Here is a 56,936-nt window from a genome sequence, read left to right on the forward strand (position 1 = left end):
GACGGCGATGCGGATACCTTCGCCGGTACGTTGGCGCGCTTCTTGAAAAAGCTTGGCGGCGTGGAGATCGCGGCCACGGACTTCGACGAGACCGCGCTCGAGCCGCATCTGCGGGCGAACCTGCGCCTGGTTGACGTCGGCCGCGACCGCAAGGCACGCACCGTGCTGGCCGAATCTCGCGACCTTGAGGCGCTGCGCGCCCGCTTCGGTGCGCAGGCCGCGCGTGCATTCGCCGCCAATGTCGCCGATGGGCTGCAGCAGCGCGGCTTGACGGCATTCCCGGACAAGCCAGTGCCGGTGTCAATCGCCGGGGCCGGCGGACTGCCGGCGTATCCGGCACTGCAGGACGATGGCGACAGCGTGTCGCTGGCCGTCCATGCCGACCCGGCGCAGGCGCGGCGTCTGCACCCGCAGGGCGTGCGCCGCCTGCTGCGCATCGCACTTGCCGAGCGTGTGCGCCAGGCGCGCAAGCAACTGCCGGTGGCCCCGAAGACCGCGCTGTTGTATGCGGCCATCGAAGCATTGGCGCCGCGTGCGGCCGACCGGCCGGGTGATCGGCTGCGTGAGGATCTGGTCGAGGGCGCGCTCGCCGCGTTGCTCGATGACGACCTGGAGACGATTCGCGACGCCGACGCGTTCGCCGCGCATCGCGACACGATCGGCAAGGCCCTGTTCGGCGAGGCGATGGCACGACTGCAGCGTGCCGAGACGATTCTCGACCTGGTTGCCGAGATCCGCGGACGACTGGATTCGAAGCTGATGGGGTGGGCGCGCGCGAACCTCGACGACATGCAGGCGCAACTCGCGGCGCTGGTGCCACCCGGTTTCCTGCGCGATGTGCCAGCGGCGGCATTGGCCGAGTATCCGCGCTGGCTGCGCGCACTGTCGCTGCGCGCAGAGCGCGCATTACGCGACCCCCAACGCGATCAGCAGCGCATGCTCGATGTCAAACCGTTCGTCGACGCACTGCACGATGCCGGCGCTCGCGGTCTGGCCGATGACGCGCAATGGCAAGGGCTGCGCTGGGAGATCGAAGAACTGCGCGTTTCGCTGTTCGCGCAGGAACTCGGCGCCAAGGGCGGCGTGTCGGCGAAAAAGCTCGCGACCCGGGTCGCGGCGTTGCGCGCGGCCTGAATCTGCGCGGCGCAAGCGTCCGATTTCCCCACGGCTTTCCGGCGTGATGGGTTGGGCGCCGCGGCGCGCGGTAGCAGCCGCGTTAGCGCGTGCGACGATGGCCCTGGCCATTCGCAGACGGCTCACCTCTCGGGCACAGCCTCGGGATGCCGGGCCCACCAGCGCGTGTGATCACTCAACTGCTCCGCCGGGCCTGTCCGCAGTGGATGGGCGACGAGCCGGCGAACGTGGTCTGCCAAGTCCTCGTCGCGGCGCAGCCGCCGATCCGTGAACCCGGCCTGCCAGATCGAACCGGCGCCGCGGGCGTGGCCGCGGATCGCGCGGGCGGTCTGCGACTTGAACGTCTGCACGACCTGGCCGAGCATCGGGACGCGCAGTTCGAACAGCCAGTGCACCCGGTCAGGCATCAGCACCCAGGCTTCGGAGCGCAGCCAACCCTGCCGCTCGCAGGTCTCGATCTCATGGCGCGCGATCCGGGCGTAGAGCGGGTCGCGCAGCCAGGGCACGCGGCCGTAGGTGACCGCGGTGACCACGTAGTACGCGCCTTGTGTGGAGCGCGGGAGCGGTTGGGGCCGTGGACTGGGCATGCCGACAGCGTGCCTCGCACGCCGCGACACGCGAATCGGGCATCCCCCGCCCAGCGCTTAGGAAGATGCCGCGTGGCGAGGGCGGGAACTTCCCGGTCACTGCACGCAGGCGGACGCGGGGCACTGGCTGTACCGCGCTCGAGCTCCCGGTGGCGTCGCAGACGGCGGTGTGCGCTCGCGGGTCCGGTCAAGCGCCGCGCGCTGCGCACAGCGTCGCCGGGCGCGGCGTGCTCAGCGCACGCGCTCGACCTTGGCCTGTGTGTTGTAGCCGTCGACCTTCAGCCACCAGGCGCCGAGCATGCCGGGGCGGATGCGCACGCCGACATCGGTGCCGCGGGCGCCCGAGAGCGTCGCGCCGTCGATCTGGCGCCAGACCTGGCCATTGGCGAGGGTGTATTGCCGGCCGCTGGCGAAGCCCTGGAAGGCGCCGACGATCGTGCTCTCGATCGGCTCGCGTGCCGGCGCCTGTGCAGGCAGCCCGGTGGCGGCGGAGGCGGCCTCGCGGCGGCCTTCCTCGCGGGCCTGCGCGATCCGCGCCTCGACATCGGTGCCGCCACCCACCGCAGCAGCGGCGGCCGGCGCACCGGCCTGGCGGGCCAGCCACGCATTGAGCCGATCGAGCTCGGCGTCGTCGAGCTTGCCCAGACCGGCGGCGCGAAACTCCGCGGCGCTCATCCGATCCTCGATCCGGGGCTGCTGTGCGAACGCGGGCAGGGCGGCCGCCAGCGCGGTGGCGATCAGGACGCAGTGGAATGCACGCATGCTCTGTTCCTCGGACGGGGTCGCGGGCTAGTGTAGACGCTCCTGCGACCGTCCTGATCACATCATGTCCGAGCCTGCCGGCCCACTGCCGGATCGCCTGCTGGCGCTGCCTTCCACGGCGGTGCTCGGGCCGGCCCTGCGCGCGGCCTTGCGGGAGGCGGCCGTCGCGGCCGAGGTTGTGGCCGAGTGCGACGAGGCCGTGCTGCAGGACACGCTGGCGTCGCTGGCGCTGCTGGGCGCCGATGGCGACGTGGTCGCCGCGGCGATTGCCGATGCGGTACCGGCCTGGCGTGAGCCGCTGCGCACCCGCGTGCCGGCGCTGGTGCCGCTGCTCGACGGTCTGCGCGCCGCGCATCAGGTCTGGTCGCTGCATGCCGAACACGTCGGCAGCGGTAACCCCGAGGGCCTGCGCCGGCTGTTACTGGCGCTGGTGCGCGATCTGCGCGTGGTGCTCGTGTTACTGGCCCGGCAACTTGCGCAGATGCGCGCGGCGGTGCGCGCCGACGAACCGACCCGGCGGGCGCTGGCGCTGCTCACGCGCGACATCCATGCGCCGCTCGCCAACCGACTGGGCATCTGGCAACTGAAGTGGGAGCTCGAGGACCTGGCGTTCCGCTATCTGCAGCCCGAGACCTACCGCCGCATCGCCGGCCTGCTCGACGACAAGCGCGCCGGCCGCGAGCGCTACATCGAGCAGGTGCGCTCGCAACTGGGCGAAGCGCTTGCCGCGCAGGACGTACACGCCGACGTCGCCGGCCGACCCAAGCACATCTACAGCATCTGGCGGAAGATGCAGAAAAAGCAGGTGCCGATCGGTGAGCTCTACGACCTGCGCGCGGTGCGCGTGCTGGTCGACGATGTGCCGGCCTGCTATGCGGCGCTGGGCGTGGTGCACGCCCTGTGGACGCCGATCCCCAGCGAGTTCGACGACTACATCGCCCGGCCCAAGAACAACGATTACCGCTCGCTGCACACCGCAGTCGTCGGGCCGGAAGGCAAGACGCTGGAGGTGCAGATCCGCACGCGCGAGATGCACGAGGCCTCCGAACTGGGCGTGGCCGCGCACTGGCGCTACAAGGAGACCGGCGGCTCGCAGCGCGCGCCGGCCGGCAGCGCCGCGCTCGAGCGCCGGATCGAGTGGATGCGGCGGCTGCTCGAATCGCATACCGACGCCGGACGGGCCGAGGGCCTGGCCGATGCGTTCGACACTGAACTGGTCGAGGACCGGGTCTTCGTGCTGACGCCCAAGGGCGAGATCATCGATCTGCCGCAGGGCGCGACGCCGCTCGATTTCGCCTACCACGTGCACACGATGGTTGGGCACCGCTGCCGCGGCGCGAAGGTCGACGGCCGCATCGTGCCGCTCGATACCGTGCTGCGGACTGGCGAGCGCGTCGAGATCCTCACCGCCAAGCTGCCGTCGCCACGGCGCGACTGGTTGGTCGCGGCCAATGGCTTTCTGGCAAGCCCGCGCTCGCGCGAGAAGGTGCGCAACTGGTTCCACAAGCTCGATCGTGAGCGCAACGTGCAGGCCGGCCGCGAACTGCTGGAGCGCGATCTGCGCCGTTTGAGTCTGCTGCAGGCCGACCTGGCGCCGGTGCTGTCGCGCTTCAACGCGAGCAGCGTGGACGATCTCTACGTGTTGGTCGCGCTCGGCGATGTGGGGCCGAACCAGATCGGCCGCGCGTTGCTGGAGATCGAGCGCGAACGTCACGCGCCTGCACAAGACGATGCGCCCACATTGCCGCTGCGCCGGCCACGTCGCGCGCCCAAGGCGGCCGATTCGAGTTTCCGGGTGGTCGGCGTGGACAACCTGCTGGTCCAGGTCGCCCGCTGCTGCCGCCCGGTCCCGGGTGAACCGATTGCCGGCTACCTCACCCGCGCGCGGGGCGTGAGCGTACATCGTCGCGACTGCCCGTCGTTCCTGCGGTTGTCGGCGGGCCAGCCGCAACGGGTGCTGCCGGTCGAGTGGGGCGAGCAGCGCGGCGGCCACGAGTCGGATGTCGTCGTCGAGGCGGTCGATCGCCGACATCTACTCAAGGACCTGAGCAACCTGATCGCCCAGGAGGACGTGCACGTACTGGCGATCCAGAGCGAGCACCACCGGCTCTCGCGCGTGCAATTGCGGCTGCGCCTGCGGGTCTCGGACTACGGCCAGCTGGCACGGCTGCTGGGCAAGCTCGACAGCGTGCCCGGCGTGGAGCTGGCGCGGCGGGCGTGAACGATCGCGACACCGGTGTTCAGCTTGATCTCGCATACTGCGCGGCGTGAACGGCGACGATCTCTCCAACGGACCTGCGCCCGCCCGGCGCCTGGCCGCCCGCCCGTGGCGCGCGCTTTCGGCCGACGCGCCCTGGTGGCGCGGCTGGCCAGGGCTCACGCTGGCGGCGTGCATCGGCCTGGCGCTGTTGGTGTTCGGCGTCCGTGTGCTGGTTGTCGACCGGTTGTGGCCCGAGACGCGAGTGCAGGCGCTGCTCGACGATGCCGCCCAGGCGGTCGCGGAGGGGCGCCTGGACGCCGGTGACGGCAGTGGCGCGCGGCAGCTGTTCGAGGCCGCGCAGGCGCTCGATCCCGACGATGTGCGTCCCCGCGCTGGGTTGTCGCAGGTCGCGGACGCCGCGCTGGTCCAGGCCCGCGCCGCCGTCGAGGCGCGGCGCTTCGACACCGCACGGGGCGCGCTCAAGCTGGCTCAGGACCTGTCCGCGCCGCGCGACGCGATCGAGGCCTTGGACGCGCGGCTGCGCGCGCTCGAGGCCGGGGGGGCGGCGCCGGAGGTACTGTTGCGCCAGGCCCAGGCGGCGCAGGCGCTGGGGCGGCTCGATGCCGGGCCCGATGCGGCGCTGCCGCTGTACGCGCGGGTGCTTGCGATCGAGCCTGGCAACGGCGATGCACTGCGTGGGCGCGATGAGTCGCTGGCTGCGCTGCTCGAGCGGGCACGCGCGCGGCTGCGCGACGGCGATCTGCGCGGTGCGGCGGCGCTGGTCGCCACCGCGCGCGATTACGATCCCGGCCACGTCGACCTCCCCGACACCCAGGCGCGCCTGACCGAGGAGCTCGACGCGCTGCGCCGGCGTGCGGCGACGCATCTGGCCGATGGGCGCGTCGAACGTGCCGTCGCCGAGTGGCGGATCGTGCTGGCCTTCGATGCCGAGGACGCCGCCGCGCAGCGCGGGCTGCTCGATGCGGGCGCGGCGTATGCGCAGCGCGCCGAACGCTATGCCCGCGATTTCAACTTCGCCGACGCCGATGCGCAGCTGCGCGAGGCGCAGACGCTGGCGCCCGACAGCGAGGCGGTGCGCGCGGCCGAATCGCGGATCGAGCGGTCGCGCGCAGTGTATGCCGACCGCGGCACGCAACTGCCGCCCCAGGAGCGCCGGCGTCGGGTGGCGGCCCTGCTGCAGCAGGCGGCCGCTGCGCAGGGGCGCGGCGATCTGATGTCCCCGCCGGGCGACAGCGCCTACGACCGCGTGCGCGCCGCCCGGCTGTTGGCACCCGACGATCCGGCGGTCACGCGCGCCTCGGCGCGATTGCTGCCCGGCGCCCGCCAGTGTTTCGACGCCGGCCTGCGCGCCAACAACCTCGCGCGCGCGCATGCCTGTCTCGACGCCCGGATCGCGCTGGGGGAAGGCGAGCCCGCGGCCCGTGATGCGCGGCGGCGGCTGGCCCAGCGCTGGCTGGCGATTGGCGACGAGCGCCTGGGCGCGGGCAATCTCGCCGGCGCACAAGCCGCGTTGGCGGCGGCGCGCAAGATCGACCCGGGGGTGCCGGGGCACGCCGAGTTCGCGCAGCGGCTGCGCACCGCGTCGCTCAACAGCGGCTGATCAGGGCTGCGCGCGGTCGTTAGCGCCGTCGACGAACACCGCGTGGACGGTCCGGCGCGCCGCATCGAGAGAGAAATGCTGTCGGACATTGTCCAGGCCGTGTTCTGCGAGCCGGCCCCACAGCGCTGGATCGTCGTACAGGCGCACGACCGCATCGGCGAACGCATCGGCCTGGTCGGCCAGCAACACGTCATGACCGTCGTGCAGTTGCATGCCTTCGGCCGCGCAGGTCGTGGCGACCACCGGCTGGCCATGGGCCATGCTCAGGTTGACCTTGCCCTTGACGCCGGCCCCGAACCGCAACGGCGCGACCGCGATGCGGCAGCCGTCCATGTAGGGCGTGATGTCCGGCACGTGGCCGTGGATGACCACGCCGTCGACCCGGGCCAGGGCGGCGATGGCGTCGTCGACGTGGTCACCGATGCAGTGGAAGCGGACCTGCGGCAGGCGTGCGCGGATCGCCGGGAAGATCGCGCCGACAAACCACTTCACCGCATCGACGTTCGGCGGATGGCGGAAGCCGCCGACGAAGACCAGATCGTGCCGCTGCGCGAATGGCCGCCCGGGCCCGGCGACCTCGTGCAGGTTCGACAGCAGCGCCACCCGGGCCTGGGGCGCATCGTGGGCCAGCAGGGCGACCTCGCTCGGGCTCACGACCAGGGTCGTGTCGCAGCGGCGGACGACGTCCAGCTCCTGCGCCCGCGTGCGCTCGGCGGCGCGGCGCAGCGCGGGATCGCCCGAGACTTCTGCACCGCGCAGTTCGCGCAGGTAGTGCAGGTCGATGGTGTCGAAGATCACCTGCGCCTGCGGCGCATGCCGGCGCACCAGCGGCAGAAACTCGTGCGCGATGTAGTGGCGGCACAGCATCACCCGCGAGAACCGGTTGCCGTGCGTGCGCATCCAATGTGCCGCGCTCTTGGCATAGGGCGCATACCAGACCTCAACGCCGATCGCCTGCAGCGCCTGCGTGGCCGCGCCCAGGTGACGGTGGTCGGCCGGCAGGAACACCACGTGCATCCCCGCCTCGCGCAACAGCCGCATCAGGTTGACCAGCCGCAGCGAGGCCGAGTCGCGGTCGGGCATCGGGGTCACGCTGTCGATGATCAGCACCTGGGGCACCCCGGCGCGCGGCAACTGGCCGGCCGCCACCGGATCGGCGGGCCGCTGCGCCAGGACGTGCGCCCAGCGTGCGGCGAACACCGGTTGGTTGCGCGCCTGCGACGCCTTCATGCCCTGCGACAGGTCGGTGCCTGCACTTGCACCCTCCAGGTGAACCACGCAGGCCTCGGGCTGCACGAGGACCCGCAGCCCGGCGTCGTGCACCCGCAGCGCGAGATCCGCATCCTCGTAGTAGGCCGGTGCATAGCGGCTGTCGAAGCCGCCCAGACGTTCGAACAGCGCGCGCGGCAGCATCAGCGCCGCCCCCGACACGTAATCGACGTCGGCGCAGTAGCGCAGCTGCGGATGCAGTGGGTCGGCGAACCGGCCGCGGTTCTCGCCGCGGCCGTCGCGCACGAGCATCGTGCCCGCTTCCTGCAGGCGGCCGTCGGGATAGAGCAACTGCGCGCCGACGATGCCGGCATCGGGTTCGCGGTCGAAGGTCGCGAGCATCGCGTCGAGCCAGCCGGGCTGGGGCACAGTGTCGTTGTTGAGGAACAGCAGATGGCCGCCGCGCGCCAGCGCCGCGCCCGCATTGCAGGCACCGATGAACCCCGCGTTCGCCGGCATCGCGTGCAGGCGCAGGCCGCCGATGCGGGCCAGGGTCGCCGCGCTGTCGTCGGGGCTGGCATCGTCGACGACGATGACCTCGATCGCAGCGCGCGGCGGGTGCGCGGCGATCGCGCGCAGGCAGGCCAGGGTCTGTGGCAGATGGCCGTAGACCGGTACCACGATCGACACCGCGGGTGCGGCGTGGAACGGGATGTCGAACGGCGCGAACGCGCCCATGTCGGCTGCGAGCAGCGCCCGCCGCGCGCGCGGTGCGAACACGCCGAACTGCGCGCCCACCCGCTGCCACGTCGCGCGCAGCCCGCGCATGCGCAGGCTCGCGAGTCCGCGGCGGAACAGGCCGAGCGCCCGGACGACCCGGAAGCGCGCATCGGCCAGGGAAAACGACATGCGTCGGAACTCCAGCTGACTGGTCGGGGAGGCCGCCCGATCCCGCCCGGAGGCGCTGGGATAGACTGCCCGGCGCTATTGTGTCACCCACATCGACCCGCTGCCGCGGGTGCAGGACATCCATGGCCCGGATCGATTACGAAGACGACGACGATCTCGACGATGACGGCGCAGCGCCGTCGACCTGGCACCGCCGCCTCCTGAGCTGGATGCTGGCGCTGATCGGCCTGGGACTCGGTTTCCTGATTCCCTACACCCTGTACCTCAATCATCAGGTCGGCGAGCGTTTCAGCGCCTTGCGCTGGCAGATGCCCACGCGTGTCTACGCCCGACCGCTGCATCTGGCGCAGGGCGTGGCGATGAATGCCGCCACGCTCAAGACCGAACTGGCCGCGGCCGGCTACCGCGAAGGTGACGGCGTCAAGCCCGGGACCTACGCCACCGAGGGCGCACGCTGGACGATCGCAAGCCGCGGCTATCGCGATGTCGACGGCGTCGTTGCGCCCGCGCGCGTGCAGGTGTCGCTGTCGGGCGGCCGCATCTCGCGGCTGCGTGATGGCGAAGGCGGTGCGATCGAGGCCGCGCGGCTGGACCCGGCGCGCATCGCCACCCTGTACGGGCAACAGCAGGAGGAGCGGCGCCTGGTCCGTGTGGAGGAGGTACCGCAGTTGCTGACCGACACGCTGCAGGCGGTCGAAGACAAGGACTTCGCACACCACCACGGCATCGACCTGAGCGGCATGGCGCGCGCGGCGCTGGTGAACCTGCGCGCCGGCGAGGCACGCCAGGGCGCGAGTACGCTGACCCAGCAGCTCGCGCGCAGCGGTCTACTGGGCATCGGCCGCGAGCAGACCTACACACGCAAATTCAACGAGGTCCTCTACGCACTGCTGATCGAGGCGCGCTACGACAAGGGCGCGATCCTGGAGGCCTATCTCAACCAGGTGTACCTCGGCCAGCGTGGCGCGCAGGCGATCCACGGCGTCGCCGCCGGCGCCGAGTTTTGGTTCGGGCGCCGGATCGACGATCTCGAGCCCGAGCAGGTCGCGCTGTTGGTGGGCATCATCCGCGGCCCGTCCTACTACGACCCGCGGCGCCAGCCCGAGCGCGCGCAGGCCCGGCGCGACTTCGTACTGGGCAAGATGCGCGAGAGCGGGCTCATCGACCAGGCCACCTACGACCGGGCGCTGACCCGCCCGCTGGGCGTGACCGACACGCCCGGTAACATCGCCGCCAACCGCTTTCCCGCCTACGTCGACCTGATCCGCCGCCAGCTGGCCAACGACTATCCGGCCGGCGCATTGCAGGGGGCAGGGCTGTCGGTCATGAGCGCGATGGTGCCCTCCGCTCAGGCCTACGCCGAGGGCGCGACCGTGCGCACACTCAAGGAGCTGGGCACGCGCGGACGCCCGGAACTGCAGGCCGGCCTGGTGGTCACCGACGTGCACACCGGCGAGGTCATCGCCGCGGTCGGCAGCCGCGTGCCGAGCGAGCATGGCTTCAATCGTGCGTTCGAAGCCCACCGGCCGGTGGGATCGCTGCTCAAACCCTTCGTCTACCTGATCGCGCTCAGCAACCCCACCCGCTATTCGCTGGCCAGTTGGGTCGATGACTCGCCGGTGACGGTCACGCTCGAAAACGGCAAACGCTGGTCGCCCGGCAACGCCGACGGTCGCAGTCACGGCACGGTGCGGCTGATCGACGCGCTGGCCAGTTCGTACAACCAATCCACCGTGCGCGTGGGCATGGATGTCGGCCCGCGCGCGCTGGCCGATGTGGTGCACATGCTCACCGGCATCCGCGCCGAGGCCAATCCGGCGCTGATCCTCGGCGCGATGGACCAGAGCCCCTATGCAATGGCCCAGCTCTACCAGTTCCTGGCATCGGGCGGCGAAGTGCAGACGCTGCGCACTGTGCGCGGCGTCATCGACGAGCAGGGGCGCGTGGTCAACCGTTACGACACCCAGCCCAGCCCGGCGCAGCAAAGCGATGCGTTGTCGGCGCGCGTGGTCACGATCGCGCTGCAGCACGCGGTGACCTCGGGCACTGCGCGACGGCTGGTCAACGATGGCCTGGGTCGGCTCAACGCCGCCGGCAAGACCGGCACCAGCAACGACGGGCGCGACAGCTGGTTCGCCGGCTGGACGGGCGACCATCTGGGCGTGGTGTGGGTTGGCAATGACCAGAATGAGCAGACCGGGCTGGTCGGCGCGACCGGCGCGATGCGGGTGTGGTCGGGGCTGTTCTCGCGGCTGCCCAGTGCGCCGCTCGACGTCGGCAGCGAGGGCCTGGAATGGCAGTGGGTGGCGCAATCCATGGCGACCGATGCCGACTGCCCGGGCGCACGCCGGTTCGCGTTCGTCGCTGGCTACGCGCCGCCGTACCAGTCGTGCCGCGGCTACGGCCAGGACGGCCAGCCGACCTACATCGATCAGGACGGCAATCCCGTCGACGCCAATGGTGTGCCGATCGAAACCGAGCGGCGCGGCTGGCGCGAGTGGTTCGGCTTCGGCCGCCGCGATCGCGACGATGCACCGCCCGCGCCGCCGCAACCGCAATCGCCGCCCCAACCCGCGGCCCAACCGCCTGCCGAGGAAACGCCCCGATGATCGCCTTCCTGTTGCGCGCCGCCTGCTGCGCCGCCGTGCTTGCACTGGCCGCATGCACCACACCGCCCGCATCCGTCCCCGCCGCGGCGCCAGCGACCACTCTCGCGCCGCAGGCGATGGTCGCGGCGATCCGCGCCGCCAGCGGCGACGGCGACGGTGAGCTGGCGGTGCAGCCTTTGCGCGATCCGATGGTCGAGGATCTGCGCGAACGCGCAGTCGCACTCGAAAGCCAGGGCGACGTGGCTGGCGCTGCGGCCGCGCTCGATCAGGCGATGGAAATCGTGCACGACGACCCTGCGCTGCTGCAGGAGCGCGCCGAGCTGGCGATCCTGCAACGCGAGTTCCCGCGCGCGGCGGAGCTGGCCGAGCGTGCGCATGCGATCGGCAGCCAGGTGGGCCCGCTGTGTCGTCGGCACTGGATCACGCTAGAACAGGTCCGGCTCGCCTCGGGTGATACTGCTGGCGCGACCGCGGCACGCACGCAGGCCGACGGCTGCCGCGTCGCTGGCCCGCAGCGCTACTGATTCCGGACTGCGACGTCGGGGTGTCGGCAGCGGACGCCAACGGCCTGGCTGCACGCAGCCGCGAGGCGCTGGTCGAAGGCGGGCCGCTGGCTGCGCACATTCCGGCCTTCCGCCCGCGTGCGGCGCAGCAGGCGTTGGCGATGGCGGTCGGTGACGCCATCGAGCAGCGCGCCACGTTGCTGGCCGAAGCCGGCACCGGTACCGGCAAGACCTTTGCTTACCTGGTGCCGGCGCTGCTGTCGGGCCTGAAGACGATTGTCTCGACCGGAACGCGCGCGCTGCAGGACCAGCTTTACCATCGCGACCTGCCGCGCGTGCGCGACGCGCTCGGCAGCGGTCTGCGCAGTGCGCTGCTCAAGGGGCGCGCGAATTACCTGTGTCTGTATCGGCTGGAGCAAGCGCGTGGGGCGCCGAGGCTGGCGACGCGCGAGCAGAGCCATCAGTTCCAGCGCATCGTCGCCTGGGCCGGGCGGACCCGGCTGGGCGATGTCGCCGAACTCGACGGTCTGCCCGAGGACACGCCGCTGCTGCCGATGGTCACCTCCACTGTCGACAACTGCCTGGGCAACGACTGCCCCTTCTGGAGCGAGTGCTTCGTGGTCCAGGCGCGCCAGCGCGCGCAGGCCGCGGATGTGGTCGTGGTCAACCACCACCTGCTGCTCGCAGATCTGGCGCTCAAACAGGAAGGCTTCGGCGAGATCCTGCCCGGCGCGCAGGCGTTCATCGTCGACGAGGCGCATCAGTTGCCCGAGCTGGCCGCGCAGTTCTTCGGCGAAAGCCTGAGTGCGCGGCCGCTGGTCGAACTGGCGCGCGACGCCGTGGCCGAGTGCCGAGACGTGCCAGGTGCGCTCCCGGTGCTGCAGCTTCCGGCACAGACCCTCGACGGCGCGGCGCGGAGGCTGCGGATGGCGATGGACGGCTTGCCGGCGCGCGGCACCCGCTACCGGGCGCTGTACCAGCCAGCGGTCGAGGATGCGCTGCATGCGCTCGATGAAGCCTTGGTCCACCTGCGCGACGTGCTGGCGCCCTTGCGCGAGGCCTCGCCCGGGCTCGACGCCTGCCACGCCCGCGCTGCGCTGTGCCTGACCCGGCTGCGGCGCTGGAACGACGGCGCCGCGTCGGCTGCGATGTTCGACGATGCCGAGGGTACGGACGACGCCGACGCAACCGCTGCCGGAGACATCGGTGACGACAGCGTGCTGTGGTACGAACTGACGCCGCGCGGCTTTCGTCTGCAGCGCACGCCGCTGGACGTGTCGGCGCCGCTGCGTACGCATCGCGAGGTCTCGCAGGCGGCTTGGGTGTTCACGTCGGCGACGCTGGCGGTCGACGGCAGCTTCGCGCACATCGCCAAACGGCTGGGGCTCGATGCACCGCAGACACTGCTTGCGCCGAGCCCGTTCGACTGGGCGCGCCAGGCGTTGTGCTATCTGCCGCCGCGGCTGCCCACGCCGGCCGCGCCCGTCTACACGGCCGCGGTGGTCGACGCGCTGCTGCCGGTGCTGCATGCATCGGGCGGGCGCGCGTTCGTGCTGTTCGCCTCGCACCGCGCGCTGCGCGAGACCGCGGCGCTGTTGCGCGCCTCCACACGCTGCCCCTGGCCGCTGTTCGTGCAGGGCGAGGCGCCACGGCACGTACTGCTGCAGCGCTTTCGCGAGTCCGGCAACGGCGTGCTGCTGGGCGCGGCGAGTTTCCGCGAAGGCGTCGATGTCGCCGGCGATGCATTGAGCGTGGTGGTCATCGACAAGCTGCCCTTCGCTGCGCCCGACGACCCGGTGTTCGAGGCGCGGCTCGATGCGATCCGCCGCGCCGGTGGCAATCCGTTCCGCGACGAGCAACTGCCGCAGGCGGTCATCGCCCTCAAGCAGGGTGTGGGCCGACTGATCCGCACCGAGGCCGATCGCGGCGTGCTGGTGCTGTGCGATCCGCGCCTGCTAGGACGCGGTTACGGCACGCTGTTCCTGGACTCGTTGCCGCCGCTGCCGCGCACGCGCGAGATCGCGGATGTCGAGACGTTCTTCGCCGCGTCACCTGCGACAATCCTTGCCGGCCAGACCGACGCCGACTTCCCGCATCCCGAATCCCAACCTTCATGAAACTGCTCGCGTTCGAAACCGCCACCGAAGCCTGCTCCGTCGCCATCTGGGACGACGGCCGCGTGCTCCACCGCAGCGAGATCGCGCCGCGGCGCCATGCCGAGCTCGCGCTGCCGTGGGCCGAGGCCTTGCTGGCGGAGGCGGGGATCGCGCGCAGGCAGCTCGACGCGGTCGCGGTCAGTCGGGGGCCGGGCGCGTTCACCGGCGTGCGCCTGGGCATCGCGTTGGTGCAGGGCGTGGCGCTGGCGCTCGATCGCCCGGTCGTCGCCGTCTCGACGCTGGCCGTGCTCGCAGTGCGCGCCGGCGCAGGCGAGGGCGCGCACGTGCTCGCGGCGATCGATGCGCGCATGGGCGAGGTCTACCGGGCCGCGTTCACGATGCGTGCCGACGGGCCGGAGGCGGTGTCCGACGAGCGCGTCGGTGCGCCCGACACGATCGCGTTGCCGGGTACGGGCGAAGCCTGGCATGGCGTCGGCACCGGCTTCGGCGTCGCCGACAGCGTGCTCGCGGCCCGCCTGGGCGCGTCCCCGGCGCGGATCGACGCGACCGCGTTGCCGCAGGCGGCCGATCTGGCCGCCCTGGCGGCGGCTGCGTTCGCCCGCGGCGAGGCAGTCGCACCGGAGCGGGTCGAACCGGCCTATCTGCGCAACGATGTCGCGCTGACGCTGGCCCAGCAGCAGGCGCGCCGCGCAGCGCGTTGAGCGGAACCACGGGCGTCTGCGACTGTCCTATCCTGAGTCCACCCCCATGCGGAAGCCGACCATGTCCTCGCCGTCGCCTGCAGGTGCTCGCCCATCGTCCACCGTGCGTCGCGCCGGGCGTCTGCGCGGCTGGCTGCGTCGCGAGGGGTTGCCGCTGGTCGTCCTGCTTGGTCTGTTGCTGATCGCACGCTCGTCGCTGGCCAACCACTATCACGTGCCCAGCGGCTCGATGACGCCGACGCTCCAGCCGGGCGACCGCGTGGTCGTCGACATGCGCGCCTACGGCCTGCGGGTGCCCTTCACCGAGTGGATCCTCTGGCCGGGCGACCGCCCGGCACGCGGAGACGTGGTCGTATTCCGGTCGCCGGCCGACGGCATCCGGCTCATCAAGCGGGTCGTTGCCACCGGCGGCGACCGGGTCGATCTCGTCGACGGCCACCTGTCGATCAACGGGGTCGCGCTCGCGCCGGTGGCCGGCGCGCCCGAGGATTTCGGCACCCGCCAGGCGGTGCTCGACCTGGCAGACGGCGGGGGGCCGGATATCCACGGGCTGCGGGTGCCGGCGGGTCATGTCCTGGTGCTCGGCGACCATCGCGGCGCGAGCCTCGACGGCCGCTGGTTCGGCGTGGTGCCCAGCGACGCGATCTACGGCCAGGCCCGCGGCGTGTTCTGGCGGCGGGGCGAAGGCCCGGGCTGGACCCCGCTGTAACTGTTCCCGGCCGCAGACGGCACACGCCACGCCCACGTCGCCGGGCGCCCTGCGCCTCGAGATGCAGCCGCGCGATAGGCCAGGCGCGGCCTAAGCGAGCGCGGACCCATTCGATCGGGCGCGGCGCTGTGCGCCGTCAGTCGTCCACCAGGGCGCCACCGGGCAGGAAGTTCCAACTGCGGGTGACGTGCAGGATGTCGATCTGTTCGTCGGTCGGCGGCAACGGTGGATAGGGCTCGGCGAGCCGGGCGATCCGCAGCGCGGCGTCGTCGAGCAGGGGCACGCCGCTGCTGCGGATGACGTCGGCACGTTCGACCGAACCGTCGCGGCGGATCGCCACGCTGATGACCAGGCGGCCGGCCAGGCCCCGTCGGCGGGCCTCGTCGGGGTAGTTGAGGTTGCCCACGCGCTCCACCCGGTCCACCCATTGCCGCAGGTACGTGGCGTAGACGTACTCCTGGGTGCTGGCGGACACGAATTTGCGCTTGGGCCGGCGCGCGTAGCGCTCCGAACGCAGGTGGATCTCGGCGGCCAGTCGCGCCATCTCCAGGTCGCGTTCGACCCGTTCTGGGCCGGGCGGCAAGGTGCGGCGATCGGCCTGGGGCGTGGGATCGGGGCTCGGTACACGGGTCTGGCCGCGGGCACTGGCGACGACGCGCTCGCGCGGCGGCGGCTGGGTGTCGGGCGATTGCGCACGCAGCGGGCGTGGCGCGACGCCGGCTTCGGGCTGCGGCAGCAAGCCCGGCCGCGGCTCGCGCGGTCGCAGGCTGCGCGTGTCCTCACCGCCGCCCTGGTGGCTGGCCTGCGCGAGGAAATCGGCCTGCGCCTGGGTCAGCGGACTCGTGGTCTCGGTCAGGATCACGTCCAGCGTCGGCATCACCGGCGCGGCCTCTTCGGTCGAAAAGCCGATGCCCAGCACCAGCAGCCCATGCACCAGCAGCGACAGCGCCAGCGTCGCGCCCAGGCGCGCGTCGTCGCCGATCCGCGGCGGCGACACGACGGTCACGGCCTGGCGTCGCCGGCGCTAGCGACGCGCATCCGGGGCGATCCGGGACCTGGCCCGTGTCATCCGCGCTCGATCGCGTCGAACAACTGCCCGGCGATGTTCAGGCCGAACTGCGCGTCGAGCTCGCGCACGCAAGTCGGACTGGTGACGTTGACCTCGGTCAGCCAATCGCCGATCACGTCCAGGCCGACGAAGCGCATGCCGCGCGCGGCAAGCGTCGGGCCGACCTGGGCGGCGATCCAGCGGTCGCGCTCGCTCAGCGGCCGGCCTTCGCCACGACCACCGGCGGCCAGGTTGCCGCGGAACTCGTCGCCCTGCGGGATCCGTGCCAGGCAATAGTCCACCGGCACGCCGTCGATCAGCAGGATGCGCTTGTCGCCGTCGACGATCTCCGGCAGATAGCGCTGCGCCATCGCCAGCCGGCGGCCGCCGTCGGTCAGCGTCTCGAGGATCACGTTGAGGTTCGGGTCGCCGGCCGCGGCGCGGAAGATCGAGCGTCCGCCCATGCCGTCGAGCGGCTTGAGGACTGCCTGGCCGTGCTCGGCGACGAAGGCCTTGAGCGCGGCTGCATCGCGGGCGACCCGCGTCGGCGGGCAACACTGCGGGAACGCCAGTGCGCCGAGCTTCTCGTTCATGTCGCGCAGGCCCTGCGGATCGTTGACGATCCGCGCACCCTGGCGCTGGGCGACGCTGAGGATCTGGGTGTCGTTGACGAACTCCGGGTCGACCGGCGGATCTTTGCGCATCAGCACCACGTCGCCCTCGCCGAAGCGATGCACAGACGGGGCGCCGAGGCTGAACCAGTCGCTGGGGTCGTCGCGCACGGTCAACGGCGCCAGTGTCGCGACCGCGTCGCCACCGTCCATGCCCAGGGCACCGGGCAGCACGTACTGCAGGTGGTGCCCGCGCCGCTGCGCCTCGAGCAGCATCGCGAATGTCGTGTCCTTGGCGATCCGGATCGACCCGATCGGGTCCATCACCACGACGACGTTCAGCGACATACCGGCATCCGCGCAAGGGGGAAAGCCGGCATGTTAGCAGGGCCTTTCCGGCGCACCCGGCACCGGTGCGTGTACGCTTGACAGCCCAGCGGCCGGCTGGGATATAACTCCGCGATGCTGCGGCGCCGGACCGGCGCGTCGGGCAGGGGACAGCAACCGCATGAGCAGTGACGACAGACCGTCCACCGGATGCCTCGACGGCCTGCGGGTGATGGTGATCGACGATTCGAAGACCATTCGACGGACCGCCGAGACGCTGCTCCGCCGTGAAGGCGCCGACGTGGTGACCGCGGTCGACGGCTTCGAGGCCCTGGCCAAGATCGTCGAGCACGCACCGCAGGTCATCTTCGTCGATGTGATGATGCCCCGGCTCGACGGCTACCAGACCTGCGCGTTGATCAAGAACAACCGGCGCTTCTGCACGACACCGGTCATCATGCTCTCGTCCAAGGACGGGTTGTTCGACAAGGCGCGTGGCCGGATCGTCGGTGCCGACGAATACGTCACCAAGCCGTTCACGCGCGAGGAACTGCTCAATGCGATCCGTCACCACGTCAACGCCTGAGGGGAAAGGCATGGCCCGCATCCTGTTGATCGAGGACTCGCCCACCGACACCGCGGTGCTGACCCAGTGGCTGGAGCGGCACGGCTACGAAGTGCTGGCGGCCGCCAACGCCGAGGACGGCATCGCGTTGTGCCACAGCGAGCGCCCCGACCTGGTGCTGATGGACGTCGTGCTGCCGGGCATGAGCGGCTTCCAGGCCACCCGCGCGCTGGTGCGCGACCCGCAGACGGCGACCATCCCGGTGGTGATCGTCAGTACCAAGGGCATGGAGACCGACCGCATGTGGGGCCTGCGCCAGGGGGCGAAGGGCTATCTGGTCAAGCCGCCGACCGAAGGGGCGTTGATCGCGCAGATCCGCCAGGTGCTGGGCGGGTGAATGCCGCGGCGCCCGACCTCGCGACACCGGCGCCGGAGGCGTTCGCGCTGCTGGCCGACTACGAGCGACGCAGCCTGGCGCACGTCGTCGGGCTGCCCGAACAGTTGGACGCGCCTGGCCTATGGCGCGGCGTGGGCTATCGCGTCGGCCGCCGGCTGCTGGCCTCGGCCTTCGACGAGGTCGTCGAGATCCTGACGATGCCGCCGATCACGCCCGTTCCCGGCGCCCAGCCGTGGATGCTCGGGGTGGGCAACGTGCGCGGCGCTCTGCTGCCGATCGTCGATCTGCGCCAGTTCCTGGAAGGCGAGCGCAGTGCGGCCCAGGACGGGCAGCGGATGCTGCTGGTCCGCCAGCCCGGCGGCGATGTCGCGGTGACGATCGACGCCCTGTTCGGCCAGCGCAGCTTCCTGGAGCAGGACCAGGTACCCGCCGACCCGATCGCCACGGGGCGCTATGCGCACTTCGTCGATCGCGCCTACGCGCAGGCCGGCGCGGTCTGGGGCGTCTTCAGCCTCGACCGTTTGGTCCGCACGCCCGAGTTCAGACATGCCGCGGCCTGACGCCGTGGCGCGCACCACGATCAGGAAACGCAACACATGAGCACAGTGGTCGATCCCAGCGCAGGCAAGCGGCGCATTCTCGGCACGAACTTCTGGGTCGCGATGATGATCGTCGCCGGTATGATCCTCGTCCTCAACACCGGCTACGGCACCTGGCGCGCCGCTCAGCTCGGCAGTGCCAGCCTCTCGGCGTCGAACCTGCGCGTGGACAGCCAGCGGCTGGCCAACCAAGGCTCGGAAGCGGCGCGTGGCAATGCGGTCGCATTCGCGGCGTTCAACGCCACCCGGGCGCAGATCGAGCGCGACATCCGCCAGCTCGAAGAGCGCTACGGCAGCACCGCGGGCGTGTCCGGTCCGATCCGCAAAGTCGCCACGACCTGGGAGCCGCTGAGCGCAAGCGCGGCGCGGCTGGCCGACGGCGAAGCGGCGGTCACCGCGTTCGCCGGCCACGCCGAGCGTTTCAGCCAGCGCGTGCCGCAATTGCAGGCGCTGCTTGACGAACTGGTGCGGGCGATGTCGAGCAGCGGCTCGCCGTCCTCGCAGGTGTACATGGCGCTGCGCCAGGTGGTGATCGCCGGCGACATGGCGCGTCGGGTGACCGAAGTGCAGGCCGGCGGCGCGGTCGCCACGGTCGCCGGTCAGGGACTGCGCCGGAACGTCGAGGATTTCCAGCAAGTGATGAGCGGCCTGCGCGAAGGCGACTCGGCGCGCGAACTGCAGGCGCTGACCAACGGCAACGCGCTCGCGGCGCTGGCACGGGCCGACGAGGCATGGGCGCAGATGCGCACGGATCTGGAGGCGATCCTGGCCAGCAGTGAGCCGCTGTTCCAGGCCCAGGCGGCGGCCGGCGAGCTGGTGGCCGGCTCCGACCGGCTACTCGAAGACAGCGAAGCGCTGTTCAACGCCTTCACCGCCTTCGGCTCGCTGCACGACCGCAGCCTGCTCGGCAACGTCTGGGTCAGCATCGTCGCCGGTCTGCTGGCACTGGCCGCGATCGCCGGCCTGGTGACCGAGCTCAATCGTGCCCAGCGCCGGCGCTACGAAACCTCGCTGGAACTCAACAACCGCAACCAGGAAGCGATCATGCGCCTGCTCGACGAAATGGGCGCGCTCGCCGAGGGCGACCTGACCGTCAAGGCCTCGGTCACCGAGGACATCACCGGCGCGATCGCCGACTCGATCAACAACGCGATCGAGCAGTTGCGCAGCCTCGTGCAGACCATCAACGACACCTCGGTGCAGGTCGCCTCGAGCGCCCAGGAAACCCGCGCCACCGCGATGCATCTTGCCGAGGCCGCCGAACACCAGGCGCACGAGATCAATTCGGCCACCGACCGCATCAACGAGATCGCCGTCAGCATCGATCAGGTCTCGCGCAATTCCTCTGAATCGGCCGACGTCGCCCAGCGCTCGGTGCGCATCGCGACCAAGGGCGCCGGCGTGGTGCGCGAGACGATTGCAGGCATGGATTCGATCCGCGACCAGATCCAGGAAACCTCCAAGCGCATCAAGCGTCTGGGCGAGAGCTCGCAGGAGATCGGCTCGATCGTCGAGTTGATCACCGATATTTCCGAGCAGACCAACATCCTGGCACTCAACGCCGCGATCCAGGCCGCCTCGGCCGGCGAGGCGGGTCGGGGCTTTGCGGTGGTCGCCGACGAAGTGCAGCGGCTGGCCGAGCGCGCGACCAGCGCCACGCGCCGCATCGAGACCCTGGTGCAGACCATCCAGTCCGATACCAACGAGGCGGTCACGTCGATGGAGCAGACGACCTCCGAGGTCGTCGCAGGTGCGCGGCTGGCCGAGGACGCCGGCACCGCGCTGGGCGAGATCGAGAGCGTGTCGACGAGCCTGGCCGACCTCATCGAGGGCATCTCCTCGGCCGCGCAGCAGCAGTCCTCGGCCGCGACCAATATCACCGAGGCCATGCACACGATCCAGTCGATCACCGCGCAGACATCGCGCGGCGCCAGCCAGACGGCCGAGTCGATCGGCAATCTGGCCCAGCTCGCCGCCGACCTGCGCCGCTCGGTCGCCGACTTCAAGCTGCCGACCTGAGCCGGACACGGACGGACGCATGAGCGGGCTGCGCGACGCTATCGACCACACGATGCTGGGCTGGATCAAGCCCGAGCTCGACGAGGTGCTGCGCCAGGCGCGGATGGAACTGGAGCGCTTCGTCGAAGCGCCCGACGACGGCACGCGCCTGCGTCACTGCGCTGCCGGGCTGCGCCAGGCGACCGGCACGCTGCGCATGGTCGAACTGCAGGCGCCGGCACTCGTGGCCGAGGAGATGGAACGGCTGGTCGAAGCTTTGCAGCGGGACGAGGTGGGCGATCGCAACGTGGCGGCCTCGGCCTTGCTGCGCTGCCTGCTGTTGTTGCCCGACTATCTCGAACGGCTGCAGGGCGGCCATCGCGACATCCCGATCGTGCTGCTGCCGCTGCTCAACGATCTGCGCGCCGCGCGCGGCGCCGCCGCGCTGCCTGAGCGCCTGTTCTTCGATTCCGGGTTTGCGGATGCGTCGCGCGCCGCCGTCGACGAGGGCGACGAGGGCGATGCCGCGGTCCCGGCCGATGTGCCGGCCGACACGCTCGATACGTTGCGCGAGGCATTCGGCATGGGCGACACGCGCCCCAGCGACGCCGAACTCGACCACGCCCGCGGCAGCCTGGCCGGGCGCAATCGCGCCCTGCTCGGCACAGTGACGGACGCGGTCAAAGACGAACTGCTGCAGGTCAAGGATGCGCTCGATCTGCATCTACGCACCGGCGTGCGTGATCCCGCCGCGCTGCGGCCGCAGTCGGCCCTGCTGGCCACGGTGGCCGACACCCTGGGCATGATCGGCCTTGACGACGCCCGTGTGGTGGTCGCCCAGCAGCGCGAGGCGTTGGAGGCGATCGCCGACGGCGCGGTGCCGGCCGATGAAGCTGCGTTGCTCGACATTGCCGGCGCCTTGCTCTACATCGATGACACGCTCGATGCGCAGGCCGCGCAACGGCGCGATGCGGCCGCGGCCGACGGCGCGCTCGTGGCCGAGGCGCAGCGCTCCCAGGTGGCGGCGATCGGTGAGGCAATCGCGGCGTTCGCCGAGGCGCGCGAAGCGCTGGTCGTGTTCGTCGACCGGCAATGGGATCGCACCACGCTGCTGGCGGTGCCGGGCCTGCTGATCGAGGTGGCGGGGGCGCTGGCGATGCTGGACCAGCCGCAAGCGGCCGCCTGCCTGGATGGCGTGCGCCTGTACGTCGATCGCGAACTCCTGGCCGAATCGCAGCCACCTGAGGCGGAGCAGTTGGACGCTTTCGCCGATGCGGTCGCGAGCCTGGAGTCCTTTCTGCAGGGAATGGGCGAGCAACGTCCTGATCGCGATCGGTTCCTCGACGTCGCCCGCACTCGCTTGCAGACGCTGGGATATTGGCCGCCGCCCGGCACCGCACTGCGTTCGCAAGAGGCGGACGAGGATGAGGATGTCGCGCGCGATGGCGACGACAGCCGTCCATCGACCGACGACACTGACGCGGGCGATGATACGGGGACGCCTGCACCGCCTGGCGGCTTCACCGCCGTCGGCAACGACATCGACGATGAAATCCGGGAGATCTTCCTGGAAGAACTCGCCGACGAGATCGCCCATCTGGGCACCTTGTTGCCGCAGTGGCGGGGACAGCCCGGCGATCCGGAGCGGCTGCGGCAGGTGCGCCGCGTCTTCCACACACTCAAGGGCAACGGACGGCTGGTCGGCGCGGTCGAACTGGGCGAGTTTGCTTGGCGCGTCGAATCGCTGCTCAACCGCGTGATCGACGGCCTGCATCCCGGCGGCCCGTCCATTGTGGCGGCGGTCGAGGTGGCCGCGCAGGCGTTGCCGGCGCTGGATGCGGCACTGCGCGCCCAGGCGCCGTTGCGGCTCGACGTGGACGCGGTCGCCGCCAGGGTCGCCGAGATCGCGGCGGGTGGGGCGGACGTCGCGTCGCAAGTCCCGGCGGCCACGGTCGATGCCGGGCGTAGCGTTGAGCCGCCGCCAGACGTCGAGCCCCTCGAAACGGTGCCGGCACACATCGACGCGCTGCTGCTCGAGATCCTCGATGCCGAGGCCAACGAGCATCTACAGACTGTCGATGCCTGGATCGCCGCGGTGCGCGCCGGGGACGCCTTCGACGTCGAACGGCTACTGCGCGCGCTGCATACGATGCACGGCGCCTTCGCGATGGCCGAGGTCCCGGCGGTCGGCGCGTTGCTGGCGCCGGCCGAGGACTACGCCCGGCGGCTGGTGGCCACGCCGTCGGTGCCCGACCCCGAAGCGGTCGACGCGATCGACGCGTTGTGTCGCGCGCTGCGCGAAGCGCTGACGCGGCTGCACGACGACAATCCGCAGATTTCGGTGTTGCCCGCCTTGGCGGCACGCCTGGGTGTCGTCCGCGACCGCCTCGATGCATCGCCGGTTCCGGGTTACGACGTCGCCGACTTCGATGCGCCGATCGTGGATGCACCGGGTCTGGACGAAGGGGACGACGCGGCGGGCGCGCTGCGCGATGGCCTACGTTTCGAACAGGCCGAGCTCGAGCAGGTCCGCTTCGCGCAGGCGCGACACGACGATGATCCGGTCGACGACGCGCGCCAGGCAGATGCGCACAGCGACACGCATCGGTCGGACGTCGATGACGTCACCGCCGAAGCGTGGGCGCCCGCACACTCGGACACCGACACCGACACCGACACCGACACCGACACCGACACCGACACCGACACCGACACCGACACCGACACCGACACCGACATCGCAGCCGACATCGCAGCCGACATCGCAGCCGACGCGGATCGGTCGGCGACCGAGCGCCTCGACCGCGATCTCCGCGAGACCGGACAGCCGTCGGCGCTGCAGCGCCAGGCCGCGATCGATGCGGCGGTCCTCGCCGACGAACGCCATCGATATGCCGCGAGGGCACTGCGAGAGACGGCTGTCGCGCATCGGCCGGTCGACGTCGCGCCTCCGCAGGCCGACGACATGGCGCCTGTCACGGCGCCGGATGCAGGCGATCGCGACGACCTCGCAACGGCACCCGAGGCATCGTCTATTGTGGATGCCGGCCTGTCCTCGCCAGCGCTATCCGCAGACGGTGCACCGGACGCGGCGGCATCGTGGGCGGAGACTGCTCCCGATGCGGATGCGGATGCGGATGCCGATGCCGATGCCGAGGTCGAGGTCGAGGTCGAGGTCGAGGTCGAGGTCGAGGTCGCTTCCGAGGTCGCTTCCGATCCCGATCCCGAAGGCCCGCTGGACCTTGTCGGCCTGGATCTCGACCTGATCGACACCTTCGTCGAGGAAGGCATCGATCTGCTCGACGATGCCGATGGCCTGTTGGCGTTGTTGCGCGATGATCCGGGCGCCTTGCCGGCGATCGCCGGCCTGCAACGCGATCTGCACACGCTCAAGGGCGGCGCGCGCATGGCCGGGCTGATGCCCATCGGCGATCTCGGGCATGCGATGGAGACGCTGCTTGAAACGCTTGCAGCGCGACGCCGGCCGATGCGTCGGGACGAACTCGCGCTGCTGGAACAAGGCGTCGACCGGTTGCACGCGATGCTCGTGCGCGCCGGCGAACGCCGGGCCATCGGCCCATCGCCGGCGCTGGTCGACGCATTCGCCGCGACCGCGGGCAGCGCGGCGGATACGGCCAGAGCGGTCGACGAGACGCAGGGCGACGCCGCGCTGACGCCCTTGTCGGCACCGCTGCCCGCGCCGGCACTCTCGGCCGACGGCGACGACGAGGCCGCGCGCGGCACGCAGGAACAGGTGCGCATCCGGGCCGGGCTGCTCGACCGTCTGGTCACCTACGCCGGCGAGGTCGCGATCTACCGCGCACGACTCGAGCAGCAGTTGGGGACCTTCCGTGGCGCGATGCTCGAACTCGCGCAGACCAACGACCGCCTGCGCGACCAGTTGCGACGGCTCGATATCGAGACCGAGGCGCAGATCGTCGCCCGCTACCGGCGCGAAGGCGACAGCAGTGACGTTGCCTTCGATCCCCTCGAGCTCGACCGTTTCTCGACCCTGCAGCAGCTCTCACGCGCCCTCGGCGAAACGGCCGCCGACCTCGACAGCCTGCAGCACACCCTCGACGAGCAGACCCGGCATTACGAATCGCTGCTGCAACAGCAGTCGCGCGTAAGCTCGGACCTGCAAGAGGGCTTGATGCGGACGCGCATGGTGCCGTTCGACGGCATCGTGCCGCGCCTGCGGCGCGTCGTCAGGCAGGCTGCCCAGGACACCGGCAAGCAGGTGGACCTGCATCTGACCGGCACCCACGGCGAGATCGACCGCAATGTGCTCGAGCGCATGGGCCCGCCGCTCGAGCACCTGCTGCGCAACGCGGTCGCACATGGACTGGAAACGCCGCAGGCGCGCCGACAGGCCGGCAAGCCCGAGGTGGGGGCGATCCGCATCGCCCTCCGCCGCGAGGGCGCGGAGATCGTGCTGGAGGTCGCCGACGACGGTGCCGGACTCGACCGGGCAGCGATCCGCCGCCGTGCGCACGAGCGCGGCCTGCTGGCGCCGGGTGCGCAGATCGCCGAGCGCGAACTGGATGCATTGATCCTGCAGCCCGGCTTCACGACCGCGTCCGCGCTCAGCCACTTGGCCGGGCGCGGCGTCGGTCTGGATGTGGTCGCCAGCGAGGTCCGCCAGCTCGGCGGCAGCGTCGACATCCAGTCGCGGGACGGCATGGGCAGCACATTCGTATTGCGATTGCCGCAGACGCTGGCCGTGACCCAGGCGGCGTTCGTGCGTATCGGCGAGACGAGCTTCGCGGTGCCGATCGCCTCGGTGCGCGGCGTCGGCCGCATCGCGCGCGACGCGCTGCGCGCGGGCGGGGACTACCGGTATGGCGACGAGGACTACGCGCTCCACGACCTGGGCCGGCTGGTCGGCCAGGCCCCTGCGCGCGCCGAGGGCCACCTGCAGATGCCCTTGCTGCTGATCCGCGCCGGGGAGCTGCGCGCGGCGGTCGCGGTGGACGAGATCCTGGGCAACCGCGAAATCGTGGTGAAACCGGTCGGGCCCCAGCTCACGTCGATCCCGGGCATCTTCGGCGCGACCATCATGGGCGACGGCCGCGTGGTGGTGATCCTGGACATCGCACCGCTGGCGCGGCGGCAGGCGGCGCAGCCCGAAGCGTCGATCGCTGCGGCGGCGTCGCCTGCGCAGGCCCGCCGCGTCCCGCTGGTGCTGGTCGTCGACGACTCGATCACGATGCGCAAGGTGACCTGCCGTGCGCTCGAGCGGCAGGGCCTGGCGGTGGCGACCGCCAAGGATGGCATCGACGCGCTCGAACGCATGGACGAACGGATTCCCGACCTGGTGCTGCTGGATATCGAGATGCCGCGGATGGATGGCTACGAACTGGCGATGCGGATGAAAGCCGATCCCCGGCTGCGCGCGCTGCCGATCATGATGATCACCTCCCGCAGCGGCGACAAACATCGCGAGCGCGCGCTGGAGATCGGCGTCGATCGCTACCTCGGCAAGCCGTATCAGGAGCCCGAGCTCCTGCGGCATGTCCAGGCCTTGCTGGGACTGGAGACCGACGATGCGTGACCCTGCCTTGCGTGTGGTGGTGCTGGCCAGGCCAGGCCCGGTCTGCGACCGGCTCGCGGCGGCAGCGGTGGAGGCCGGCGCCGACGCGGCCGTGCAACTCGATCCGCTGATGGCGGACGCGGGACAGTTCGACGCGTTGGACCCGGCCGCGATCGTCGTCGCGCTGGAGCCGGCAATCGCCGAGGCGGTCGATGCGCTGGCGCCTGTGCTGGCGCACCCCGGACGCACCGTGGTCTTCGAGGAAGCCGATCGTGTGCTCGAGCGCAGTGGCGACGATGCCGCGCACTGGGTGCGGCAACTGGGCATCAAGCTGCGGCTGCGCGAGGCCCCGCAGTCAGGCCTTGAGGCTACGCAGACCGACGAGGTGTTGGGTGTGTCGTCCGTCAATGCGGCCTATGCGTTCGATCCGGTCGCGGCCGAGTACGACGACGCGCCCGCCACGTCGCACGGATCCTTCTCGCTCGATTTCGATGTCGACGTCGAAACCGATGATGTCGCTGCGGCGCCAATGCCCGCTGCCGGTACGGACAGTGCGCCGGCCGCCGCACCCGTCGCCCCGGACGATCGCGACCACGACGCCCTGGCTGCAGCGGACATCGACCTGCTGCCGTCGTTTCGAGGGCTCGCCGACACGTCTGATGCGCCGCCGCAGGCCCCGTCTGGCCACGACTTGGTCGATCTCGAGCAGCGGATCGCCGGTCTGGCGCTGGCCGATGCCGACAGCTACGGCCATGGCCCGGAACGCGGATTGGTCCTGATGGACGGCGGACTCGGCAGTCCGGATGCGGTCCGGCAATTGCTGGCCGCGCTGCCGGAAGAGTTCCCGCGGCCGGTGCTGGTGCGGCTGCAGCTGGAGAGCAAGCGCTACGACCAACTGGCTCGGCAGATGGCGCGCGTGGCCGCGATGCCGGTGCACTTGGCCGAGCCGGGCATGGCGATCGCGCCCGGCGCGGTGTACGTGCTGCCGCCGGACCTGCAGCCGCTGCGCACGGGCGGCCAGTTGCGCTTCGCCGCCGGTGGCGACCCCGCTGCGATCGTGCAGGTGATGCCGGCCGCCGACAGCGCCTGGCTGCTGCTGAGCGGGGCCGATCCCGCGCTCGTGCCGCTGGCCACGGCGCCCGCCTGGCAGGGCGCGCTGGTCATCGGACAGGACGGGGCAGGGTGCTACGACCCCTCTGCCGGCCAGGCATTGAACGCACGCGGCCATCAGACCGGGACGCCGTCGAAGCTCGCCGCCTGGGTGATCGAACGCTGGATGCCGGGCGCCGGCGCGGCCCAGCACGAAGGCTGGTCGCTGTGAGCGCAGCGGCCGACATCCGTTGCGTGCTGATCCGCGCCGGGGCGACCCAACTGCTGTTGCCCAACGCGACGATCTCCGAGGTGCTGTCGTACTCGCAGCCCGATCCCATCGCCGGCGCGCCGGCGTGGCTGCCCGGGCGCCTGCGCTGGCGCGGCTGGCGGTTGCCGCTGGTCGACTTCGCGGCGCTGTCGGCGCAGGACGATGAGGCGGCCGGCCCCGGCAACAAGGTGGTCGTGCTCAAGGCACTCGGCGGCGATTCGCGTCTGCCGTATCTCGCGCTGTCGACGCAGGGCTTCCCGCGCCTGGTCACGGTCTCGGCCGCGCAATTGCGTGACACCGATGACGCCAACGCCGCGCCGTTGCCGTTCGCAGTCCGCGCCCGTGTGCAGCTGGGCGAGGAGAGCGCGCAGATCCCGGATCTGGATGCGCTCGAGCGCGCGGTGCGCGAGGTGGTGGGCTAGGGCAGTCCGATCCGGGGCGGACGGGCCCGAGTCGGGCTCACCCCAAGTCGCCGAAGCGCGCCTGCAGCGCGGCGATCGCGGCGATGCCGGCGGTCTCGGTGCGCAGGATCCGGGGGCCCAGGCGCAGCCCGTCGAAGCCGGCGGCGACGAGTGCGGCGCGGTCGTTGGCCGACCAGCCGCCCTCCGGGCCGATCGCGAGCACCAGGTCGCCAGCCGGGGCCGGCATCGTCGTCAGGCCCGCGGTCGCTTCGGGATCGAGCAGCCAGCGGCCGGTGTCGGGTGGCAGCGCGGCCAGCGCCGCCGCCAACGATTGCGGCGCGGCAACCTCGGGCACGCGCGCGCGCCAGCTCTGCTCGCACGCCGAGACCACGACGCTGCGCCAGTGCGCGTGCCGCTTGCCCGCGCGCTCGGCGTGGAGCCGGACCTCGCTGCGCTCGCTTGAGACCGGCACGACCGCGGCCACGCCCAGTTCGGTGGCTTTCTGCAGGATCCAGTCCATCTTCTCGCCGCGGGCAATGCCCTGCAGCAGCATGATGCGCAGTGGCGATTCGAGCGCGACCGGCGAGGCGGCGCCGATGCGCGCGGCTGCGCCGCGCTTGTCGGCCCGGGTCAGCACCGCCTGGTGGTCGCGCCCATCGCCGTTGAACAGCACGCAGCGCTCGCCTTCGCGCAGGCGCAACACGCGCACCAGGTGCGCGGTGGTGTCATCGGGCAGCGCGATCGTGTCGCCCTCGCGCAACGGCAGGTCGACGAAGGCCCGGATCACGCGCACGACGTCGCCACCTCGACGGCCTCGGCGGTGACCTGCGCGAGCAGTTGCAGTTGGGCATCGTCGATGCAGTAGGGCGGCATCCAGTAGAGGATGTCGCCCAGCGGGCGCAGCAGCACGCCGCGCTCGACTGCATGGCGGTAGGCGCGCAGGCCGATACGCAGCGCCGGATCGAACGGCGTCGCGCGGTCGCCGTCGCGCGTGAGTTCGAACGCGACGACCATGCCGGTCTGGCGGGTGTCGGCGACATGCCGGTGCGCGCCGATCTGCGCGGCCAGCGCGGCCATACGCGTGGCGGTGTCGCGGTTGCGCGCGAGCGTATCGTCGGCGGCGAAGATATCGAGCGAGGCCAGGGCCGCGGCGCAAGCCAGCGGATTGCCGGTGTAGCTGTGCGAGTGCAGGAAGGCGCGCTCGCGCGAGGCGTCCAGGAAGCCGTCGTACAGCGCCTGCGTCGTGAGCACCGTCGACAGCGGCAGAAACCCGCCGGTCAAGCCCTTCGACAGGCACAGCAGGTCGGGCTGGATGCCGGCGGGCGTGCCGGCGTTGCCGGGCGCCTGCTCGCAGGCGAACAGGGTGCCGGTGCGCCCGAAGCCGACCGCGATCTCGTCGGCGATCAGGAAGATGCCGTGCACGTCGCACAACTCGCGCACGCGCCGCAGGTACACCGGGTCGTGCATGCGCATGCCGCCCGCGCACTGGATCAGCGGCTCGAGGATCAGCGCGCAGATCTCGCCGGCGTGCGCGTCGAGCAGCCGCGCCAGCGCATCGGCCGCATCTTCGGCATGCCCGGCAGCGCTCTGGCCGTCGCGGGCCTCGAAGGCGTCGGGCGAGGGCGCGAACAGCGCCTCGCACAGCAGCGGGGCATAGACTCGGCGGTACAACGGGATGTCGCCGACCGCGAGCGCACCGAGGGTCTCGCCGTGATAGCCGTTGCTCAGCGCGACGAACTTGGTCCGGCGCGGCGCGTCGCCGCGGTTGGCGAACCACTGGAACGCCATCTTCAGCGCGACCTCGACGCCGGCCGAGCCGTTGTCGGCATAGAACACTTTCGACAACGGCGCCCGTCCGGGCTCGCGCGGGGCCAGCGCCAGCAGCCGTTCGGCCAGCTCGACCGCCGACGGATGGGTGCAGCCGGCCAGGATCACCTGCTCGAGCGTGCGCGCCTGGCGCGCGATCGCCTCGGCAATGCGCGGCTCGGCATGCCCGTGCAGGTTGGTCCACCAACTGCTGCCCGAGTCGAGGATGCGGCGGCCGCCGGCCTCGACCAGCCAGGCGCCCTCGCCGCGCACGATCGGCAGCAGCGGTTGCGTGTCGGGGTGCTCGCGCATCTGCGTGCACGGGTGCCAGACCGCGGCGAGGTCGCGGGTCCGCCAGTCGTTGCCGTCGGCTAGAATGGCCGGATCGTGGATCTGTCCTGTCATCCCACCATTATCGCCCCGCAGCGCCGATGCCGTGCAGGCCGGAGCGTGCGCGCGTGAGCCGACGGTTGCCGACGATCCACGGGATCACCGAGCACGACGCCGGCCCGTACCGGATGGAGCAGCTCGATCTGGAGTTCTCCAACGGCGAGCGCCGACGCTACGAGCGCCTACACGGGCGTGGCCATGGCGCGGTGATCGTCGTCCCGCTACTGGATGCGGAGACGGTGTTGCTGGTGCGCGAGTACGCCGCCGGCATGCATCGCTACGAATTGGGTCTGGTCAAGGGCCGGATCGATGCCGGCGAGACCCCGATCCAGGCCGCCGACCGCGAGCTCAAGGAAGAGGCCGGCTACGGCGCCCGTCGCCTCGACGCGTTGCGCAGCCTGAGCCTGGCGCCGACCTACATGAGCCACCAGGCCACACTGGTGCTCGCGCGCGACCTGTATCCCGAGCGGCTGCCCGGCGACGAGCCTGAAGAACTGGACGTGGTGCCGTGGAAGCTCGATGCGCTGCACGAACTGATCCTGCGCGAGGACTTCTCCGAAGGACGCTCGATCGCCGCGTTGTTCATCGTCCGCGACTGGCTGCGCCATTACGGTGGCTGACGGCCGCGCGCCGGTCGAGCCTGCGATCGTCGAAGGTGCGATTGCGATCGCGCACCGCGCGGCCGAGGCGATTCTCGCGGTCTACGCGCACGCTTTCGACGTCGTCGCCAAGGCTGACGACAGCCCGGTGACCGCGGCCGATCTCGCCGCGCATCATGTCATCGTCGACGGTTTGCACCGGCTCACGCCCGACATTCCGGTGTTGTCGGAGGAAGCGGCCGATGCAGTGCCGGCGTCCGAGCGCCGCGCCTGGCGGCGGATGTGGCTGGTCGACCCGCTCGACGGCACTCGCGATTTCGTCAAACGCAACGGAGAGTTCAGCGTCAACCTGGCACTGATCGACGATGGCGTCGCGATCCTGGGGGTGATCCAGGCCCCGGTCACCGGGGCGCTGTGGTACGGCATGCCGGGCATCGGGGCGTTTCGCCGCGACAGCGGCGGCGAGAACGCAATTCGTGCACGTCGGCTTGCAGGCGCGGCCGGCCCGCTGCGCGTCGCCGCCAGCCGCTCGCATCGCGATCCGAGGACCGCGGCGGTGCTGGCGCGGATCGGCGACATCGAGCCGCGCCCGCTCGGCTCGTCGCTGAAGTTCTGCCGGCTCGCCGAAGGCGCCCTCGACGTCTACCCGCGCTTCGGACCGACCAACGAGTGGGACACCGCTGCCGGGCAGGCGATCCTGGAGGCCGCCGGCGGTGTCGTGCTCGCCCCCGACGGCCGGCCTTTCCGCTACAACCAGCGCCAGACCCTGCTCAACGGAGACTTCATCGCCCTCGGCGACCCCGACCTCCCTTGGCGCACATGGCTCTGACCCCGGTTTTGCTTGTGAGGGACGTTCTTAATGGCTGAAAACGACGATGGGATGGCGCGGTTGCTGGCGGTGATGGCGCGGTTGCGCGATCCGCAGACCGGGTGTCCTTGGGACCTGCAGCAGGATTTCTCCACGATCGCGCCGTACACGATCGAGGAAGCCTACGAGGTCGCCGATGCGATCGACCGCGGCGACTTGCCGGGCCTGTGCGACGAGTTGGGCGACCTGTTGCTGCAAGTGGTCTTCCATGCGCGCATGGCGCAGGAGCAGGGGGCGTTCTCGTTCGACGACGTGGTCGCGGCGATCGTCGGCAAGCTGGTCCGGCGGCATCCGCATGTGTTCGCGCAGACGTCGGCCCCGGACGCGGGCGCGGTCGCGAACAACTGGGAGGCGATCAAGCGGGCCGAGCGCGCCGAGGCCGGTGAGACCGATCGTTCGGCGCTGGCGGGCATCGCGCGTGGTCTACCCGAATGGCAGCGCGCGACCAAGCTGCAGAACCGCGCCGCGCGGGTGGGCTTCGATTGGCCCGGGCCGCAGCCTGTGCTCGCCAAGCTGCAGGAGGAACTCGACGAAGTGCGCGCGGAGTTCGATGCGCTCGCCGCCGACCCTGACGATGCGTCCGCGCGCGACCGGCTGGAGGACGAGTTGGGCGATCTGCTGTTCGTCGCCGCCAATCTGGCGCGTCATGCAAAGATCGATGTCGGCAGCGCGCTGCGCCGCGCCAACCACAAGTTCGAACGACGATTCCGTGCGATGGAGACGCTGGCCGAGGCCGACGGCACCGCGTTCGCCGAACTGTCGCTTGCCGCGCAGGAGGCTTACTGGGCGCGGGTCAAGCGCAGTGAGGGCGGGTCTGACGCCGAAGGCCCGGGCTGACGCCTCCGCCAGCGCGTGGCCCAGCTTCGTGTCATGTCGCCCGGCCGCTACCCTAACGACGCATTGTCCCGTCCCCAACTGCCTTCCGGCCCATGAAGACTCTGCTGCTGTTCCTGCTCACCGCCGTGGCCGAGATCGTGGGCTGCTATCTGCCTTATCTGTGGCTGCGCAAGGCGGGCAGCGCCTGGCTGCTGTTGCCGGCTGCGCTGTCGCTGGCGCTGTTCGTCTGGCTGCTCAGCCTGCATCCGACCGCGTCGGGCCGCGTCTATGCGGCCTACGGCGGGGTCTATGTCGCGGTGGCCTTGGTCTGGCTGTGGCGGGTGGACGCGGTTGTGCCGACGCGCTGGGACCTGCTCGGTGCGGCGCTGTGCCTGGCCGGCATGGCGGTGATCATGCTCTCGCCGCGGCCAGCCTGAGCCGCGCACAGGCGGGAACGCCTGGCACCGGCAGCGTTGCGGGTGGGCTCACTCCAGGAAGATCAACCAGGCCGCAACGACGATCAGCGCAAAGCCGGCCCCGCCCTCGATTGCGTTCCGCCTGGTCATGACAATGACGCCGCGCGCGCGGCCGGGACTACTGAGGCGCCAGCAGCACCGCGTTTTGGGTCACTCCAGGAAGATCAACCAAGCAGCAACGACGATCAGCGCGAAGCCCGCCCAGTGGTTCCACTTCAACGGCTGCCCCAGGTACCACGTCGAGAACCCCGCGAACACCAGCAGGGTGATGACCTCCTGCATGCCCTTGAGCTGCGGCGCCGAGTAGACCGCCGCCCCGATCCGGTTGGCCGGCACCATCAGCGTGTACTCGAAGAACGCGATGCCCCAGCTGACCAGGATCACCGTCAGCAACGGCGCGCTGCGGTACTTGAGATGGCCGTACCAGGCGAAGGTCATGAAGAGGTTGGACCCCAGCAGCAGGAGCACGGGAAGGAAGCGTTCGAAGCCGGGCATGGCGATGGTTCGGGCGAGGGAGCGCGCAGCGTAGCGCAGGGCCTGGCGGTCCGGTGGAGCATTGCAATCTTCACGAACTGTGCACCCGACGCGTGAGATTTTCACAAAGATTAATCACCGCGCCAGCCACGGGAGCTAAGCAATGCGTGCAGGTCAGGAACCAGGGGGACTCGTTCTCATTGTCGAGGACAATCGCAACATTTCAGAGATGGTCGGCGAATATCTGGAAGGACGCGGTTTCGAAGTCGACTACGCGGCCGACGGCCTGGACGGGTACCGCCTGGCAACGGAGAACAGCTATGACGTGATCGTGCTCGACCTGATGCTGCCCCGGTTGGACGGCATCGAGGTCTGCAAGCGTCTGCGCGAGGATGCGCGCAAGTCGACCCCCGTGCTGATGCTCACCGCGCGCGACACGCTCGACGAGAAGCTGACTGGGTTGAGCTCGGGCGCCGACGACTACCTGACCAAACCGTTCGCGATCCAGGAGCTCGAGGCGCGGTTGCGTGCGCTGATCCGCCGCGAGCGTCGCCAGGTAGGCTCCGAAGTATTGAAGGTGGCCGACCTGGTGCTCGATCCGGCCAGCATGCGCGCGACCCGTGGCGGCACCGAACTCCAGCTTTCGCCGATCGGCATGAAGCTGCTGACGATCCTGATGCGCGAATCGCCGCGTGTGGTCAACCGCCAGGAGATCGAGCGCGAGATCTGGGGCAACAGCCTGCCCGACTCCGATACGCTGCGCAGCCACCTGTACAACCTGCGCAAGATCATCGACAAGCCCTACGACAAGCAGCTGCTGCACACCGTGCAGAGCGCCGGCTACCGGATCGCCGACATCGAACAATCGCCGGCCTGAGCCGGTACGGCAGGCGCTCGATCCGATGCCCCAGGGGCTCCCCAACCGTATCCGCGATGCGTTCACGTTCCAGGCGGTCATCGCTGGTATGACGCTGATCGTATGCATCCTGGCCGCGGCGCTGGTCGGCCGTGAGGTCGCGGCGCGCCATTGGCTGCGCGCCGAGGCCGAGGCCTACTGGCGTGCACGCACGACGGACGCGGCCTATCCACCGCCGTTCGGCGCCAACATGCAGGGCTACTTCGTCCCCAGTGGTGGTGGTGCCTGGGACAGCATCGTCAGCGGCGACCGGGCGGTCGCCAGTCTGATCTGGTTCAAGGATGCGCCCGAGGGCTTCTCGCAGCGCCGCGACATCAGTGGCGTGCTGCTGGTGGACCGGCGCGAGGCCGGCACGCTATATCTGGCGGTGTCGATGGGTCTGTTCGACCGCATGCTGGCCCTGGCCGCGGGCGGGCTGATCGTATTGACGGTCGGCACGATCTTCATCGTGTCGTGGCTGACCTACCGCACGTCCAAGCGGATGGTGCTGCCGATCCACCAACTCGCCGTCGAGGTCGGCCGCTGGAACCCCGCCGGCGACGAGGATGGGATGCCGCCGCCGCTGGAGTCGCGCGAGGGCGGCGGCCGCGAGGCGCAGGCACTGTCGAGCGCGCTGCACGGACTGGGCGAGCGCATCGCCTCGTTCGTGCGCCGCGAGCGCGAATTCACCCGCGATGCCAGCCACGAGCTGCGCACCCCGCTCACGGTGATCCGCGTCGCCAGCGATATGATCGCCGCCGATCCGTCGACGCCTCCCCATCAGCAGCGTCCGCTGCTGCGCATCCGCCGCGCCAGCCAGGACATGGAAGCGGTCATCGACGCCCTGCTGGTGCTCGCGCGCGAGCGCGGGGTGATGCCGCAAAGCGAAGTGTTCGAGGTCGCAGCGGTCGTCGACGAAGAGGTCGAGAAGGTCCGGCCGATGTTCGATGCCAAGCACCTGGGATTGCGGGTCGACCTGCAGGCCAGCCCGCGACTGGAGGCGCCGCCACGCGTGCTCGGGGTGATGCTCGGTCATCTGCTGCGCAATGCCTGGGCGTTCACCGAGAAAGGCGAAGTCGTCGTGGTGGTGGCCGAGGATCGCATCGTCGTGCGCGATACCGGCATCGGCATGACGCACGAGGTGCTGCAGCGGGTCCACGAACCGTTCTACCGGGTCGATCCGTTCGGCCAGGCCGGCAAGGGCATCGGCCTGTCCATCGTGCGCCGGCTGGGCACCCGCTTCGGCTGGCCGGTGAGCCTGGACAGCACGCCCGGCGAGGGCACCACGGTGACGATCAAGTTGACGCGCCCGGCTGGCTGAGCCTGCGTCCACTGGACCTGCACGCGGCATGATAATGAGTGCGCACACCGGTCAACTGCGGCCGGCCTGATGCGTTACCCCGTCATACCGCCCATCGAAGATGCCTGCATGTCGAGCCGTGCCAAGCCCAAGTCCGTGTCCCGTCGCCGTGGTCCGGCGCGCATTGTGCCCATCGTCGTGGGAATCGCCGTCGTCGCCGCGGGGCTGTGGTGGTGGACCGGGCGCAGCAGCGAGGGCGCCGAGTCGGCCTACCGCACCACGCTGGTCGAACGCGGCGACATCCGCGTCGCGATCTCGGCGACCGGCACCCTCAGCGCGACCTCGACGGTGACCGTCGGCAGCCAGATCTCCGGGCAGATCACCGACGTGCTGGTCGATTTCAACGACAAGGTCGTCAAGGACCAGATCATCGCGCGCATCGATCCGAGCAGCTACCAGGCGCAGATCGAGCAGGGCAGCGCGCAGATCGCTTCGGCGCGGGCGTCGTTGGCGCAGGCGCAGGCGACCCTGGAGAACGCCGAGCTCGACTATCGCCGCAAGGCCGACCTGGGCACCCAGCGGCTGGTCGCGCAGAGCGACGTCGACCTGGCCAAGGCCGCGCTCGACCAGGCACGCGCCCAGGTCGCCTCGATGCAGGCGCAGATCCGCCAGCAGACCGCGGCGACGCAGACCACGCGGGTCAACCTGGACCGCACAGTGATCCGCTCCCCGGTGGACGGGGTGGTGCTGCTGCGCTCGATCGAGCCCGGGCAGACGGTGGCCGCGAGCATGACGGCGCCCGAGCTGTTCCAGATCGCCGAGGACCTGGCGAAGATGCGCATCGAGCTGTCGGTCGACGAATCGGACATCGGCCAGGTGCGCGCCGGGCAGACGGTCAACTTCACCGCCGACGCTTTCCCCGATCGCCAGTTCCGCGGCGTGGTCGAGCAGGTCCGGCTGTCGGCGACGACCACCAACAACGTGGTCACCTATCCAGTGGTGGTGACCGTCGACAACAGCGACGGCACGCTGCTGCCGGGACTGACGGTCAATGCCGAGATCGAAGTCAGCAACCGCCGTAACGTGCTCAAGGTGGCCAGCGCCGCGACACGCTACAAGCCGGCCGATGCGGCGCAGATCGCGATGGCGGCGCCCTCGGGCGCCCCCGGCGGCGGGCTGGCGGCGGACCTCGAGGCCGCAGCCGCAGATCTCGAGTTGACTGCATCGCAGCGGGCTGCGTTCGACGCGGCGCTGACCGCCATGCGCGCGCGCCAGCAGGACCGCCAGCAGGCCGGGGCGCAACGCGCACCCGCGGGCGGGCGTGGTCCGGCGGCAGGCGGCCCCGGCGGCGGACCGGGTGGCGGGGCGCGCGCGCTCGATCCCCGCCTGCAGGCGCAGATCCGCCAGCGCATGACCGAGCGGGTCCAGCAGGAGTTCGCCGGCTTCACCGCGCAGCTCGACGACACCCAGCGCGCGCAATGGCAGCGCACGCTGGCTTCGCTCGTGGGCGCGACGCGGACCACCCTCTATCGCCTGGTCGACGGGCAGCGCGAGGCGGTGCCGGTGCGCATCGGCGCCAGCGATGGCAGCAGCGTCGAGATCTCCGGTCCGTTGGCCGAGGGCGATGCGATCGTCATCGGCGAACGCGCGCCGCGATGAGGACGTCCGCTCCGGTGCCTGCGGCGGCGCCCGTCATCGAGACCCGCGCGCTCAAGAAGATCTACGCCGAAGGCAGCGAGGCGGAGGTCGTGGCCTTGCGCGGGGTCGACCTGCTCATCCGGCGCGGCGAGTTCGTTGCGATCATGGGGCCGTCGGGGTCGGGCAAGTCGACGTTGATGAATCTCATCGGCTGCCTCGACACGCCCAGCGACGGCGTCTATCTGTGCGATGGCGTCGATGTCGCGACGCTCGACCGCGAAGCGTTGGCGGCCCTGCGCCGCGACACGATCGGGTTCGTGTTCCAGGGCTTCAATCTGTTGCCGCGGATGAGCGCGCTCGACAACGTGGCGATGCCGCTGGGCTATGCGCGCGTGCCGCCGGCCGACCGGCGGGCGCGGGCGCAGGCCGCACTCGAGGCGGTCGGGCTGGGCGCGCGGACTGCGCATCGGCCCAGCGAGTTGTCCGGCGGCCAGCAGCAGCGCGTCGCGATCGCGCGTGCGCTGATCAACCGGCCTCCAGTGCTGCTCGCCGACGAGCCGACCGGCGCGCTCGACACCCGCACCGGCGAAGAGATCCTCGCGCTGTTCAAGCAACTGCGCGATGACGGCCATACCGTGGTGCTGATCACGCACGACCCCGAGGTCGCCGCGCATGCCGACCGCACCTATGTGATGCGCGATGGCGAGCTGCATGAAGAGCCGCGTTTCGGGGGAGCGGACGCCGATCCTGATGCCGGACCCTCGAGCCAGCGGCCGGGGGTGGGGCCATGAACTTCCTCGACGTCCTGCGCACGGCGATCTTCGCGCTGCGCGGCAACTGGATGCGCAGCGCGCTGACGTCGCTGGGCGTGATCATCGGCATCGCCGCGGTCATCGTCATGGTGTCGGTAGGGCAGGGCACCCAGGCCGAGATCGATCGCCAACTGTCGGGCCTGGGCGCGCAGAAGCTCGACATCGGCCCGAGCGCCGGCCGCTCGCCGGGCGGCGCGCGCATGAGCGCGTCGAGCTTCTTCACCCTCAACGAGGGCGACATCGACGCGATCCGCCAGGAGATCCCGGAGGTGCAGTACATCTCCGGTTCGCTGCGCGGCAGCAGCCAGGTGGTCTACGCCGAACGCAACTGGAACAGCAGCTGGCGCGGCGTCCAGCCCGATTTCCTGGAGATCAATGGCTGGACGATCGCCAATGGCAGCGGCTTCGAGCCCCAGCACTTCACCGGCGCCGAGCGCGTGGTCCTGCTCGGCGAGACCGTGCGCCGGGAACTGTTCGGCGAGGCCACCGGCGTCGGCGAGCAGGTGCGCATCGGCCGGACGATCTTCACGGTGCTCGGCACCCTCGACAGCAAGGGATTGAGCGGCTTCGGCAGCGACCAGGACGAGATCCTGATCGTGCCGCTGGACACCGCGCGCCGGCGCCTGATGGGCGCGATGGGGCTGCCGGCCGGCGCGGTCATGGATGTCTCGCTGACCGTCGCCGATGCCGGCGATCTGGGCTATGTGCAGAACGAGGTGGAGTCACTGCTGCGCCAGCGCCACCGGATCGGCCCCGGCGAGCCGGACGACTTCCAGGTGCGCAACGTCTCGCAGCTGGTCGCCACCCGCAACCAGACCACGAGGCAGATGTCGTGGCTGCTCGGCGCGGTCGCGACGATCTCGCTGATCGTCGGCGGCATCGGCATCATGAACATCATGCTGGTCTCGGTGACCGAGCGGATCCGCGAGATCGGCCTGCGCATGGCGGTCGGCGCCGGGCCTTCGGACATCCGCCGCCAGTTCCTGGCCGAAGCGATGCTGCTGTCGCTGGGCGGCGGGGTGCTGGGCATCGCGCTGGGCGTGATCGGCGCGTTGCTGGTGGGGCACTACAACAGCGAGTTGCCGATCCAGCTCAACGGCAACGTGGTCGCGCTGGCGGCCGGGTTCTCGGTCGCGACCGGCCTGTTCTTCGGCTACTACCCGGCGCGCAAGGCCTCCGAGCTCGATCCGATCGAGGCGCTGCGTCAGCAGTGAGTCGCGGCGCGGTTGGGGCGTGGCGGCATGACGGGCACCGTGCCAGGGGGCGCGTGTCGGCGTAGCCGCCAACGTGCCGTCACCGTTGCTGTGCGAGACGCCGCTGCGCCTGTCCGATGCGCTGCAACGCGGCGCGTGGCGCCGTGCCCGGTGCAGACAGCCGGCGCGGTCATGAATACGACCTGCGTTCCGCATAGGGTCGGTCCCAGATTGAGCGCGCCGGCGAGGTCCGCGACAGTGCACGCGTCCGCCCCGATTTGAGTGGGGCCCGCCAACTGTTCTTCCGGAGGTAGCGAGATGACCGCGATCGGCAGCACTTCATCCCATTCCATTGGCTGGGGCGATACCCTCAGCGCGCTGGCCGTCCGCTACGGCACGTCGGTGGACGCGCTGATGTCGGCCAACCGCCAGATCACCGATCCGAACAAGATCTACGCCGGCGACACGCTGCATATTCCCGGCGCGAACGACGGTGGGATGGGCACGCAGGGGACCGGCGGCGTCGGTGGCGCGGGCGCGGTCAGCGATACCGATGCGATCGATCCGCGCAATCCGGCCGCGATCGCCGAGCAGTTCATTGGCCGCAACGCAGGCGAACTCAAGTACAGCAACGAGCTCCCGATGGAGTCGTGGGTGCCCGACAATGTCAACTGCGCGAACTTCGTCTCGGCAGTGCTGCAGAAGGCCGGGGTCATCGATGCCAGCCAGGCCAGCGCCGCGGTCGACCAGTTGGCCAGCAACCTCAAAGGTGACGGCTGGAAAACCGTGTCGCTGGCCGATGCCAAGCCCGGCGATGTGGTGCTGATGCAGAAGAACGGCCAGTCGCATGTGGTGCTGTTCGCCGGCTTCGAGGGCGGCAAGCCGAAGTTCATTGGCTCCAACAACATCAATGCTGACGGCTCCCAGCAGATCAGCTGGGGCGGCGCGTCGGGCGACTACGAGATCATTACCCCGCCGCGCTGATGCGCAATTCCGAACGCACCGAGGCCGGCATTCGCCGGCCTCGGTGTATGTGCGTCGTTCGTGCAAGCGCCCGAGCATTGCGTCGCGTGCGCATCCACCGGGGCTAGAACCCGAACAGCTGGCGTGGCGCCGCGTACGTCTGCGGCCACGTCAGCCAGGCCACATCCGACGGCCCGATCGCGTGGTCGAGCACCGTCCAGCGAGTCGCGGCGGTGGTCCCTTCCCTCGATGCGTCGTCGTCGGTCGGTGCATCCGACCGCGCGTCGCCGGTAGCGTCTGCGGGCGGCTGCGTGCGCAGCAGCGCCACGTAGACATCGGACATGCCACCTACTGCGGCGCGTTCAGCATAGGGTGTGCCGTCATAGTCAGGGCGGCCGCCACCGGGTGCGCGCAGCGTGCCCTGCAGGAACGCCCAGTTGCCCAGTCGGTCCAGGCGCTCGATGTCGAGCACGACCCGGTCGCCGAGCGCGTCCCGCAGCGGCGCGGTGGCAGCATCGAGCAAGGCCTCGTAGCCCGGAGCACCTGGGCGCTGCGGGACGACGGTCGATTGGGCGAAGGCATGTGGCATGGGAGCTCCCAGGGTCAGCGCGGCCAGCAGGCCGGCGGCGAGGCGGAGGCGCATGGTCGTGCTCCGGGGCGGATCGGTGCAGTTTCGCCGAGTGCGTATTCGGACCGGGTGAACGCCGGGTATCAGCGGACCAGGTAGGGCCCAATGATCTCGCGCCACAGCGCATAGCCGGCGGCGTTCATGTGCAGGCGATCTTCGATGAACAACTCCTCGCGCGGCACGCCGTTCGCATCCAGCATCGGGGTGAAGACGTCGATATAGGCGACATTGCGCTGAGTCGCGGCCCAGGCGCGCAGTGCGTCGTTGGCCTCGCGCTGGACGCCCAGCAGGTTCGCGCGCAATGGGCTGGGCTTGATGCCGAGCAGCGCGATCTGGGTGCCGGGCAGTTCGGCGTGGACGCGCCGGACGAAGACCTGCGTGTCGGCCAGCACCTGCTGTGCAGATCGGCCGTCGGCGGTGTCGTTGTCGCCGGCGTAGAGCACGATCTGGCGCGGACGGTAGCGCAGCGCGATCTCGTCGGCGTACCACACCGAATCGCGCACCTGCGAGCCGCCGAAACCGCGGTTAAGCACCGGAACGTCGGGGAAGTCCGTCGCCAGCGTGTCCCAGAAGCGCACTGACGAGCTGCCGGTGAACACCACTGGCCGCTCCGGCGGCGGCGTCGCGGCGTCCTGGGCGGCAAACCGGGCCATGTCGGCCGCCCACTCGGGCGACGACACCGGGTCGAGGCCGGCGGTGAAATTGCGCGAACTGGCGCAGGCGGCCAACAGCAGAGCGGCGAGCGAGAGGGCGGCGACGGCGCGGACACGGGCGAAAAGCAGAGCATGCATCGGAGACAGGACCGGGTTCGAACGAGCTGCAAGTCAAACAGCCCCTGTCGCGCGATGCAAACCACGGCCGGCCCGAGGCCCGGGATGTGGCAGAATCGCCCGGTCGCGACTGTCCCTCCCGATCCGGTCTGCCATGCTTTCGACCCACCCGCGGCCCGTGTTCCGCGTCCTGCCGGTGCGCATCCGGCGTTCGGCGACGGCTCGCCAGGCTCAGGCGTGAGCGATGGCCGACGAGACCGGACACTGGCCGCGCGGGCCGGCACGCATGCTCAAAGCCACGGTGTGGTCGTGCCAGGGACTGCGTGCTGCCTGGATGCACGAGTCCTCGTTCCGGCTCGAGGTCTGCCTGCTGGCGGTGCTCGCGCCGCTGGCCTTGTGGCTGGGCGCAAGCGGCGTGGAGCGGGCGCTGCTGCTCGGCAGCTGCCTGCTGGTGCTGGCAGTGGAGTTGTTGAACTCGGCGATCGAGGCGGTGATCGAGCGCTACGGCGCCGAGCACCACGCGCTCGCCGGACGGGCCAAGGACATGGGATCGGCCGCAGTGTTCGTGACGATGATCAATGTGGTGGCGGTATGGACGCTGATCCTGCTGCCGCGCTGGCTGTAGACGCCGCCGCGAGCCCCGCGGTGGCTGGACCCCAAACGAGGATGCCCTCCCCATGATGGAACTGCTGACCGACCCCCAGGTCTGGATCCTGCTGATCACGCTCAGTGCGATCGAGATCGTGCTCGGCATCGACAACCTGGTCTTCATCTCGATCGCTGTCGGCAAGCTGCCCGTCGAGAAGCGCGAATTCGCGCGCAAGTTCGGTATCGCCGTCGCCTGCGTCACGCGTATCGGCCTGCTGCTGACGCTGGCCTGGCTGGCGCGGCTGACCGATCCGCTGTTCGAGCTGTTCGGCCGTGGCATCTCGGTGCGCGACCTGATCCTGATCCTCGGCGGCCTGTTCCTGATCGGGAAGGGCGCGATGGAGATCCGCGAGCAGCTCAAGGGCGAGGATCCCGAAGCCCACGGCAGCGTGGGCAAGGCGACGGCGTCGTTCGGTGCGGTGATTGCCCAGATCGCGGTCATCGACATCGTGTTCTCGCTCGACTCGGTGATCGCCGCGGTCGGCATGGCGGGCGAGTACGTGCCGGTGATGGTCTGCGCGATCCTGCTGGCGGTGACGGTGATGCTGTTGGCAGCGCAGCCGCTGGGCAAGTTCATCGACGCCAACCCGACGGTGAAGATGCTGGCGCTGGCCTTCATCGTGCTGATCGGTGTCTACCTGCTGCTCGACGGGTTCGGCCTGCATATCCCCAAGGGCTACATCTACGGCTCGATGGGCTTCTCGGCGTTCGTTGAGATGCTCAATCTGTGGGCCAAGCGCAACGCGATGCGCAATCGCGGCGAGATGACCCCGCCGGTCGACGCGCCCACGCATCCGCTGCCGCGCTGATCCGATGATCATCCTTCACCAGATCGATCCGATCGCGCTGCAACTGCCGCAGATCGGCCCGTTCCATCCGTCGATCCACTGGTACGGCGTCATGTACCTGCTGGGCTTCGGCATGGCCTGGTGGCTGGGGCGGCTGCGCATCCGTGCTGGCCGCCTGCCCGGCGTCGATGTCGAGCGTTTCGGTGACTTGCTGTTCAACGGCATCCTCGGCGTGATCCTCGGTGGCCGCATCGGCTACGTGCTGTTTTACACGCCGGGCGAGTTGATGGCCGACCCGTTGATGCTGTTCAAGGTCTGGGACGGCGGCATGAGCTTCCACGGCGGCCTGATCGGCGTGCTGGTGGCGGCCTGGTGGTGGGCGCGGCGCCAGCGCCTGCACTTCTTCGACGTGATGGACTTCGTGGCGCCGCTGGTGCCGCCGGGCCTGGGCTTCGGCCGGCTGGGCAATTACATCGGCGCCGAGCTGTGGGGCAAGTACACCCAGGCCGGCTGGGGCGTGGTGTTCCCGACCGATCCGGCGTTCGCCGGCTGGTCGGCTGAACGCCTGCAGGCCGAGTTTGCGACCGGTGCTTTGGATCAATTCGCGCGGCACCCTTCGCAGCTTTATCAGGCGGGCCTGGAGGGGCTGGCGATGTTCGTCATCCTGTGGCTCTTTTCGCGCAAGCCGCGTGCGCGCTATGCGGTCTCGGGGATGTTCGCGCTGCTCTATGGCGTGTTCCGGATCCTGGTCGAGTTTGTGCGCGTGCCCGATGCGAACATCGGCTATTTGGCATTCGGCTGGGTCACCCAGGGACAACTGCTGTCGTTGCCGCTGGTGGCGCTGGGCCTGTTCCTGTTGTGGCGTTCGCGCAGCGCGCCGGTGTTGCAGCCGGCCGTGCCGGCGCAGGCGGGCTGAGCATGCGCCAGTATCTGGATCTGCTGCGCCATGTGCTCGAGCACGGCAGCGACAAGGCCGACCGCACCGGCACCGGCACGCGCAGCGTGTTCGGCTGGCAGATGCGCTTCGATCTGGCCGAGGGCTTTCCGCTGGTCACGACCAAGAAGTTGCACCTGCGCTCGATCGTCCATGAACTGCTGTGGTTCCTGAAAGGCGAGACCAACATCGGGTATCTCAAGGCCCACAAGGTCGGCATTTGGGACGAATGGGCCGATGCCGACGGCGAGCTGGGGCCGGTCTATGGCAAGCAGTGGCGGCGCTGGACCGGCAGCGACGGTCGCGAGATCGACCAGATCCGCTGGGTCGTCGAGGAGATCGCGCGCAACCCGGATTCGCGCCGGCTGATCGTCAGCGCCTGGAACGTCGCCGACCTGCCGCAGATGGCGCTGATGCCCTGCCACACGATGTTCCAGTTCTACGTCGTCGACGGCCGCCTTAGCTGCCAGCTCTACCAGCGCAGCGGCGATATCTTCCTTGGCGTGCCGTTCAACATCGCCAGCTATGCGCTGCTCACGCACATGGTCGCGCAGGCGACCGGCCTGGGCGTGGGCGATTTCGTGCACACGCTCGGCGACGCGCACCTGTACGCGAACCATTTCGAGCAGGCCCGCGAGCAACTCACGCGCACACCGCGCCCGCTGCCGCGGCTGCGCTTGAATCCGGCGGTGACCGACCTGTTCGCGTTCGGCTACGACGACATCGCCTTCGACGGCTACGACCCGTGGCCGGCGATCAAGGCGCCGGTCGCGGTATGACGGAACGGCAGGCGGCCGCAGCGGGGCCGGTGACAGAGCGCGACACGCCGCGGATTGTGTTGATTGCCGCGCTCGATCGCCATCGCGCGATCGGCGGCGGCAATGCGCTGCTGTGGCACCTGCCTGACGATCTGAAGCGCTTCAAGGCGTTGACGCTGGGCCAGCCAGTGCTGATGGGGCGCAAGACCGCCGAGTCGATCGGCCGCGCGCTGCCCGGTCGCCGCAACCTTGTGCTCACGCGTTCGGGCCGCGCACCGTTCGACGGCATGGAGGCGGTCGCGTCGCTCGATGCCGCGCTTGCACTGGCCGCAGACGATGGCGCCGATGCGCTGTGCGTGATCGGCGGCGGCGAGGTCTACGCGCTGGCGTTGCCGCGCGCCACACACCTGGCGCTGACCTGCGTCGATACCGAGGCCGATGGCGCAGATGCCTGGTTCCCGGCCTTCGACGCCGCCGACTGGATCGAGACCGCGCGGCAGGATCACGCCGTCGACGCGCGCCACGCGCACGCGTTCGCGTTCGTCGACTACCGCCGCGCCTGAGCCGCCGATACCGGTGGGAGCGCCGGTCGGTAGTGGCCGATGATGCGCCAGCGCAGCAATACGTTCTCCTCGCGCGTGCCACGGGCGATGTTGTGCAGCACCAGCGGTGTGCCGTCGCCGGCCTTGTGGTCGGACACGATGCCGATATGCAGCAGACCGTTGTCCAGGCGCCAGGCGACGATGTCGCCCGCGCGGTAATCGCCGCGCGCCTGCGCTACGGGTCGCGACCAGCCCTGGCGCGTGAACCAGGTCGTCTGGTTGGGCACGCGTCGGTGGTCGATGTGCGGGTCGGCGGCGAGGTGTCGCCACTGGCGCGGGTAGGCCTCGGGATGGGCGCGCTTGTCCTGATGGATGCGCTGCTGCAGGTCGATGCCCTGCGTGCGCAGTGCGCGCACTACGACATCGGTGCAGACGCCACGGTCGGCGGGCACATCGCCGCCGGGGTAGCCCAGGCGGACGTAAGCCGGGTCGTAGCGGACGGTGACCCCGACCTGACGGCGGGCGGCGTCGGCCAGTGGATGCGCGATCGCGGTCGCCGACAGCACCAGGCCGACCAGCGCGAGCGCTGCCAGCCGAGCTTGCAGGCGCGGACGCCGACTCATCTAGCCGCCGGCGGCACGTCGCGTCCGGGCACCTGGACGATGCGCAGGGTCTCGGCGTCGAGTTGCAGCGCGGTCAGCTTGCCGCCCCAGACCGCGCCGGTGTCGAGCGCGTGGATGCCGTGGCCGATGAACAGGCCCAGCGTCGACCAGTGGCCGCAGACGATCTTCAGGTCACGCTCGGCACGGCCCGGGACCTCATACCAGGGATAGAGCCCGGGCTGCTGGGTGCCGGGCGCGCCTTTTTCCTCGAATGCGATGCGGCCCTTGGGCGCGCAGTAGCGCATGCGGGTGAAGATATTGATGATCGCGCGATCGCGGTCGGGCCCGGTCAGGTTCGGCGACCACGCCGGGCGATCGCCGTACATGTTGCGCAGCAGCTTGCGGTAGCCGGGGCTGCGCAGCTTGCGTTCGATCTCGGCGGCGTGCTTCTCGGCCAGTTGGGTGGTCCAGCGCGGCGCCAGGCCGGCGTGCAGCATCATCCAGCCCAGCGAGCGGTCCACGTGCAGCAGCGGACAGGCGCGCAGCCAGTCGAGCAGCACATCGCGGTCGTGGGCGAACAGCACGCCGCGCAGATCCGGATTGACCTTGCGCTGGTCCTCCTCGCGACGCTCGGCGATCGCCAGCAGCGACAGGTCGTGGTTGCCCAGCACGCTGACGACGTTCTCGCGCAGCGAATGCACCAGCCGCAGCGTCTCGACCGATTCGCCGCCGCGATTGACCAGGTCGCCGCAGAACCACAGCCGATCGACGGCCGGGTCGAAGCGGATCGCCTCGAGCAATCGCGCGGTCGCACCGTAGCAACCCTGCAGGTCGCCGATCGCCCAGATCGCCATCAGTGCAGGGTACGCGGAACCGACAGCGTGAACGGCGGAATCGGCGCGTCGAAATGCGCGCCGTCGTCGCCGACCATGTCGTAGCTGCCCTCCATCGTCCCGACCGCCGTCGACAGCACCGCGCCGGAGGTGTAGGTGAACGCCTCGCCGGGTTCGAGCCGAGGCTGTTCACCGACGACGCCGTCGCCATGCACTTCCTCGACGCGACCATTGGCGTCGGTGATGATCCAGTGGCGCGAGACGAGCTGGGCCGGCAACCGGCCGACATTGCGGATACGGATGGTATAGGCGAAAACGTAGCGATCGTCGTCGGGCGTCGATTCCTCGTCGAGGAAGCGCGTCGCGATCTGGATTTCGAGGGTGTAGTCGGCAGTCTCGTCCATGGCCCGCTCAGTGTAGCGGGCGGCAATGAATGCTTCGACTATGTCGTGGCCGTATGGTTGGCCAGACGCACGAAATCGGCCACCGATAGCTGCTCGGCGCGTTGCTGGGGATCGATGCCGGCCGCGTTGATCGCCTCGGCCTCCATCGTGCCGCCCAGCGCGTTGCGCAGGGTCTTGCGGCGCTGGCCGAACGCGGCGCGGACGATGTCGGCGAAGCGCTTGGGATCGACGATGCCGATGCGCTCGGGCGCGCGTGGGACCAGCCGCACGACCGCCGAGTCGACCTTCGGCGGGGGCCGGAACGCGCCCGGGCCGACGACGAACAGCGCCGTGACCTCGCAGTAGGCCTGCAGCATCACGCTCAACCGCCCGTAGACCTTGCTGCCAGGCCCGGCGGCCATGCGCTCGACCACTTCCTTCTGCAACATGAAGTGCATGTCGACGATCGCAGCGGCATGCGCCAGCGCGTGGAACAGGATCGGCGAGGACAGGTTGTAGGGCAGGTTGCCAACCAGCCGGATCGGCGTGCCGTCTGCGAGCGCGGTCAGGTCGACGTCGAGCACGTTGGCATGGACCAGGGTCAACGTGCCATGCGCGGCCGCCTGCGCGGTCAGCGGCGCCAGCAGGTCGCGGTCGAACTCGATCGCGGTCAGGCTGCCGTGGCGGTCGAGCAACGGGAACGTCATCGCGCCCTGGCCCGGCCCGATCTCGACCAGGCGGTCGCCGGGCTTGGGGTCGATTGCCAGCACGATCTTGTCGACGACCCCGCGCTCGTGCAGGAAGTTCTGGCCCAGCGATTTCTTCGGGGGTTCGGTGAAGCTGCCGGAGGCGGCGGAGGATCGGATCATGGGACGCGTCGTAGAAAAAGAGGAAAAGTCAAAGCAGCCGGGTGCCGGGCGCGATGTCGCCGTCGGGAACGCACAGACGCACCTTGCCTTCGGCGTCGTGGAAGCCGGTGATCAGGCACTCCGACATCAGCGGTCCGATCTGCTTGGGCGGAAAGTTCACCACGCCCACGACCAGTCGGCCGACCAGCGTCTCGGGCGCATAGTGGTCGGTGATCTGCGCGCTGGACTTGCGTACGCCGATCTCTGGGCCGAAGTCGACCTGCAGCACGTAGGCCGGGCGCCGCGCCTCGGGAAACGCCTCGGCGGACACCACGCGCCCCACGCGCAGGTCGACGCGCAGGAAATCGTTCCAGTCGATCGGCGCGCCGACCGTCATGCCGCGGCCCGGCGATGGCGAGCGAGCGCCGCGCACTGGTCGATCGCGCAGAACAGGCTCGACGGGTCGGCGTGGCCGCTGCCGGCGAGCGCGAGCGCGGTGCCGTGGTCCACCGCGACCCGGGGATACGGCAGGCCCAGGGTCAGGTTGACCGCCGATTCGAAGCCGCTGTACTTGAGCACCGGCAGGCCCTGGTCGTGATACATCGCCAGCACCGCGTCGACATCGGCCAGACGTGTGGGCAGAAACGCGGTATCGGCCGGCAGCGGGCCGTCGAGGGTGAGGCCTCCGGCACGCAGCCGCGCCAGCAGCGGGGCGATGATGGCGCGCTCCTCGAAGCCCAGATGGCCATCCTCGCCTGCATGGGGGTTGAGGCCGAGCACCGCGATCCGCGGGGCCTGCAGCCCGAAGTCGCGACGCAATGCGGTGTCGAGGATGCGCAATACGCGCTCGAGCACGGGCGCGGTGACGGCATCGGCGACGGCGCGTAGCGGCAGATGGGTGGTCGCGAGCGCGACGCGCAGTTGCGGGTTGGCGAGCATCATCACGACATCGCAGTCGGCCTCGTCGGCCAGCAATTCGGTCGTGCCGGTGTAGGGGACGCCGCCGGCATTGATCGCCGCCTTGTGCACGGGGCCGGTGACCAGACCGTCGAAGCGGCCCTCGCGGCAGCCGGTCGCGGCGTGCAGTAGGGCATCGACGATGCTGCGCGCGTTGCGCGGGTCGGGTGCGCCGAAGGCGGGCACGTGCGCATGCGGAAATTCGATCAGGCGCAGCGTACCGGGGGGCACTTGCGGTTCTTGGGCATCGGCGAACGCGATCGGCAGCGCGATCGCGTCGGCGGCCTGGCGCAAGGCCTCGCGATCGCCGATCGCGACCAGGTCGGCGTCACAGGCGCGCCAGGCGGCGCGTACGCACAGCTCCGGGCCGACGCCGGCCGGCTCACCCGGCACCAGCGCCAGCCTGGGCCGGGTCATCGCTCAGCCGCCGTCACCGATCTCGGGATCGGGATTGGGGCCGATGCGAACGCTGACGTAGGCCTCGCCGCGCATCTCGCGCACGTAGCGGTCCCACTCGTCCTCGAGCTTGCGCTGACCGATGGCCTCGCGCGCCTGCGCACGCCGGTTGTTGTCGTTGCCGGCCGACTGGCGGCTGGCCATGCGCTGGACGATGTGCCAGCCGGCCTGCGTGCGGAACGGCTGGGAGACGTCGCCGTCGCCGAGTGCGGCGACCTGGCCGCCGAAGTCCGGGCCGAACTCGTCCTGGGTGAACCAGCCCAGGTCGCCGCCGTTGGCCTTGGTGGCGTTGTCTTCGGAGCTGTCGCGGGCGATCTGCGCGAAATCGGCGCCACCCACGATGCGCGCGCGCAGCGTGTCGGCACGCGCCTTGGCGGCGCTGTCGTCGTCGCCCTGCGCGCGGATCAGGATATGGCGGGCCTGGTACTCGGTGACCATGCCGGCGTCGCCGTTCTGGCTCGCGTCGCGCACGTCCACCAGCTGCAGCAGCTGGAAGCCGCTGGGGCCGCGGATCGGGCCGATGACTTGGCCCGGCTGCAGCGAAGTGACCGAGGTCGCGAACGCGGCCGGGATCTCGTCGGTCCGGCGCCAGCCCAGGTCGCCGCCTTCCAGCGCGTTCGGACTGTCGGAGTAGCGCACCGCCGCGGCCGAGAACTCCATTTCGCCGCGGTCGATCAGGCCCTTGATGCCGTCGATCTTCTGCTGGCCGGTCTGGATCTGCTCGGGCGTGGCGCCCTCGGGCAGCGCGACGAGGATGTGCGCCAGGCGGTACTGGGCGCCGCTGGCCTGCGCCGACAGCGCGGCATCGACCTCGGCATCGCTGACCGAGATACGGGTCTGCGCGAAGCGCTGGCGCATGCGCTGGATCAGCAGCTCGTCGCGCAGCGAGGCGCGGAAGTCATCGAACGACATGCCGTCGCCGGCCAACTGGCGGCGCAGCTGGTCCATCGAAAAGTTGTTCTGCTGCGCGATCGCGGCGATCGCCTGGTCGACTTCTTCGTCGCTGACGCGCACGCCGGTCTGCTGGGCACGCGCGGTCTGCAGGCGCAGCGTGATCAGCCGCTCGAGCACCTGGCGCTCGAGGATCTCCTGCGGCGGCAACTGGTCCTGACGGGTCGCGTACTGCGTGCGGATGTTGTTCACCGCACGGTCGAGTTCGCTGGCGAGGATCACGTCCTCGTCGACGACCGCGGCGATGCGGTCGAGCGGTTGCAGGGTCTGGGCATGCGCGGCGGCGGCGCACAGCACCACGGCGGCCGCGAGGGAACGGATCAGTGTCTTCATTGGCTCAGGCCGGGAGTGATGGATTCATCGTCGTCGCTGTTGCGCAGCTCCGACGGCGGCACGAGATAGAGGTCGTCACGGTAGTAGCCGAGAATAGCACGGCGCAGACGGCCCTCCGTGTCGGGGCCGGCCGAGCCCAGGCCCTTGAGTTCGACTTCGAACATGATGGCGTTGTTCAGCTCGCCCTGGCGGTTGCGCAGGTAGCGCCGGCCGACGACGCGGGCCGCCAGGCAGCAGCTGTCCCACTGCACGCCGGCCACCGCTTCGAGCAACTGATTGTCGGCGAGCGAGTAGTAGTAGCGCCCGACTAGGCTCCAGGTTGGATTGATCGGATACAGGAACGACAGGTCGGCCTGCTCGATCAGGTCGCTGCGGCGGCGGTAGGCGAAGTTGACGATACCGTCGTCGCCGATCAGGTAGCGGGTGCGGACACTGGCCAGGTCCTCGCGGCGGAACTTCGGGTCCCACTGGTAGCCGGCGCTGATCGTCCAGCGGTCGTTGATCGCATAGGTCGAGTCGGCGACCCACGCCGAGCGTCCGCGCTCGATCTGGGTCTCGTTGCCGACCATCACCCGCGAATCGTCCAGGTAGACGATCTGGCCCACGCTCGCGCTGAGCTTTTCCCGGCCGTCGGACTCGCGGATCAACCGCGTGCTCACCGCCAGCGTCACCTGGTTGGCGTCGGCCTGGCGGTCGGCGCCCGAGTAGCGGTTGTCACGGAACAGCTGGCCCCAGCCGAAGGTCAGTGGGCTGGTGTCGAACAGCGGCAGCGCCGACTGGTCGCGATAGGGCGAGTGCAGGTAGTAGATCCGCGGCTCGAGGGTATGCAGGTAGTCCTGGCCGCGGAACCGGGTGTTGCGGTCGAAGAACAGCCCGGCATCGAGCGAGGTGATCGGTTGGCTGCGGCTGGGCGCGGTGTCGCGCAGTTGGCCGAAGGCCGCCTGGTATTGGCCCTGCAGCGCGTCGGGGATCGGCTCACCGCCGATGCCCAGCGCGCTGCGCGCCCGCTGGTCGGCGATCGAGTCGGCCAGCTCCCGGTCCAGCCCGTAGGCGGTGTGCCGCCAGGCGAGGGTGGGACGCAGGAACCAGCTCGGGCCCTCGAGCGGCATCGAGATATAGGGCTTGAGGTCGACCCGACTGCCGCCAGGTTTGGCGACGTCGTCGATGTGCGAGAACCGGGTCGCAGTAGCGTTGACGCCGGCAGTGAACCAGCGGCCGTACGGTCGTTCCCAGGTGAAGTAGGTGTGCGGCAGGCGGTTGTAGGGCAGGATCGACTCGGGCAGCGTGTAGTCGGTCAGCATCTGGTAGTCGGCCAGCACACCGGCGTTCCAGTAACCCTGCGGGCCCGATCGTCCCTGGCCGAAGACACCGAGCTGGCTGATGCCGCTGATCGACGAGATGCCGTCGACATTGTTGCTGGAGTCTTCCAGATAGCGCGGGTCGCTCATCCAGGTCAGATTCGCGCGGGCCTGCCAGGTTGGATTGAGGTCGGCCGAGCCGCTGAAGCTCAGGAACCCGCGGTCGTCCTTGCGGCGGTTCTCGGCGATCGGTACCTGGGTCTGCTCGAGCTCGCGCTCGCGGCTGGCGAGCTTGTCGGACGGCAGGTAGGCCACGTCGAGCACGCCGCGGGTGGCGTCGGTCATGAACCGGAACTCGGTGCCCAGTTGCAGGCCGCGCTTGCTCATCCAGCGCGGCTCGAGCGTCATGTCGTAGTTCGGCGCCAGGTTGAGATAGATCGGCTGCGAATAGTCGAAGCCGTTGCGGCTGGATTGCGAGATCCGCGGATAGAGCAGGCCGGAGATACGGCGCTCGTCGATCGGGAAGCGGAACCAGGGGATGTACAGCACCGGTACCTTGCCCACGCGTAAGGTCGCGCTGCGGGCGGTGCCCATACCCAGGTCGGTGTCGACGTCGATCTGCCGGGCCTTGAGTTCCCACCAGCGGTCGCTTGGCGGGCAGGTCGAGTAGGTCGAGCCCAGCAGCGCACCCTGGGCGCCCTCCATGCGGATGTGGTCGGCGCCGCCGTTGCCGCGCCGGGCCGTGAGCTGGTAGCGCACGTTGTCCATGCGGTAGGCCTCGGCCACGGTGTCGCCCTGCAGCTTGTCGGCGACCACCCGCATGCCGGCGTCCTGGTAGCGGACGTTGCCATCGGCCACGAAGGTGCCGTCTTCCTCGGAATAGTCGAGGTCGTCGGTCCCCAGGAACTGGTCGCCGCGGCGCAGCGTGACGTTGCCCGAGAACGTGCTGTTCTCGCCGGTGACGCCTTCGAAGGCATCGCCGTCGATGTCGGTGGGCTGTTTTTCGCGGTCTTCGACCGAGCCGACCGGCGCCTGGGCGTCGGCGAACGCCGGGACGGCATCCTCGATCGGGCACAGCGCCCAGTAATTGGGGCGTGGCAGGTCGTCGGCCTGGGCCGTGAGCGACAGCGCGATGCAGAACGGAAGGGGCAGCAGGCGGAGGGCGGGGCGCACGGTCGATCCGTTCGGCCAAAACGGGCGCCAGCATGCCGCATCCCTTGTGCAGCGGCAATGCAGCCCCTCGGCCTTCCGTTCACGTCCGCCGGCGCGGCCGGGCGCTCAGCTGGTCAGGGCCTGAAGGTGCGCGACGGCGCACTCGCGCAGGGCCTGCAGGTCGTAGCCGCCCTCGAGCATCGACACCAGGCGCCCCTCGGCATGGCGGTCGGCCAGCACGACCAGTTCGCGGGTCAGCCAGGCGAAGTCCTCGGCCTCGAGCTCGAGTTGGGCCAGCGGATCGAGGCGATGGGCGTCGAAGCCGGCCGACACCAGCACCAGTTGGGGGGCGAACGCGTCGATCTCCGGCAGGATCCGCTCCCGCCAGGCCTCGCAGAAGCGGGCACTACCGGTGCCTGGCGCCAGCGGGATGTTGACGATGTTGCCGACCCCCCGCTCGCGGCGCAGGCCGGTATCGGGGAACAGCGGCAACTGGTGCGAGCTCAGGTACTGCACCCGCGGCTCCTGCTCGAAGATCGCCTGGGTGCCGTTGCCGTGGTGCACGTCGAAATCGACGATCGACACCCGCATCAGCCCGTAGCGCTCCAGCGCATGGGCCGCGGCGACGGCGATGTTGTTGAATAGGCAAAAGCCCATCGCGATGTCGGCGGTGGCGTGGTGGCCGGGCGGGCGCACGGCGCAGAACGCCCGGCGCAGCTCGCCGTTGCAGACCAGATCGACCGCGGCGACGCCCGCGCCAGCAGCATGCAGCGCGGCCTGCGCCGAGCCGGGCGACAGTACGGTGTCGGCGTCCAGCGGGATGCGTCCGGTCGGCTGCGATTCGAGCACCGTCTGCAGCAGGGTCTCGTCGTGCACCCGCAGCAGTTGCCCCCGGGTGGCGGCCGGGGCCTGGCGCAGATCGAGGTCGGGGAACGCGGCCCGCAGCGCCTCGATCACCGCGGCCAGCCGCTGCGGCCGCTCGGCGTGGTCGGGGCCGGTGTCGTGGTCGAGGCAAGCGGCGTGCGAGAACACCGGCACCTGCCGGTCGTCGCCGCCGAAGCCGATCGGATGGTGCATGTCAGGCGCGCCGCCGGGGCTGCCACAGCACCTCGCCGTGGCCGTCGCCGCGGGCGAGCACCCGGGCCAGCACGAACAGCAGGTCGGACAGGCGGTTGAGGTAGCGCAGCGCCTGCGGCCGGACCGTCTCCACGCGCGACAGCGCGACGGCCTCGCGCTCGGCGCGGCGCACGATAGTGCGGACGAGATGGCAGCGCGCCGCAGCCTCGCCGCCGCCGGGCAGGATGAAGTCGCGCAGCGGCGGCAATGCGGCGTTGTGGCGGTCCAACTGCGCCTCCAGGTCCGCGACGTCCGCATCCTCGATCGCGGCGTGGCCGGGGATGCACAGCTCGCCGCCCAGGTCGAACAGCCGGTGCTGGAGCGCGGTCAGCAGCGCGCGCACGTCCTCGGGCAGCGGCGTGGCGAGCAGCAGGCCGAGGGCCGAATTCGCCTCGTCGACAGTACCGTAGGCCGTTACCCGCAGCGCGTCCTTGCCGGTCCGGCTGCCGTCGCCCAGGCCGGTCGAGCCATCGTCGCCGGTGCGGGTGTAGATCCTGGAGAGGCGATGGCCCATCGCGTGCTCAGTCGGCGCCCAGCGCGCGGGCCGTCGCGGACCGCGGCACGACGCGCGCCAGCACCAGGTGGGCCATGATTGCGGCACCGACATAGAGGGTGGTCGTCCACAAATAGGCCGGCAACCAGTCGGTGTAGTTCTTCCACCAGCCGGCCAGGGTCGGCGCCATGACGCTATCGCTGATCCAGTAGAAGCTGCCTTGCGCCACCAGGTGGCAGAGCGCGACCGACACGATCAGCGCGGCTGCGAACCTGGCTAGCGCCACAGCGGCACGTCCACCGCGGTATCCGCGTAGCCAGGCCCCGCCCATCCACAGCGCGAAATGCGCCGGGATCAGGCACCAATAGGCCGGCGATACGCAGTAGTGCTGCCAGAACGACAGGCCCTGGGCCTGGATGACGAGGGCATCGATCGCCACCGCCAGGACCATCAGCGCCGGAAATGCCAGACGTGTCCAAGGCCGCAAGTAGAGGCCGCCGAGGAAGAACACCGCCCAGGAGGCATCGGGAACCGCTGCGAAATGGTGCACGCGGGTTGCGGCCATCAGCAGGGCCAGCGAGGCGAGGATCGTGGCGCGGCGGGCGGTGGCGGACATGCTGCGGCTCCCGGCGGAGACGGATGAGACGGGCATTCTATCGGAGCGTCGGTCAGGCGGCGTGGCACGGCATACCGGGCCGAACGCTTATCATCACGCCATGAACCATGCACATCAGGTCCTGATCGTCGGTGGCGGGCTGGTCGGTGCCAGTCTGGCGATCGCACTCGATCGCGCCGGCGTCGACACCGGGCTGGTCGAGGCGACGCCGCCCGAGTCGATGCCGGCGGTGTTCGACGAGCGGAATCTCAGCTTCGCCGAGGCCACGGTCAACGCGCTGACCGCGCTGGGCGTGCTGCAGAAACTGCAGATGCCGCCGGGCCCGATCCGCCGCATCCATGTCAGCCGCCAGGGCGATTTCGGCCGTCTGCGGCTGGACGCCGCCGACTACGGTCGCGAGCAGTTCGGGCAGGTCGTCGTCGCACGCGATTTCGGTCAGGCGCTGGAGTCGCGGCTGGGCGAGCTGTCGCGTCTGATCCGCTATCGGCCCGCGCGTTTCGTCGGGCTGGAGCCGGAGATCGACGGCCGGCGCATCGCGCGCATCGCGGGCAGTGAAGGCGAGCAGCGGATCGGCGCGGCCCTGGTCGTTGCCGCCGATGGCACGGCGTCCGCCGTCCGCGCGGCATTGGGCATCGACACCCAGGCGCACGACTATTGCCAGGACCTGTTCGTCGCGCGACTGCGCACGGCGCGGGCGCCGGACGGCAGCGCGTTCGAACGCCTGACCGACGCCGGCCCGACCGCGCTGCTGCCGCGTGGAGATCGCCACTACGGTCTGGTGCACGGCGTCGATCGTGACGCCGCCGACGCGGTCGCCGCCCTCGACGACGCTGCGTTCCTGACCCGCGTGCAAACGGCATTCGGCTGGCGCGCGGGCCGGTTCGACGCCGTCGGCCCGCGGAGCCGCTACCCGCTGCGCCGTGTCGTCGCCGAGCGCACCACCGCCGCACGCGCGGTGCTGGTCGGCAATGCGGCGCAGACGCTGCATCCGATCGGCGCGCAGGGCTTCAACCTCGGGCTGCGCGATGCGCTGACCCTGGCCGAACTGGTCGCCGACGGCGGCGATCCCGGCGCGCCGGCGTTGCTGGCGGCCTGGGCGGCGCGCCGGCATGAGGACCGCACACGCACGCTGGCCTTCTCCGACGGCCTGGCGCGGCTGACCGCCAACCCGTCGCCGCTGCTGCGCCCGCTGCGCAGTGCCGGGCTGCTGGCGCTCAATGCCGATCGCGGCCTGCAGGCGATGCTCGCCGGCGGCGCAATGGGCTACCGCGGCGACGTGCCGGCGCTGTGCCGAGGGGCCAGAGCATGAGCCGGCGCGGCGTCCGCGACGTCGTGGTCGTCGGCGGTGGTGTGGTCGGCGCGGCCTGTGCGCTGGCGCTCGCCGGCCAGGACCTGGACGTGGTGCTGGTCGAGGCCAGGCCGCCGGCCGGCTGGACGCCGGCCGACCCGGACCTGCGCGTCTATGCATTCGCGCACGACAACGCGCGGCTGCTGGCGCAGGTCGGCGCTTGGGACGCGGTGCGCGCCGCACGCGCGCATCCCTACCGGCGCATGCGGGTCTGGGACGCTGGCGGTGGCAGCGAACTGGTCTTCGACGCCGATACGCTGGGCATGCGCGAGCTGGGCTGGATCATCGAGCACGGTCTGCTGGTGGATCGGCTCTGGGCGCGGCTGGCCGCAGCCGGGGTCGAGGTGCGCAG

At 70.4% G+C, this 56,936-nt stretch carries 52 protein-coding genes and 1 pseudogene (2 of these 53 running past the window's edge); 32 read left to right on the plus strand and 21 right to left on the minus strand.

All coding sequences use genetic code 11. The features are described 5' to 3' along the window. Positions 1-1,134, plus strand: the end of a protein-coding gene (gene hrpA / locus MNO14_RS03305; RefSeq protein ID WP_241946247.1) for an ATP-dependent RNA helicase HrpA. 2,994 nt of this gene lie to the left of the window's left edge; the window shows 1,134 of its 4,128 coding nt (coding positions 2,995-4,128); its start codon lies off the left edge, out of view; its stop codon occupies positions 1,132-1,134. Between the two features lie 122 nt (positions 1,135-1,256). On the opposite strand, the gene MNO14_RS03310 is transcribed toward hrpA, so the two are convergent. After that, a complete protein-coding gene (locus MNO14_RS03310) occupies positions 1,257-1,667 on the minus strand; it encodes a transposase (protein WP_241945370.1) in 411 nt (136 codons plus the stop codon). A 285-nt stretch (positions 1,668-1,952) separates the two neighbouring features. Then, positions 1,953-2,483, minus strand: a complete 531-nt coding sequence (locus MNO14_RS03315; protein WP_241945371.1) for a hypothetical protein — start codon at positions 2,481-2,483, stop codon at positions 1,953-1,955. 64 nt (positions 2,484-2,547) lie between these two features. Here MNO14_RS03315 and MNO14_RS03320 point away from each other — a divergent pair, with 64 nt between their 5' ends. Together MNO14_RS03320 and MNO14_RS03325 are read left to right on the plus strand one after the other, a co-directional pair. Next, positions 2,548-4,704, plus strand: a complete 2,157-nt coding sequence (locus MNO14_RS03320) for a bifunctional (p)ppGpp synthetase/guanosine-3',5'-bis(diphosphate) 3'-pyrophosphohydrolase (protein WP_241945372.1) — start codon at positions 2,548-2,550, stop codon at positions 4,702-4,704. A gap of 46 nt (positions 4,705-4,750) precedes the next feature. Beyond that, a complete protein-coding gene (locus MNO14_RS03325) occupies positions 4,751-6,304 on the plus strand; it encodes a hypothetical protein (protein ID WP_241945373.1) in 1,554 nt (517 codons plus the stop codon). Here the strand turns inward: MNO14_RS03325 and MNO14_RS03330 are convergent, their stop codons facing one another. Further along, on the minus strand, positions 6,305-8,422 hold the full coding sequence (locus MNO14_RS03330; protein WP_241945374.1) for a glycosyltransferase: 2,118 nt from the start codon (positions 8,420-8,422) through the stop codon (positions 6,305-6,307). It abuts the gene before it with no gap. 122 nt (positions 8,423-8,544) lie between these two features. Here MNO14_RS03330 and mrcB point away from each other — a divergent pair, with 122 nt between their 5' ends. Genes mrcB through lepB form a run of 5 tightly spaced genes read left to right on the plus strand, consistent with a single transcriptional unit; the run spans position 8,545 to position 15,061 of the window. After that, the gene (mrcB, locus tag MNO14_RS03335) at positions 8,545-11,031 is read left to right on the plus strand and encodes a penicillin-binding protein 1B (protein ID WP_241945375.1); all 2,487 of its coding nucleotides are present in this window, start codon (positions 8,545-8,547) and stop codon (positions 11,029-11,031) included. Continuing rightward, positions 11,028-11,555, plus strand: coding sequence for a hypothetical protein (locus MNO14_RS03340; RefSeq protein ID WP_241945376.1), 528 nt, complete (start codon positions 11,028-11,030; stop codon positions 11,553-11,555). Before mrcB ends, MNO14_RS03340 begins: the two co-directional genes overlap by 4 nt. Positions 11,556-11,575: 20 nt before the next feature. Beyond that, positions 11,576-13,651 (plus strand): ATP-dependent DNA helicase, encoded by a 2,076-nt coding sequence (locus MNO14_RS03345; RefSeq protein ID WP_241945377.1) that lies wholly within the window; start codon positions 11,576-11,578, stop codon positions 13,649-13,651. Next, positions 13,648-14,352, plus strand: coding sequence for a tRNA (adenosine(37)-N6)-threonylcarbamoyltransferase complex dimerization subunit type 1 TsaB (gene tsaB, locus MNO14_RS03350; RefSeq protein WP_241945378.1), 705 nt, complete (start codon positions 13,648-13,650; stop codon positions 14,350-14,352). Before MNO14_RS03345 ends, tsaB begins: the two co-directional genes overlap by 4 nt. A 46-nt stretch (positions 14,353-14,398) precedes the next feature. Next, positions 14,399-15,061: a signal peptidase I gene (gene lepB / locus MNO14_RS03355; RefSeq protein ID WP_241945379.1), complete on the plus strand. Its 663-nt coding sequence runs from the start codon at positions 14,399-14,401 to the stop codon at positions 15,059-15,061. A 136-nt stretch (positions 15,062-15,197) separates the two neighbouring features. On the opposite strand, the gene MNO14_RS03360 is transcribed toward lepB, so the two are convergent. Beyond that, a complete protein-coding gene (locus MNO14_RS03360; protein ID WP_241945380.1) occupies positions 15,198-16,067 on the minus strand; it encodes an energy transducer TonB in 870 nt (289 codons plus the stop codon). A gap of 59 nt (positions 16,068-16,126) precedes the next feature. Then, the gene (gene gshB / locus MNO14_RS03365; RefSeq protein ID WP_241945381.1) at positions 16,127-17,068 is read right to left on the minus strand and encodes a glutathione synthase; all 942 of its coding nucleotides are present in this window, start codon (positions 17,066-17,068) and stop codon (positions 16,127-16,129) included. A gap of 160 nt (positions 17,069-17,228) precedes the next feature. Between gshB and MNO14_RS03370 the strand changes: the two genes are divergently transcribed. From MNO14_RS03370 to MNO14_RS03400, 7 genes are read left to right on the plus strand one after another with little or no spacing between them, the layout of a single operon-like run. Next, positions 17,229-17,633, plus strand: coding sequence for a response regulator (locus MNO14_RS03370; RefSeq protein ID WP_241945382.1), 405 nt, complete (start codon positions 17,229-17,231; stop codon positions 17,631-17,633). A gap of 10 nt (positions 17,634-17,643) precedes the next feature. Beyond that, positions 17,644-18,009 (plus strand): response regulator, encoded by a 366-nt coding sequence (locus tag MNO14_RS03375; RefSeq protein WP_241945383.1) that lies wholly within the window; start codon positions 17,644-17,646, stop codon positions 18,007-18,009. Next, entirely contained in the window at positions 18,006-18,569 is a 564-nt protein-coding gene (locus MNO14_RS03380) for a chemotaxis protein CheW (protein WP_241945384.1), read from the plus strand. The genes MNO14_RS03375 and MNO14_RS03380 overlap by 4 nt, the downstream gene beginning before the upstream one ends. 36 nt (positions 18,570-18,605) lie before the next feature. Beyond that, positions 18,606-20,627, plus strand: a complete 2,022-nt coding sequence (locus MNO14_RS03385; RefSeq protein WP_241945385.1) for a methyl-accepting chemotaxis protein — start codon at positions 18,606-18,608, stop codon at positions 20,625-20,627. Between the two features lie 19 nt (positions 20,628-20,646). Continuing rightward, complete coding sequence (locus MNO14_RS03390; RefSeq protein WP_241945386.1) at positions 20,647-26,160, plus strand: Hpt domain-containing protein; 5,514 nt, start codon at positions 20,647-20,649, stop codon at positions 26,158-26,160. After that, positions 26,153-27,460 carry a chemotaxis protein CheB gene (locus tag MNO14_RS03395; protein WP_241945387.1) on the plus strand — a complete coding sequence of 436 codons (1,308 nt, stop codon included), beginning with the start codon at positions 26,153-26,155 and terminating at the stop codon, positions 27,458-27,460. Before MNO14_RS03390 ends, MNO14_RS03395 begins: the two co-directional genes overlap by 8 nt. Next, positions 27,457-27,921, plus strand: coding sequence for a chemotaxis protein CheW (locus tag MNO14_RS03400; RefSeq protein WP_241945388.1), 465 nt, complete (start codon positions 27,457-27,459; stop codon positions 27,919-27,921). The genes MNO14_RS03395 and MNO14_RS03400 overlap by 4 nt, the downstream gene beginning before the upstream one ends. Before the next feature lie 37 nt (positions 27,922-27,958). Here MNO14_RS03400 and MNO14_RS03405 read toward each other — a convergent pair whose 3' ends face one another. Both MNO14_RS03405 and bioA read right to left on the minus strand, forming a co-directional pair. Next, complete coding sequence (locus MNO14_RS03405; protein ID WP_241945389.1) at positions 27,959-28,693, minus strand: 16S rRNA (uracil(1498)-N(3))-methyltransferase; 735 nt, start codon at positions 28,691-28,693, stop codon at positions 27,959-27,961. After that, positions 28,684-30,111, minus strand: coding sequence for an adenosylmethionine--8-amino-7-oxononanoate transaminase (bioA, locus tag MNO14_RS03410; protein WP_241945390.1), 1,428 nt, complete (start codon positions 30,109-30,111; stop codon positions 28,684-28,686). The genes MNO14_RS03405 and bioA overlap by 10 nt, the downstream gene beginning before the upstream one ends. 26 nt (positions 30,112-30,137) lie before the next feature. On the opposite strand from bioA, the gene nudE reads away from it, so the two are divergent. The 4 genes from nudE (at position 30,138) to MNO14_RS03430 (ending at position 32,816) form a co-directional block, all read left to right on the plus strand. Beyond that, on the plus strand, positions 30,138-30,716 hold the full coding sequence (nudE, locus tag MNO14_RS03415) for an ADP compounds hydrolase NudE (protein WP_241945391.1): 579 nt from the start codon (positions 30,138-30,140) through the stop codon (positions 30,714-30,716). Beyond that, complete coding sequence (cysQ, locus tag MNO14_RS03420; RefSeq protein ID WP_241945392.1) at positions 30,709-31,524, plus strand: 3'(2'),5'-bisphosphate nucleotidase CysQ; 816 nt, start codon at positions 30,709-30,711, stop codon at positions 31,522-31,524. Before nudE ends, cysQ begins: the two co-directional genes overlap by 8 nt. Before the next feature lie 30 nt (positions 31,525-31,554). Beyond that, the gene (gene mazG / locus MNO14_RS03425; protein ID WP_241945393.1) at positions 31,555-32,400 is read left to right on the plus strand and encodes a nucleoside triphosphate pyrophosphohydrolase; all 846 of its coding nucleotides are present in this window, start codon (positions 31,555-31,557) and stop codon (positions 32,398-32,400) included. Between the two features lie 92 nt (positions 32,401-32,492). Beyond that, positions 32,493-32,816 carry a YnfA family protein gene (locus tag MNO14_RS03430; RefSeq protein WP_241945394.1) on the plus strand — a complete coding sequence of 108 codons (324 nt, stop codon included), beginning with the start codon at positions 32,493-32,495 and terminating at the stop codon, positions 32,814-32,816. Positions 32,817-33,005: 189 nt separating this feature from the next. On the opposite strand, the gene MNO14_RS03435 is transcribed toward MNO14_RS03430, so the two are convergent. Then, positions 33,006-33,350, minus strand: coding sequence for a DMT family protein (locus tag MNO14_RS03435; protein ID WP_241945395.1), 345 nt, complete (start codon positions 33,348-33,350; stop codon positions 33,006-33,008). A 142-nt stretch (positions 33,351-33,492) separates the two neighbouring features. On the opposite strand from MNO14_RS03435, the gene MNO14_RS03440 reads away from it, so the two are divergent. The 6 genes from MNO14_RS03440 to MNO14_RS03465 all read left to right on the plus strand — a co-directional run bounded on the left by MNO14_RS03440 (position 33,493) and on the right by MNO14_RS03465 (position 40,151). Then, positions 33,493-34,206 carry a response regulator transcription factor gene (locus tag MNO14_RS03440; protein WP_047137337.1) on the plus strand — a complete coding sequence of 238 codons (714 nt, stop codon included), beginning with the start codon at positions 33,493-33,495 and terminating at the stop codon, positions 34,204-34,206. A gap of 25 nt (positions 34,207-34,231) precedes the next feature. Next, positions 34,232-35,545: a HAMP domain-containing sensor histidine kinase gene (locus MNO14_RS03445; RefSeq protein ID WP_241945396.1), complete on the plus strand. Its 1,314-nt coding sequence runs from the start codon at positions 34,232-34,234 to the stop codon at positions 35,543-35,545. Positions 35,546-35,680: 135 nt separating this feature from the next. Further along, positions 35,681-37,183 (plus strand): efflux RND transporter periplasmic adaptor subunit, encoded by a 1,503-nt coding sequence (locus MNO14_RS03450; RefSeq protein WP_241945397.1) that lies wholly within the window; start codon positions 35,681-35,683, stop codon positions 37,181-37,183. Beyond that, positions 37,180-37,953 (plus strand): ABC transporter ATP-binding protein, encoded by a 774-nt coding sequence (locus MNO14_RS03455; protein ID WP_241945398.1) that lies wholly within the window; start codon positions 37,180-37,182, stop codon positions 37,951-37,953. The genes MNO14_RS03450 and MNO14_RS03455 overlap by 4 nt, the downstream gene beginning before the upstream one ends. Next, positions 37,950-39,188: an ABC transporter permease gene (locus MNO14_RS03460; RefSeq protein ID WP_241945399.1), complete on the plus strand. Its 1,239-nt coding sequence runs from the start codon at positions 37,950-37,952 to the stop codon at positions 39,186-39,188. The genes MNO14_RS03455 and MNO14_RS03460 overlap by 4 nt, the downstream gene beginning before the upstream one ends. A 297-nt stretch (positions 39,189-39,485) precedes the next feature. After that, entirely contained in the window at positions 39,486-40,151 is a 666-nt protein-coding gene (locus MNO14_RS03465) for a LysM peptidoglycan-binding domain-containing protein (protein WP_241945400.1), read from the plus strand. Between the two features lie 103 nt (positions 40,152-40,254). Here the strand turns inward: MNO14_RS03465 and MNO14_RS03470 are convergent, their stop codons facing one another. Together MNO14_RS03470 and MNO14_RS03475 are read right to left on the minus strand one after the other, a co-directional pair. Continuing rightward, on the minus strand, positions 40,255-40,773 hold the full coding sequence (locus MNO14_RS03470; RefSeq protein WP_241945401.1) for a hypothetical protein: 519 nt from the start codon (positions 40,771-40,773) through the stop codon (positions 40,255-40,257). Between the two features lie 68 nt (positions 40,774-40,841). Beyond that, positions 40,842-41,549 carry an SGNH/GDSL hydrolase family protein gene (locus tag MNO14_RS03475; RefSeq protein WP_241945402.1) on the minus strand — a complete coding sequence of 236 codons (708 nt, stop codon included), beginning with the start codon at positions 41,547-41,549 and terminating at the stop codon, positions 40,842-40,844. Positions 41,550-41,772: 223 nt separating this feature from the next. On the opposite strand from MNO14_RS03475, the gene MNO14_RS03480 reads away from it, so the two are divergent. Genes MNO14_RS03480 through MNO14_RS03500 form a run of 5 tightly spaced genes read left to right on the plus strand, consistent with a single transcriptional unit; the run spans position 41,773 to position 45,219 of the window. After that, on the plus strand, positions 41,773-42,153 hold the full coding sequence (locus MNO14_RS03480; RefSeq protein ID WP_241945403.1) for a diacylglycerol kinase: 381 nt from the start codon (positions 41,773-41,775) through the stop codon (positions 42,151-42,153). A gap of 52 nt (positions 42,154-42,205) precedes the next feature. Then, on the plus strand, positions 42,206-42,985 hold the full coding sequence (locus tag MNO14_RS03485; RefSeq protein ID WP_241945404.1) for a TerC family protein: 780 nt from the start codon (positions 42,206-42,208) through the stop codon (positions 42,983-42,985). 4 nt (positions 42,986-42,989) lie between these two features. Beyond that, positions 42,990-43,880, plus strand: a complete 891-nt coding sequence (lgt, locus tag MNO14_RS03490) for a prolipoprotein diacylglyceryl transferase (protein WP_241945405.1) — start codon at positions 42,990-42,992, stop codon at positions 43,878-43,880. 2 nt (positions 43,881-43,882) lie between these two features. After that, a complete protein-coding gene (locus tag MNO14_RS03495; protein ID WP_241945406.1) occupies positions 43,883-44,677 on the plus strand; it encodes a thymidylate synthase in 795 nt (264 codons plus the stop codon). Between the two features lie 29 nt (positions 44,678-44,706). Next, a complete protein-coding gene (locus MNO14_RS03500) occupies positions 44,707-45,219 on the plus strand; it encodes a dihydrofolate reductase (RefSeq protein WP_241945407.1) in 513 nt (170 codons plus the stop codon). Here the strand turns inward: MNO14_RS03500 and MNO14_RS03505 are convergent. The 11 genes and pseudogenes from MNO14_RS03505 to MNO14_RS03555 all read right to left on the minus strand — a co-directional run bounded on the left by MNO14_RS03505 (position 45,204) and on the right by MNO14_RS03555 (position 55,236). Next, complete coding sequence (locus MNO14_RS03505; RefSeq protein ID WP_241945408.1) at positions 45,204-45,821, minus strand: DUF1287 domain-containing protein; 618 nt, start codon at positions 45,819-45,821, stop codon at positions 45,204-45,206. The two genes, MNO14_RS03500 and MNO14_RS03505, sit on opposite strands and share 16 nt — an antisense overlap. Positions 45,822-45,832: 11 nt before the next feature. Then, a pseudogene (locus MNO14_RS03510) lies at positions 45,833-46,654 on the minus strand (symmetrical bis(5'-nucleosyl)-tetraphosphatase); the annotation flags it as partial. Next, positions 46,654-47,037, minus strand: coding sequence for a Co2+/Mg2+ efflux protein ApaG (apaG, locus tag MNO14_RS03515; RefSeq protein ID WP_047137325.1), 384 nt, complete (start codon positions 47,035-47,037; stop codon positions 46,654-46,656). The gene apaG and the pseudogene MNO14_RS03510, both read right to left, overlap by 1 nt. A 38-nt stretch (positions 47,038-47,075) precedes the next feature. Further along, positions 47,076-47,885: a 16S rRNA (adenine(1518)-N(6)/adenine(1519)-N(6))-dimethyltransferase RsmA gene (gene rsmA / locus MNO14_RS03520; protein WP_241945409.1), complete on the minus strand. Its 810-nt coding sequence runs from the start codon at positions 47,883-47,885 to the stop codon at positions 47,076-47,078. A 28-nt stretch (positions 47,886-47,913) separates the two neighbouring features. Continuing rightward, positions 47,914-48,261 (minus strand): tRNA-binding protein, encoded by a 348-nt coding sequence (locus MNO14_RS03525; RefSeq protein WP_241945410.1) that lies wholly within the window; start codon positions 48,259-48,261, stop codon positions 47,914-47,916. Further along, on the minus strand, positions 48,258-49,238 hold the full coding sequence (gene pdxA, locus MNO14_RS03530) for a 4-hydroxythreonine-4-phosphate dehydrogenase PdxA (RefSeq protein ID WP_241945411.1): 981 nt from the start codon (positions 49,236-49,238) through the stop codon (positions 48,258-48,260). The genes MNO14_RS03525 and pdxA overlap by 4 nt, the downstream gene beginning before the upstream one ends. 3 nt (positions 49,239-49,241) lie before the next feature. Continuing rightward, complete coding sequence (locus MNO14_RS03535; RefSeq protein WP_343226410.1) at positions 49,242-50,561, minus strand: peptidylprolyl isomerase; 1,320 nt, start codon at positions 50,559-50,561, stop codon at positions 49,242-49,244. Beyond that, positions 50,558-53,032: an LPS-assembly protein LptD gene (gene lptD, locus MNO14_RS03540; protein ID WP_241945412.1), complete on the minus strand. Its 2,475-nt coding sequence runs from the start codon at positions 53,030-53,032 to the stop codon at positions 50,558-50,560. Before lptD ends, MNO14_RS03535 begins: the two co-directional genes overlap by 4 nt. A 105-nt stretch (positions 53,033-53,137) precedes the next feature. After that, positions 53,138-54,049: a histone deacetylase family protein gene (locus tag MNO14_RS03545; RefSeq protein WP_241946248.1), complete on the minus strand. Its 912-nt coding sequence runs from the start codon at positions 54,047-54,049 to the stop codon at positions 53,138-53,140. Positions 54,050-54,089: 40 nt separating this feature from the next. Continuing rightward, complete coding sequence (locus MNO14_RS03550) at positions 54,090-54,641, minus strand: cob(I)yrinic acid a,c-diamide adenosyltransferase (RefSeq protein WP_241945413.1); 552 nt, start codon at positions 54,639-54,641, stop codon at positions 54,090-54,092. Between the two features lie 7 nt (positions 54,642-54,648). Next, a complete protein-coding gene (locus MNO14_RS03555) occupies positions 54,649-55,236 on the minus strand; it encodes a hypothetical protein (protein WP_241945414.1) in 588 nt (195 codons plus the stop codon). A 100-nt stretch (positions 55,237-55,336) separates the two neighbouring features. Between MNO14_RS03555 and ubiH the strand changes: the two genes are divergently transcribed. Together ubiH and MNO14_RS03565 are read left to right on the plus strand one after the other, a co-directional pair. Beyond that, positions 55,337-56,545 carry a 2-octaprenyl-6-methoxyphenyl hydroxylase gene (gene ubiH / locus MNO14_RS03560; RefSeq protein WP_241945415.1) on the plus strand — a complete coding sequence of 403 codons (1,209 nt, stop codon included), beginning with the start codon at positions 55,337-55,339 and terminating at the stop codon, positions 56,543-56,545. Further along, positions 56,542-56,936, plus strand: the start of a protein-coding gene (locus tag MNO14_RS03565; RefSeq protein WP_241945416.1) for an FAD-dependent oxidoreductase. Its footprint extends 784 nt past the window's final position; 395 of the gene's 1,179 nt are visible here — the first part of the coding sequence; the start codon lies at positions 56,542-56,544; its stop codon lies off the right edge, out of view. Before ubiH ends, MNO14_RS03565 begins: the two co-directional genes overlap by 4 nt.

Origin of the sequence: Luteimonas sp. S4-F44 (assembly GCF_022637415.1) — a bacterium.
Taxonomy (GTDB): domain Bacteria; phylum Pseudomonadota; class Gammaproteobacteria; order Xanthomonadales; family Xanthomonadaceae; genus Luteimonas.

Coding starts and splice junctions, on each gene's coding strand:
- MNO14_RS03315 (WP_241945371.1), bottom strand. CDS start 2,483: ATGCGTGCATTCCACTGCGTCCTGATCGCCACCGCGCTGGCGGCCGCC.
- MNO14_RS03320 (WP_241945372.1), top strand. CDS start 2,548: ATGTCCGAGCCTGCCGGCCCACTGCCGGATCGCCTGCTGGCGCTGCCT.
- MNO14_RS03330 (WP_241945374.1), bottom strand. CDS start 8,422: ATGTCGTTTTCCCTGGCCGATGCGCGCTTCCGGGTCGTCCGGGCGCTC.
- mrcB (WP_241945375.1), top strand. CDS start 8,545: ATGGCCCGGATCGATTACGAAGACGACGACGATCTCGACGATGACGGC.
- MNO14_RS03340 (WP_241945376.1), top strand. CDS start 11,028: ATGATCGCCTTCCTGTTGCGCGCCGCCTGCTGCGCCGCCGTGCTTGCA.
- tsaB (WP_241945378.1), top strand. CDS start 13,648: ATGAAACTGCTCGCGTTCGAAACCGCCACCGAAGCCTGCTCCGTCGCC.
- lepB (WP_241945379.1), top strand. CDS start 14,399: ATGCGGAAGCCGACCATGTCCTCGCCGTCGCCTGCAGGTGCTCGCCCA.
- gshB (WP_241945381.1), bottom strand. CDS start 17,068: ATGTCGCTGAACGTCGTCGTGGTGATGGACCCGATCGGGTCGATCCGG.
- MNO14_RS03370 (WP_241945382.1), top strand. CDS start 17,229: ATGAGCAGTGACGACAGACCGTCCACCGGATGCCTCGACGGCCTGCGG.
- MNO14_RS03375 (WP_241945383.1), top strand. CDS start 17,644: ATGGCCCGCATCCTGTTGATCGAGGACTCGCCCACCGACACCGCGGTG.
- MNO14_RS03385 (WP_241945385.1), top strand. CDS start 18,606: ATGAGCACAGTGGTCGATCCCAGCGCAGGCAAGCGGCGCATTCTCGGC.
- MNO14_RS03390 (WP_241945386.1), top strand. CDS start 20,647: ATGAGCGGGCTGCGCGACGCTATCGACCACACGATGCTGGGCTGGATC.
- MNO14_RS03395 (WP_241945387.1), top strand. CDS start 26,153: ATGCGTGACCCTGCCTTGCGTGTGGTGGTGCTGGCCAGGCCAGGCCCG.
- bioA (WP_241945390.1), bottom strand. CDS start 30,111: ATGACAGGACAGATCCACGATCCGGCCATTCTAGCCGACGGCAACGAC.
- nudE (WP_241945391.1), top strand. CDS start 30,138: ATGCCGTGCAGGCCGGAGCGTGCGCGCGTGAGCCGACGGTTGCCGACG.
- mazG (WP_241945393.1), top strand. CDS start 31,555: ATGGCTGAAAACGACGATGGGATGGCGCGGTTGCTGGCGGTGATGGCG.
- MNO14_RS03430 (WP_241945394.1), top strand. CDS start 32,493: ATGAAGACTCTGCTGCTGTTCCTGCTCACCGCCGTGGCCGAGATCGTG.
- MNO14_RS03435 (WP_241945395.1), bottom strand. CDS start 33,350: ATGCCCGGCTTCGAACGCTTCCTTCCCGTGCTCCTGCTGCTGGGGTCC.
- MNO14_RS03440 (WP_047137337.1), top strand. CDS start 33,493: ATGCGTGCAGGTCAGGAACCAGGGGGACTCGTTCTCATTGTCGAGGAC.
- MNO14_RS03445 (WP_241945396.1), top strand. CDS start 34,232: ATGCCCCAGGGGCTCCCCAACCGTATCCGCGATGCGTTCACGTTCCAG.
- MNO14_RS03455 (WP_241945398.1), top strand. CDS start 37,180: ATGAGGACGTCCGCTCCGGTGCCTGCGGCGGCGCCCGTCATCGAGACC.
- MNO14_RS03460 (WP_241945399.1), top strand. CDS start 37,950: ATGAACTTCCTCGACGTCCTGCGCACGGCGATCTTCGCGCTGCGCGGC.
- MNO14_RS03465 (WP_241945400.1), top strand. CDS start 39,486: ATGACCGCGATCGGCAGCACTTCATCCCATTCCATTGGCTGGGGCGAT.
- MNO14_RS03470 (WP_241945401.1), bottom strand. CDS start 40,773: ATGCGCCTCCGCCTCGCCGCCGGCCTGCTGGCCGCGCTGACCCTGGGA.
- MNO14_RS03475 (WP_241945402.1), bottom strand. CDS start 41,549: ATGCATGCTCTGCTTTTCGCCCGTGTCCGCGCCGTCGCCGCCCTCTCG.
- MNO14_RS03480 (WP_241945403.1), top strand. CDS start 41,773: ATGGCCGACGAGACCGGACACTGGCCGCGCGGGCCGGCACGCATGCTC.
- MNO14_RS03485 (WP_241945404.1), top strand. CDS start 42,206: ATGATGGAACTGCTGACCGACCCCCAGGTCTGGATCCTGCTGATCACG.
- lgt (WP_241945405.1), top strand. CDS start 42,990: ATGATCATCCTTCACCAGATCGATCCGATCGCGCTGCAACTGCCGCAG.
- MNO14_RS03495 (WP_241945406.1), top strand. CDS start 43,883: ATGCGCCAGTATCTGGATCTGCTGCGCCATGTGCTCGAGCACGGCAGC.
- MNO14_RS03505 (WP_241945408.1), bottom strand. CDS start 45,821: ATGAGTCGGCGTCCGCGCCTGCAAGCTCGGCTGGCAGCGCTCGCGCTG.
- apaG (WP_047137325.1), bottom strand. CDS start 47,037: ATGGACGAGACTGCCGACTACACCCTCGAAATCCAGATCGCGACGCGC.
- rsmA (WP_241945409.1), bottom strand. CDS start 47,885: ATGATCCGATCCTCCGCCGCCTCCGGCAGCTTCACCGAACCCCCGAAG.
- MNO14_RS03525 (WP_241945410.1), bottom strand. CDS start 48,261: ATGACGGTCGGCGCGCCGATCGACTGGAACGATTTCCTGCGCGTCGAC.
- pdxA (WP_241945411.1), bottom strand. CDS start 49,238: ATGACCCGGCCCAGGCTGGCGCTGGTGCCGGGTGAGCCGGCCGGCGTC.
- MNO14_RS03535 (WP_343226410.1), bottom strand. CDS start 50,561: ATGAAGACACTGATCCGTTCCCTCGCGGCCGCCGTGGTGCTGTGCGCC.
- MNO14_RS03550 (WP_241945413.1), bottom strand. CDS start 54,641: ATGGGCCATCGCCTCTCCAGGATCTACACCCGCACCGGCGACGATGGC.
- MNO14_RS03555 (WP_241945414.1), bottom strand. CDS start 55,236: ATGTCCGCCACCGCCCGCCGCGCCACGATCCTCGCCTCGCTGGCCCTG.
- ubiH (WP_241945415.1), top strand. CDS start 55,337: ATGAACCATGCACATCAGGTCCTGATCGTCGGTGGCGGGCTGGTCGGT.